General features: G+C 70.4%; 50 protein-coding genes and 4 tRNA genes (2 of these 54 running past the window's edge). 28 read left to right on the top strand and 26 right to left on the bottom strand.

Going from position 1 to position 56,530, the window contains the following annotated elements; all coding sequences use genetic code 11:
• The 8 genes from DEU37_RS06665 to DEU37_RS06630 form a co-directional block, all read right to left on the bottom strand.
• Positions 1 to 2,337, bottom strand: the 5' portion of a protein-coding gene (locus DEU37_RS06665) for a LamG domain-containing protein (protein ID WP_121189809.1). Its footprint begins 2,373 nt before the window's first position; only the first 2,337 of its 4,710 coding nucleotides appear in the window; the start codon lies at positions 2,335 to 2,337; the stop codon falls past the left edge of the window.
• A gap of 52 nt (positions 2,338 to 2,389) precedes the next feature.
• Positions 2,390 to 3,055, bottom strand: a complete 666-nt coding sequence (locus tag DEU37_RS06660; protein WP_121189808.1) for a DUF4352 domain-containing protein — start codon at positions 3,053 to 3,055, stop codon at positions 2,390 to 2,392.
• 5 nt (positions 3,056 to 3,060) lie between these two features.
• A complete protein-coding gene (locus DEU37_RS06655) occupies positions 3,061 to 4,293 on the bottom strand; it encodes a glycosyltransferase (protein ID WP_121189807.1) in 1,233 nt (410 codons plus the stop codon).
• A 1-nt stretch (position 4,294) separates the two neighbouring features.
• Entirely contained in the window at positions 4,295 to 5,191 is an 897-nt protein-coding gene (locus DEU37_RS06650) for a hypothetical protein (RefSeq protein ID WP_220699826.1), read from the bottom strand.
• Complete coding sequence (locus tag DEU37_RS06645; RefSeq protein ID WP_121189806.1) at positions 5,188 to 6,312, bottom strand: Gfo/Idh/MocA family protein; 1,125 nt, start codon at positions 6,310 to 6,312, stop codon at positions 5,188 to 5,190. The genes DEU37_RS06650 and DEU37_RS06645 overlap by 4 nt, the downstream gene beginning before the upstream one ends.
• Positions 6,309 to 7,457, bottom strand: a complete 1,149-nt coding sequence (locus DEU37_RS06640; protein WP_121189805.1) for a DUF1972 domain-containing protein — start codon at positions 7,455 to 7,457, stop codon at positions 6,309 to 6,311. The genes DEU37_RS06645 and DEU37_RS06640 overlap by 4 nt, the downstream gene beginning before the upstream one ends.
• A complete protein-coding gene (locus tag DEU37_RS06635) occupies positions 7,457 to 8,983 on the bottom strand; it encodes a sugar transferase (RefSeq protein WP_121189804.1) in 1,527 nt (508 codons plus the stop codon). The genes DEU37_RS06640 and DEU37_RS06635 overlap by 1 nt, the downstream gene beginning before the upstream one ends.
• Positions 8,984 to 9,261: 278 nt before the next feature.
• Positions 9,262 to 10,695 (bottom strand): carboxylesterase/lipase family protein, encoded by a 1,434-nt coding sequence (locus DEU37_RS06630; RefSeq protein ID WP_259457176.1) that lies wholly within the window; start codon positions 10,693 to 10,695, stop codon positions 9,262 to 9,264.
• Between the two features lie 122 nt (positions 10,696 to 10,817).
• On the opposite strand from DEU37_RS06630, the gene DEU37_RS06625 reads away from it, so the two are divergent.
• Positions 10,818 to 11,354, top strand: coding sequence for a hypothetical protein (locus tag DEU37_RS06625; RefSeq protein ID WP_121189802.1), 537 nt, complete (start codon positions 10,818 to 10,820; stop codon positions 11,352 to 11,354).
• Between the two features lie 25 nt (positions 11,355 to 11,379).
• Here DEU37_RS06625 and DEU37_RS06620 read toward each other — a convergent pair whose 3' ends face one another.
• Positions 11,380 to 12,519 (bottom strand): zinc-binding alcohol dehydrogenase family protein, encoded by a 1,140-nt coding sequence (locus DEU37_RS06620; RefSeq protein ID WP_121189801.1) that lies wholly within the window; start codon positions 12,517 to 12,519, stop codon positions 11,380 to 11,382.
• Between the two features lie 76 nt (positions 12,520 to 12,595).
• Here DEU37_RS06620 and DEU37_RS06615 point away from each other — a divergent pair, with 76 nt between their 5' ends.
• On the top strand, positions 12,596 to 13,159 hold the full coding sequence (locus tag DEU37_RS06615) for a TetR/AcrR family transcriptional regulator (protein ID WP_183043603.1): 564 nt from the start codon (positions 12,596 to 12,598) through the stop codon (positions 13,157 to 13,159).
• A gap of 39 nt (positions 13,160 to 13,198) precedes the next feature.
• Here DEU37_RS06615 and DEU37_RS06610 read toward each other — a convergent pair whose 3' ends face one another.
• The 4 genes from DEU37_RS06610 to DEU37_RS06595 form a co-directional block, all read right to left on the bottom strand.
• A complete protein-coding gene (locus DEU37_RS06610) occupies positions 13,199 to 13,825 on the bottom strand; it encodes a trans-aconitate 2-methyltransferase (protein ID WP_121189799.1) in 627 nt (208 codons plus the stop codon).
• A gap of 359 nt (positions 13,826 to 14,184) precedes the next feature.
• Positions 14,185 to 14,257, bottom strand: a tRNA-Phe gene (locus tag DEU37_RS06605).
• An 82-nt stretch (positions 14,258 to 14,339) separates the two neighbouring features.
• Positions 14,340 to 14,413: transfer RNA gene (locus DEU37_RS06600), tRNA-Asp, on the bottom strand.
• 27 nt (positions 14,414 to 14,440) lie between these two features.
• Positions 14,441 to 14,513 (bottom strand) — tRNA-Glu (locus DEU37_RS06595).
• A 271-nt stretch (positions 14,514 to 14,784) separates the two neighbouring features.
• On the opposite strand from DEU37_RS06595, the gene DEU37_RS06590 reads away from it, so the two are divergent.
• Positions 14,785 to 16,188 carry a M23 family metallopeptidase gene (locus DEU37_RS06590; RefSeq protein WP_183043602.1) on the top strand — a complete coding sequence of 468 codons (1,404 nt, stop codon included), beginning with the start codon at positions 14,785 to 14,787 and terminating at the stop codon, positions 16,186 to 16,188.
• Between the two features lie 66 nt (positions 16,189 to 16,254).
• On the opposite strand, the gene DEU37_RS06585 is transcribed toward DEU37_RS06590, so the two are convergent.
• Positions 16,255 to 16,788 carry an inorganic diphosphatase gene (locus tag DEU37_RS06585; RefSeq protein WP_121189797.1) on the bottom strand — a complete coding sequence of 178 codons (534 nt, stop codon included), beginning with the start codon at positions 16,786 to 16,788 and terminating at the stop codon, positions 16,255 to 16,257.
• 70 nt (positions 16,789 to 16,858) lie between these two features.
• Here DEU37_RS06585 and tilS point away from each other — a divergent pair, with 70 nt between their 5' ends.
• The 12 genes from tilS to lysS all read left to right on the top strand — a co-directional run bounded on the left by tilS (position 16,859) and on the right by lysS (position 27,928).
• A complete protein-coding gene (tilS, locus tag DEU37_RS06580; RefSeq protein WP_121189796.1) occupies positions 16,859 to 17,857 on the top strand; it encodes a tRNA lysidine(34) synthetase TilS in 999 nt (332 codons plus the stop codon).
• A 32-nt stretch (positions 17,858 to 17,889) separates the two neighbouring features.
• Positions 17,890 to 18,441: a hypoxanthine phosphoribosyltransferase gene (gene hpt, locus DEU37_RS06575; protein WP_005050671.1), complete on the top strand. Its 552-nt coding sequence runs from the start codon at positions 17,890 to 17,892 to the stop codon at positions 18,439 to 18,441.
• Positions 18,442 to 18,571: 130 nt separating this feature from the next.
• Positions 18,572 to 20,581 carry an ATP-dependent zinc metalloprotease FtsH gene (ftsH, locus tag DEU37_RS06570; RefSeq protein WP_121189795.1) on the top strand — a complete coding sequence of 670 codons (2,010 nt, stop codon included), beginning with the start codon at positions 18,572 to 18,574 and terminating at the stop codon, positions 20,579 to 20,581.
• Between the two features lie 9 nt (positions 20,582 to 20,590).
• Complete coding sequence (gene folE / locus DEU37_RS06565) at positions 20,591 to 21,181, top strand: GTP cyclohydrolase I (protein WP_121189794.1); 591 nt, start codon at positions 20,591 to 20,593, stop codon at positions 21,179 to 21,181.
• Positions 21,178 to 22,002 (top strand): dihydropteroate synthase, encoded by an 825-nt coding sequence (gene folP, locus DEU37_RS06560; protein WP_121189793.1) that lies wholly within the window; start codon positions 21,178 to 21,180, stop codon positions 22,000 to 22,002. Before folE ends, folP begins: the two co-directional genes overlap by 4 nt.
• On the top strand, positions 21,999 to 22,373 hold the full coding sequence (folB, locus tag DEU37_RS06555; protein ID WP_121189792.1) for a dihydroneopterin aldolase: 375 nt from the start codon (positions 21,999 to 22,001) through the stop codon (positions 22,371 to 22,373). Before folP ends, folB begins: the two co-directional genes overlap by 4 nt.
• Positions 22,370 to 22,957, top strand: coding sequence for a 2-amino-4-hydroxy-6-hydroxymethyldihydropteridine diphosphokinase (gene folK / locus DEU37_RS06550; RefSeq protein ID WP_121189791.1), 588 nt, complete (start codon positions 22,370 to 22,372; stop codon positions 22,955 to 22,957). The genes folB and folK overlap by 4 nt, the downstream gene beginning before the upstream one ends.
• On the top strand, positions 22,954 to 23,448 hold the full coding sequence (locus tag DEU37_RS06545; RefSeq protein WP_121189790.1) for a DUF3180 family protein: 495 nt from the start codon (positions 22,954 to 22,956) through the stop codon (positions 23,446 to 23,448). Before folK ends, DEU37_RS06545 begins: the two co-directional genes overlap by 4 nt.
• Positions 23,393 to 23,995: a PH domain-containing protein gene (locus DEU37_RS06540; RefSeq protein ID WP_121189789.1), complete on the top strand. Its 603-nt coding sequence runs from the start codon at positions 23,393 to 23,395 to the stop codon at positions 23,993 to 23,995. Before DEU37_RS06545 ends, DEU37_RS06540 begins: the two co-directional genes overlap by 56 nt.
• A complete protein-coding gene (locus DEU37_RS06535) occupies positions 23,992 to 25,599 on the top strand; it encodes a PH domain-containing protein (protein ID WP_121189788.1) in 1,608 nt (535 codons plus the stop codon). Before DEU37_RS06540 ends, DEU37_RS06535 begins: the two co-directional genes overlap by 4 nt.
• On the top strand, positions 25,596 to 26,297 hold the full coding sequence (locus tag DEU37_RS06530; RefSeq protein ID WP_121189787.1) for a Rossmann-like and DUF2520 domain-containing protein: 702 nt from the start codon (positions 25,596 to 25,598) through the stop codon (positions 26,295 to 26,297). Before DEU37_RS06535 ends, DEU37_RS06530 begins: the two co-directional genes overlap by 4 nt.
• Before the next feature lie 80 nt (positions 26,298 to 26,377).
• Positions 26,378 to 27,928: a lysine--tRNA ligase gene (gene lysS, locus DEU37_RS06525; protein WP_121189786.1), complete on the top strand. Its 1,551-nt coding sequence runs from the start codon at positions 26,378 to 26,380 to the stop codon at positions 27,926 to 27,928.
• Between the two features lie 52 nt (positions 27,929 to 27,980).
• Here the strand turns inward: lysS and DEU37_RS06520 are convergent, their stop codons facing one another.
• Positions 27,981 to 28,745, bottom strand: a complete 765-nt coding sequence (locus tag DEU37_RS06520; protein WP_121189785.1) for an IclR family transcriptional regulator — start codon at positions 28,743 to 28,745, stop codon at positions 27,981 to 27,983.
• A 229-nt stretch (positions 28,746 to 28,974) separates the two neighbouring features.
• Between DEU37_RS06520 and dhaK the strand changes: the two genes are divergently transcribed.
• Genes dhaK through DEU37_RS06505 form a run of 3 tightly spaced genes read left to right on the top strand, consistent with a single transcriptional unit; the run spans position 28,975 to position 31,377 of the window.
• Entirely contained in the window at positions 28,975 to 29,967 is a 993-nt protein-coding gene (gene dhaK, locus DEU37_RS06515) for a dihydroxyacetone kinase subunit DhaK (protein WP_121189784.1), read from the top strand.
• Position 29,968: 1 nt separating this feature from the next.
• Complete coding sequence (dhaL, locus tag DEU37_RS06510; protein WP_121189783.1) at positions 29,969 to 30,631, top strand: dihydroxyacetone kinase subunit DhaL; 663 nt, start codon at positions 29,969 to 29,971, stop codon at positions 30,629 to 30,631.
• A complete protein-coding gene (locus DEU37_RS06505) occupies positions 30,628 to 31,377 on the top strand; it encodes an HPr family phosphocarrier protein (RefSeq protein WP_121189782.1) in 750 nt (249 codons plus the stop codon). Before dhaL ends, DEU37_RS06505 begins: the two co-directional genes overlap by 4 nt.
• Before the next feature lie 3 nt (positions 31,378 to 31,380).
• On the opposite strand, the gene DEU37_RS06500 is transcribed toward DEU37_RS06505, so the two are convergent.
• Positions 31,381 to 32,514 carry a DUF4192 family protein gene (locus DEU37_RS06500; RefSeq protein ID WP_121189781.1) on the bottom strand — a complete coding sequence of 378 codons (1,134 nt, stop codon included), beginning with the start codon at positions 32,512 to 32,514 and terminating at the stop codon, positions 31,381 to 31,383.
• Between the two features lie 116 nt (positions 32,515 to 32,630).
• Between DEU37_RS06500 and DEU37_RS06495 the strand changes: the two genes are divergently transcribed.
• The 3 genes from DEU37_RS06495 (at position 32,631) to DEU37_RS06485 (ending at position 37,128) form a co-directional block, all read left to right on the top strand.
• Positions 32,631 to 32,843: a hypothetical protein gene (locus DEU37_RS06495; RefSeq protein WP_036282681.1), complete on the top strand. Its 213-nt coding sequence runs from the start codon at positions 32,631 to 32,633 to the stop codon at positions 32,841 to 32,843.
• A gap of 50 nt (positions 32,844 to 32,893) precedes the next feature.
• Positions 32,894 to 34,354 carry a cardiolipin synthase gene (cls, locus tag DEU37_RS06490; protein WP_121189779.1) on the top strand — a complete coding sequence of 487 codons (1,461 nt, stop codon included), beginning with the start codon at positions 32,894 to 32,896 and terminating at the stop codon, positions 34,352 to 34,354.
• A gap of 248 nt (positions 34,355 to 34,602) precedes the next feature.
• Complete coding sequence (locus DEU37_RS06485; protein WP_121189778.1) at positions 34,603 to 37,128, top strand: ATP-dependent Clp protease ATP-binding subunit; 2,526 nt, start codon at positions 34,603 to 34,605, stop codon at positions 37,126 to 37,128.
• Positions 37,129 to 37,347: 219 nt separating this feature from the next.
• On the opposite strand, the gene DEU37_RS06480 is transcribed toward DEU37_RS06485, so the two are convergent.
• Genes DEU37_RS06480 through DEU37_RS06470 form a run of 3 tightly spaced genes read right to left on the bottom strand, consistent with a single transcriptional unit; the run spans position 37,348 to position 41,542 of the window.
• Positions 37,348 to 38,091: a gamma-glutamyl-gamma-aminobutyrate hydrolase family protein gene (locus tag DEU37_RS06480; RefSeq protein ID WP_121189777.1), complete on the bottom strand. Its 744-nt coding sequence runs from the start codon at positions 38,089 to 38,091 to the stop codon at positions 37,348 to 37,350.
• A complete protein-coding gene (locus DEU37_RS06475) occupies positions 38,088 to 39,017 on the bottom strand; it encodes a transglutaminase family protein (protein WP_121189776.1) in 930 nt (309 codons plus the stop codon). Before DEU37_RS06475 ends, DEU37_RS06480 begins: the two co-directional genes overlap by 4 nt.
• A complete protein-coding gene (locus DEU37_RS06470; protein WP_121189775.1) occupies positions 39,014 to 41,542 on the bottom strand; it encodes a circularly permuted type 2 ATP-grasp protein in 2,529 nt (842 codons plus the stop codon). The genes DEU37_RS06475 and DEU37_RS06470 overlap by 4 nt, the downstream gene beginning before the upstream one ends.
• Before the next feature lie 47 nt (positions 41,543 to 41,589).
• Here DEU37_RS06470 and DEU37_RS06465 point away from each other — a divergent pair, with 47 nt between their 5' ends.
• From DEU37_RS06465 to DEU37_RS06455, 3 genes are all read left to right on the top strand, one after another.
• Entirely contained in the window at positions 41,590 to 42,123 is a 534-nt protein-coding gene (locus tag DEU37_RS06465; protein WP_121189774.1) for an amino-acid N-acetyltransferase, read from the top strand.
• Between the two features lie 51 nt (positions 42,124 to 42,174).
• The gene (locus DEU37_RS06460) at positions 42,175 to 42,858 is read left to right on the top strand and encodes a hypothetical protein (RefSeq protein WP_259457175.1); all 684 of its coding nucleotides are present in this window, start codon (positions 42,175 to 42,177) and stop codon (positions 42,856 to 42,858) included.
• A gap of 329 nt (positions 42,859 to 43,187) precedes the next feature.
• Positions 43,188 to 43,595, top strand: a complete 408-nt coding sequence (locus DEU37_RS06455) for a hypothetical protein (protein WP_005050643.1) — start codon at positions 43,188 to 43,190, stop codon at positions 43,593 to 43,595.
• Between the two features lie 165 nt (positions 43,596 to 43,760).
• Here the strand turns inward: DEU37_RS06455 and radA are convergent, their stop codons facing one another.
• Together radA and DEU37_RS06445 are read right to left on the bottom strand one after the other, a co-directional pair.
• A complete protein-coding gene (gene radA, locus DEU37_RS06450; protein ID WP_121189773.1) occupies positions 43,761 to 45,116 on the bottom strand; it encodes a DNA repair protein RadA in 1,356 nt (451 codons plus the stop codon).
• Positions 45,117 to 45,178: 62 nt separating this feature from the next.
• Positions 45,179 to 46,132 (bottom strand): L-lactate dehydrogenase, encoded by a 954-nt coding sequence (locus DEU37_RS06445; RefSeq protein ID WP_121189772.1) that lies wholly within the window; start codon positions 46,130 to 46,132, stop codon positions 45,179 to 45,181.
• A gap of 113 nt (positions 46,133 to 46,245) precedes the next feature.
• Between DEU37_RS06445 and DEU37_RS06440 the strand changes: the two genes are divergently transcribed.
• Positions 46,246 to 46,950, top strand: a complete 705-nt coding sequence (locus DEU37_RS06440; RefSeq protein WP_121189771.1) for a DUF899 family protein — start codon at positions 46,246 to 46,248, stop codon at positions 46,948 to 46,950.
• Here the strand turns inward: DEU37_RS06440 and DEU37_RS06435 are convergent.
• Entirely contained in the window at positions 46,920 to 48,317 is a 1,398-nt protein-coding gene (locus DEU37_RS06435) for an MFS transporter (protein ID WP_121189770.1), read from the bottom strand. The two genes, DEU37_RS06440 and DEU37_RS06435, sit on opposite strands and share 31 nt — an antisense overlap.
• Before the next feature lie 257 nt (positions 48,318 to 48,574).
• Between DEU37_RS06435 and DEU37_RS06430 the strand changes: the two genes are divergently transcribed.
• Positions 48,575 to 48,665, top strand: a tRNA-Ser gene (locus tag DEU37_RS06430).
• A gap of 85 nt (positions 48,666 to 48,750) precedes the next feature.
• Here DEU37_RS06430 and DEU37_RS06425 read toward each other — a convergent pair.
• Positions 48,751 to 49,137 carry a hypothetical protein gene (locus DEU37_RS06425; RefSeq protein ID WP_121189769.1) on the bottom strand — a complete coding sequence of 129 codons (387 nt, stop codon included), beginning with the start codon at positions 49,135 to 49,137 and terminating at the stop codon, positions 48,751 to 48,753.
• Between the two features lie 182 nt (positions 49,138 to 49,319).
• Between DEU37_RS06425 and DEU37_RS06420 the strand changes: the two genes are divergently transcribed.
• Together DEU37_RS06420 and DEU37_RS06415 are read left to right on the top strand one after the other, a co-directional pair.
• Positions 49,320 to 51,548: a glycosyltransferase family 2 protein gene (locus tag DEU37_RS06420; RefSeq protein WP_121189768.1), complete on the top strand. Its 2,229-nt coding sequence runs from the start codon at positions 49,320 to 49,322 to the stop codon at positions 51,546 to 51,548.
• Positions 51,545 to 53,092 (top strand): carbohydrate-binding protein, encoded by a 1,548-nt coding sequence (locus DEU37_RS06415; RefSeq protein ID WP_121189767.1) that lies wholly within the window; start codon positions 51,545 to 51,547, stop codon positions 53,090 to 53,092. Before DEU37_RS06420 ends, DEU37_RS06415 begins: the two co-directional genes overlap by 4 nt.
• On the opposite strand, the gene DEU37_RS06410 is transcribed toward DEU37_RS06415, so the two are convergent.
• The 3 genes in view from DEU37_RS06410 to DEU37_RS06400 are tightly spaced (each overlapping or abutting the next) and all read right to left on the bottom strand, a layout consistent with a single transcriptional unit that may run on beyond the window.
• Positions 53,059 to 55,203 (bottom strand): ATP-binding protein, encoded by a 2,145-nt coding sequence (locus DEU37_RS06410; RefSeq protein WP_121189766.1) that lies wholly within the window; start codon positions 55,201 to 55,203, stop codon positions 53,059 to 53,061. The genes DEU37_RS06415 and DEU37_RS06410 overlap by 34 nt on opposite strands.
• Positions 55,196 to 55,984, bottom strand: coding sequence for a response regulator transcription factor (locus DEU37_RS06405; protein ID WP_259457174.1), 789 nt, complete (start codon positions 55,982 to 55,984; stop codon positions 55,196 to 55,198). The genes DEU37_RS06410 and DEU37_RS06405 overlap by 8 nt, the downstream gene beginning before the upstream one ends.
• A protein-coding gene (locus tag DEU37_RS06400; protein WP_121189764.1) for a Dyp-type peroxidase crosses the window boundary here: on the bottom strand, positions 55,981 to 56,530 show its 3' portion. 680 nt of this gene lie beyond the right edge of the window; 550 of the gene's 1,230 nt are visible here — the last part of the coding sequence; its start codon lies off the right edge, out of view — the gene reads right to left on this strand; its stop codon occupies positions 55,981 to 55,983. Before DEU37_RS06400 ends, DEU37_RS06405 begins: the two co-directional genes overlap by 4 nt.

The raw sequence follows: 56,530 nt of genomic DNA, 5'->3' as shown, positions 1-56,530 counted from the left end.
GGTGTAGTGGGACTGCACATCGGTCTGCGACAGCGCCTTCGGGTAGACGGCGACGTCGTCGATGCTTCCTGCCAGCCCAGCGTCGGTGGGACGGTTCGTGAAGCCCGAGGTCTGGTCGGCGCCGATGCGCCAGAAGCCCGTGTACGACTTGGGCGTGGTCGCGGCCTGTGATCGCCCGACGCGCACACCGTCGACGAAGAGCTGCATCCCCGTGCCGTCGACCGTGCCGACGAGGTGGTGCCACTGGCCGTCGTTCACGCTGCCGCGGCTGAACACGGTGCGGTAGGCGCCATCGTTGATGGAGAAGTTCACGCGTCCGGCGGTGTCGAGGTAGAGCACGCGGTCGGTGCCGCCGGAGGACGAGGTCCCGGCGGCGGAGTCCCCGAAGCCGACGATGCGCCCTCCGCGTGTGCTCGTGGTGTTCACCCAGGCCTCGACCGACACCGCCGTGTCGCTCGGCAGCGCATCCACCGTCGTCATGCGTGGCGTACTGCCGCCGGCCGACGTGATCGCGGCATCCGTGTCGCCCTGCAGCGCCCCGGACGCTCCGAGCGTGAGTCCGGTGGGGATGCCGGGAGCATCGCCCACGTCGTCGAACAGCCGTGTGGCGCCGGCTGGCTCGCCGAGCCGCCAGTAGTGGGAGGCTCCGCTGGCGCGGACAGCGGAGCGGTAAGTCGAGCTCGCAGCGTCCGACACGGTGATCCACGGTGACCACGCGCTCCACTGGATATTGCCGTCGGCATCCTTCGCTCTCACCTGGTAACGCACTTGGCTCCCGGGAGTCTGCCCGCTGTCGACGATGCTCAGACTCGGCAGCGACCAGAAGCGACCGTCGGTGCGGGTGAACGTGGCGATCTTGGTCGCAGGGCTGCGGAAGACGTCATAGGTGAGGGCGGCGCCATCGCGGTCCCAGGCGCTGCTGAACGGTACACGCACCAGTCCACGTTCGTTCGAGTACGGCGTCGGCGTCATCGCGGCGGTGTAGATCGGACCGCTCAGATGCGGCGACACGGTGCGCTTACCGAAGCGGGCCAGCCCCTGCTGAGCGATGCCGTTCACTTTCGGGAACTCTCCGCCGAGGACGACATAGTTGCTGTTGCCGGTCACGCTCCATGCGGCCTGGCGTGCGGTTGTGTACGACCCGAAGTCGAGATCGGGGTACCAGTTCAGCAGACCCGCGTACGGCAGGCCGGTGAAGTCCCAGCCGTACGCATCCTTGCGCGTGATCGTACCCACGGGAGTCGTCGGCTCTGCCGTCGCTTTCATCCACCGCGAACGCGGATTCGTGTCGGGGAACCCGCCCACAACGCTGCAGTCGTGGTGGTGGCTCGCGACGTACAGCACGCCGTTCTGGGGGAAGGTGGAGTACGTGTCCCCGAGGCAGTCGTTGACCCAGTTCAGTGCGCCGGTGTATGGATCGGCCGCGAAGGTGCCCTCGAAGGAGGCTCCCGCGCCGAACGCATACCCCGAGCCGTAGACCTGCGTTCCGTCGGTGCTCAGGCTGGAGATGGCACCGTTGAGACCCGCGCTGCGGATGCGGTCGACGGCGGCCCAGGGCAGGCTCGCGCCGGTCGCAGCATCCAGCGACCCCATTCCGTACGCGGTGGCGCCGTTGAGCAGGGTGAAGGAGCCCGCCACGATCAGCCGCGACGAGTCGGGGCTGGTGAGCATGTCCCAGACGAACCCGTCGCCCGACGCGGTGGGAGCCCACGACGTCAGCGCGCCCGTCGTCGCGCTCCACGCCGCCAGTTCAGTGCGCGGTTGGCCGTTGCTGGAGCGGAAGTTCCCGCCCGCGTACACGGTGTCGCCGATGAACGAGAACGCGCGTACCTGTCCGTCGGTGCGCGGTGCCCACGGCGTGAGCGCACCCGTCGCAACATCGAAGGCGGCCACGTGTGCGCGCGCCTGGCCGTCGACGGTGGTGAAGTCGCCGCCGAAGTAGACGGTCTTCCCGTCGGGAGCGGCGCGCACGACAAGGCCTTGCGCGTCGAAGGCGTGCGCGAATCCCGCGACGGGGTTGCCGGTCGTGATGTCGAAGGCGAAGACATTGTTGGCGTCGATCTCGCCGGCGCCGCCCGCGGCGACCTGCGGCGGCCGCGCCTTCGTGAAGCTGCCTGTCACGTAGACGGTGGTGCCGACGACGGCCTGGCTCCAGACGACGCCGTTGATCTGCCAGGTCGGCAGCAGGTCGACGGTCACGGTCTCCGGTGCGGCCGGCGCGGGATCTGCCGCGGCGGCGGGTGCGGCGGCAAGACCGCCGGAGATGATCACCGCAGCCGCCAGGACGGGCGCGATCAGGCGGGTGAGGCGCGACGAGTGCGCGGCGGGTCGGGTCATGATGCTCCTCGGGCGGAGTGGGCAACGGATGCCGGGCGGAACACGGCGGGCCTCAGGTCAGCGCGCCGCGGAACACCGCGGAGGTGTGGAGGGCGTCGAAGTCGACGACGATCGTGAGTGGGGCGGAATGGTCCGTCGGCGCGGCGACCGCGTAGACGGCGGTCGTCGTCTGCCGGGGGTCTACCGTGCCGCTGAAGTCGCGCGCCCCGGACTCCGGGGTGTACACGGGGGTGAAACGGTTGCCCTCGGCATCCAGCACCGTCACGACCGACGTCGAAACGTCGATGGGCTGCGACGACCCGTTGGTGAGTTCGACGGTGAGCCGCGCGAACTCGCGTCCGGTCGAGGTGCCGGGTCCCTGCGACGTCTCTGCAGCGTAAGAGACGTCTGTGATCCGCAGAGTCACGCCGTCCGAGTACACGACCGGTGCGCCGGGAGCGGATGCCGCCGCCCCTACCGTGGCTGCTCCGCCGCCGATACGTCCGACTTTCGCGACGGGGGCGTCCGCGGCGGGCGGGGGTGCGTCGGCAGGCGTAGCGGTGGCTGCAGACGGTGCCGGGGTCGGCGGGGCCGTCGGCACCTGCGATGCTGCGGATGTCCCCTCGGCCGGCGGCTCCGAGCAGGCCGTGGCGGTCAGGATGATCGTGAGACCGAGGGCTGCCGCGGCGATGCCGGTCGTGGCGCGTCGGGACAGGGGGTGTGCGGATGTCGCGATCATTCGCTTCACCGTCCTCCTCCATCGAGCACGAGGGGCTTCCCCGCGTGGGCGTGTGGCGCCACCCGATCGAGTGCGAGCGCGTCGGGGTCTCCGATGCGCTCGGCCAGGGCATCGGAGAGGGCACGATGGTAGGTGTCGGGGGCGTGGCGCCGTCGCACCGTCTCGGCATCTCGCCACGCTCGGTCGCGCATTGCCGGCCAGTCGCGGCGCACTCCCTCGAGACCCCTCGCGAGGGCGTCGGCACTGTCGGCCGGAACGAGGATGGCCGCTTCGAGCCCGCCGGAGGCCTCGCGCAGCCCCGAATGATCGGCCGCTACCACGGGACGCGCGCACATCAAGGCCTCGATCAGGACGTTGCCGAACGACTCGTCCCCGCGGGAGGGAACGACCGCCACGTCGGCAGCGGACACGATGTCCCACACTGTCCGCTGGAAACCGACGAGACGAACGCGGTCTTCGAGTGCGAGCCGCGCGATCTGCTCGCGGAGCTGTCGTTCGTACCACTCGTATCCGCGGAAGACGTCTCCGACGATGTCGAGTTCTGCGTCGATACCCGCGGCGCGGAGGCGATCGATCGCATCGATGGCGAGGTCCACTCCCTTTCGCGGCGACAGGCGTCCGACGTACACGACGCGTAGGGGTCCGTCGAGGCGGATACGGGCGGGCGACGGCCGATCGGGGCCGGCGATGCCGTTCAGGACGACCCGAGCCCGATCGCGGCGATCGAGCCATGCAGACCCCGAAACGCGACGACTGTTCTGCGAGTTGAAGATGACACCGCTCGCCCACCGCAGTGGTCTGGTCAGAAGCACACGCGCGGGCGCGGACAGTGCGGACTCGGCCTCGTGCACGTGCACGACGCTGGCGGCCCCCGCCCGGCGCGCGGCGCGCAGCCAGAACGGGATCGTCACGGTGTTCACCATCACGACGTCGGCTTCGAGATCGGCGACCAGGCGACGCATGCGCGGCGTCTGCACGGCGATCTCGCGGACGAGTCGTACGAGTCCGCCGGGCCGCAGAGCACTCTTCCGGATCACGGGCGCCTCGAGGAACACGACTTCTGCGCCCGCCGCGCGCAGCAGCGGGATGAGAGGACCGTCGTCCGAGCTTGTCACGACCACGTGCCAGCCCAGTTCGACGAGTCCGCGGACACCCTCGAGCATCATCCGGTCCGATCCGTAGAGGTCGGCGGAGGGGTTGGCGATCAGGACGGTACGACCGCGTGCGGCGGAGACCATCTCAGTGCTCCGGCCAGTACTCGTCGACCAGGCTCACCGTCGAGGCGATGTTGGCCCGGCTTGAGGCGCCGAAGACGATCGCTTCGAGGTTGGGCAGCGCGGTGACCCATTCGATCGCTTCGCGCGGCGAGATCGCACCACTCGCGAACACCGACATCGCGACGGCGCGGAACGGGCGCTTCTGCATCGCGTCGAGGTAGCTGTCCACGCCGCCGGACATACGGAAACCGAGCTTGTTGATGTTGGAGCAGACGATCGGGTTCTCCACGCCGGCGCGGTCGAGGTCGTCGAGCAGCCGCGGCAGGTTCATGGTGATGAAGCCCGGCTCGGCGTTGTAGCGCTTGCGGACATGATCCGCGAAGATGCGGAAGGCGTCCGTGAAGCCCAGGCCCGACAGCAGATCGACGATCACGTTCTGCAGCCAGATGACCGGCGTCGACAGACCCGAGAACATCTTCAGCTCGGCGTCGATCAGGAGGGTCGCGACGCCTTCGATGTCCTTGCGCGCGAACGACGAGGCGCCGCGCGCGATGGAATCCAGGAGGCCTTCTTCCGGCAGGAACCGGCGCACGGCGCCCAGGAAGCCGTCGTCGGTGACCGCGTTCGCGTACTTGTGCGCGTACGGCATGCAGGGGAAGAACGTCATCTGGTCGTAGCGGTCAGGATTCGCGCGCACCCGGTCGGCGATCTCGCCGATGCGATCGTGCGTGGTGCACATGAACGTATGGACGCCCTCGTCGTAGGCGGCATCCAGCACCGACATGATCGCGTCGCTGTCCTGGAAGCGCATCTGCTGGGCGCGCGCCTTCTCCTCGGACATGTGATTGACGCCGAAGAACTGGTTGTCTCCGAACAGCAGGCGGTCCATCGTCCGGGTGGACGGGGTGATCAGAGTCATCGTGCTTCTCCTCGCAGGGCGCGCAGTGCCGTGCCGAATCGGTTCGCGCGGCGGGGCGCGAGCGGGGTGATGGTGGCGGTGTGGCCGGATGCCGCCAGTCGTGCGTCGATGCGGGTCGCATCTTCGCTGATCATCGCGATGATGCGGTCGGTCGCTGCGGCGGAAGCGAAGTCGTTCTGGCCGTGGACGGCACGCGAGCGCACCCGCCAGACGAAGGCATCGAGTTGGGCGCTGTATTCCTCGCCGCGCAGGTAGAACCACGGTGCTTCGGTGAGGTCGGTGGTGTAGCGCACGTTCCAGCCCGCGCGGTACCCGTCCGGGATCTCCGCGGTGTCCCGCAGGTACACCTGAATCTCCTGACGGTCGGCGTGGATGCGTCCGTGCTCGCCCCACAGGGTGATCTTGGTGGTCATCTTCCGCTGCGACTCGTCGGACCAGTTCGCGATGATCTGCGCGGTGCCCTGCGGATAGTGCAGCGTCGCTGCGACGGCGTCGTCGATCTGAGCAGAGAAGATGCTCGTCAGCTGGCTCCCGCTGACCGATTCCGGCTCGCCGAGATACCACGTGAGCAAGTTGAGCGGGTGCGCCGCATAGTCGTAGAGGCAGCCGCCGCCGGTGGCTCGCTGGCTGCGCCATGTGCGACCGGCGGGCTTCAGAACCACCGGCCCGTATGCTTCGGCGAGGGCGGTCTGCACGGTGCCGATCGCGCCGAGCTCGAGCAGCCGCTGCACCTCCCGGAAGGCGCCGACGAAGCGGTTGTGGTAGCCGACCTGTGTGACGATGCCGTTCTCTTCGGCGAGGGCGGCGAGTTCGATGCTCTCGGCGGGGTCGATGACGAGCGGCTTCTCGCAGAACACGTGGATGCCTCGACGGAACGCCTCACGGATCATCCCGGCGTGCAGGTGCGTCGGCGTCGCGACGATGATGGCTTCGGGCGCCGCCTCGTCGAGCATCTTGCCGAGGTCTTTGTAGGTCGCCACTCCGGTGTACTTCGACAGGATGTCGAGCAGATAGCCGGTGGCGTCGCACACCCCGACGAGGTTGACCTCCGGGTGCGCCTTGATCATGGACAGGTGAGAGAGCCCCATTTTGCCGAGGCCCACGACGGCGACATCGATCACACCAGCACCTCCGTTCGTTGTGAAACATGGCCGTGGCGCTCGAGCGCCGTGAGCAGTGCGTGCTCGTACTGGGCGCCGATGTGCTCCCAGGTGAACTCTTCGCGGTACCGGGCTCGACTGGCTTCGCCCATCCGGTGCAGGCGCTCTGCGTTCGGGAGGAGCTCGTCGAGCTTGTCTGCGAGGTCGTCGGCATCATGGAAGTACGCGTTGTCGGGGCCGGCGACCCAGCTGTTGTAGCGGTTGTCGTGGGCGATGACGGCGTTGCCCGCGCCCATCGCCTCCACCAGCGACGGATTCGTGCCGCCCACGGTGTGCCCGTGCACGTAGACAGCCGCGTGCAGGCGCAACGCGGCGAGCCGATCCGCGTCGAAGATCGCCCCCGGGAACCGCACCTCGTCCGAGGCTGCCGCGCGGACGGCGAGGTGGTACGGGTCGGTGTCGGTGTACGGACCGACCACGACGAGCGGCATCCCGCGGCGACGTGCCGACCAGGCGGTCACGATCTCGAGGACGGAGTTCTCCGGAATCGGCCGGCAGACGACGATGCCATACGCACCCGGGGCGAGCGCGAGGTCGGAGACCGGCGCGACGGGCGCGTCGACGATCTCGGGTGCACCGTAAGTGATGGTCTGCACGCGTCGTGCACCGAAGTGACGCCGGAGATAGGCGGAGATGACGGGGTGGTCGCCGATGAGCACATCTCCGACGAGGCCGGCGAGGCGCTCGTTGCCGAGGAGGATGGCCTGTTTGGCGAGTCCCCAGCGCCGGCGGGTCCACTCCATTCCGTCCATGTTGATGACGTTGGGAATGCCGCGAAGACGCGGCATCACGTCGAGGACGCCGGTGTTGTACCCGAACGTCAACCAGACATCGCCGTCCTGGTGCTGCCCAGTCGCGTGGCGGATGGAGACGAGGTCGAAGTGCGACGTTCCCTTCCACCCTTCGCGCGGCTCGGGGATGAGAACGCGTTCGATGCCGTTCCAGCGGTCGGAGGTGATCGCGCCGTCGCCGTCGAGCTGGCAGTAGACCACGACGTTCCAGCCACGATCGCGCAGATACATCGCCACGTGCTGCGCGGCGGTCTCGAACCCGCCGTAGGCGGCGGGGACGCCGTGAGTGCCGAGGATGCGGACCGTGCGTGCCATCAGTACGCTCCGTCCGGTCGCAGCATGACCTTGACGGTCCGCCACATGATCAGGATGTCGGTCATCACCGTCCAGTTCTCCACGTACCGCAGGTCGAGCCGGACGCTCTCCTCCCAGCTGAGGTCGCTGCGCCCGCCGACCTGCCAGGGGCCGGTGATGCCCGGCTTGATGTAGAGGCGACGGAAGACGCTGTCGTCGTAGGTGGCGACTTCGCTCGGAAGAGGAGGGCGCGGGCCGACGACACTCATGTCGCCGATCAGCACGTTCCAGAACTGGGGAACCTCGTCGAGCGAGTACTTCCGCAGGATCCGGCCCACGCGGGTGACCCGAGGGTCGTTGTGCATCTTGAACAGCGGGCCCGCGCCCTCGTTCGCCGCAAGCAGCTCAGCGCGCTGCTCCTCGGCATCCACGGCCATCGAGCGGAACTTGATCATTCGGAACTCGTGGCCGTCACGACCGACCCGTGCTTGGGGAAAGAACAGCGGGCCGGGCGAGTCGAGCTTGATCGCGATGGCGATGACCGCCGCGATCGGTGCGAAGAAGAGGAGCGCGATCGAGGCGACCGCGATGTCGAGTGCGCGTTTGGCGACGTAGGCGCGACCGGTGAACGACGCGATCTCGACGTGGATGAGCGGCAGGCCCTCGACGGGCCGCAGCGACATGCGCGGCCCGGCGACATCGGAGACGCGGCTGGAGATGACCAGCTCCGCGGCGGTGTTCTCCAGCTGCCAGGCGAGGTGCTTGACCTCGTCGACGCCTTCGTCTCCACGGCTGGCCATGATGATCGTGTCGGCGTCGAGCGCTGCGGCGGCTTCGGCCACGCTGTGCGTGCGCATCGCCGGGTAGATGGCGTCGCCGACCCGCAGGCTGTCGAGGTCGTCACCGCGCAGCGAGGTGCCGACCACCTGGTAGCCCAGGCCGGGATCGGCGATCGAGCGGATCACGTACTCGACGTCCGCGCGGTCGCCGACCACGATCGCGCGCGTCGTGTACGCGCCCGCCAGTCGGCGGCGGATGAGCCACCGGCGCCAGAGCCAGCGCTCGAAGAGCAGGGCGCTGATGCCGAGGGGCAGCGCGACGAAGAGCTGTGCGCGGATGCCGTCGACATCGATGGCCACATCGATCATCGCGAGAAGCCCGAACGCGAATCCGGTCGCATGGATCAGGCGGGTGTACTCGGCGGCGCCCGAGCCGATGAGCTTGACGTCCCGCGTCACGAAGGCGGAGAGCATCAGGAGCCAGATCACGGCCGTGGCGGCGGCGATCTGGAAGACGAGGCCAGGATCGGCGACGGCGAGCGGGCCGCTCACCGCGCCGATCGAGACCACCGAGGCCACTGCGCAGGTGAAAACGACGGCGGCGGCGTCGCTCGTGCGCAGGATCCAGCGGTAGCGACGTTCCCACGACTGTCGGCGCTCGAGAGCACGCGACGGTGGTGCAGCCGCAGACGCCCGGGACGCGATGGTCGGGAACGGTGAAACGAACCCGGTCGTCGCGATGCCCGTGGCGTCGTGAAGCGCGCTCATCGTGTGATCCCCAGCACGGACGAACGCAGCAGTGCAGTCGGCATTTTGCCCCCCAGCAAACCGACGGACGAATCGAAATCCGTCCACCCCCAGTAAGACGACGCGAAGACCCCCGTCTCCTGCGGACCAACCCCCCGGCTGTCACGCGTGCGTCGTGAGTGACTCTACCCCGCGAATCGCGTCGAGCGCCACCGCGAGTATTCAACCTGTGGACGGATGCCGTTCATCGAGCATTTCGCGGTCGTTGAGCGACGCGCCGTGCGCCGAGTCGAATTGCCCTACCCCAGTGCGTCGACGACGGCTGCCCGTCGCTGCGGGGCCACGCGCGGCGCGGCATCCCAGATCTGCGTCATCCGCTCGGCGTCGAACGCCGGCCAGCCGGGGTCTCCCGTGGCGATGAACGAGACCCAGGCGCGATGCATGTCGCGCGCGAGATCCGCCGGCGCGTCGTGTCCGGCGAGCTTCACGGCTTGGTCGGTGTTCAGCGTGTCGAACACGAACCCGAGCTCCAGCGCGTGGGCGGCGCGCAGGCCCCGAACCGGGCTCTCCCAGGCGAACTCGTAGAGGTAGGTCGGGGCTTTCCGCGCGCGGGCGATGCGCGTGGCGGGCGCGCGCAGGAGACGCTCGGTCAGCAGCTGACCGAGCACTTCACCCGCACTCGCATCCGGCAATGCCGTGCGCACCGCGCGGGCGGCGCGTTCGGGGGTGCGCAGGGCCCGCCGGGCGAGCCACGCCTTCGCCGGGCTGATCTCCGCGAGGGCGTCGGGTGTCAGCCAGAGGCGGTACTCGTCGGTGTTGGTGCCGATGAGGATCGGCAGATCGAGGTCGGCGAGGGCGACCTCCGGCGACGTGGGAAGCGTCTCGGCGTCGACGGCGAGGGCGAATCCGGGTGCGCCACGCAGGGGCGACGACCCGGCGGCGATCTGCGAGCGTGCCTGCAGCAGGTCTGCCGTTGCCCGCGCGGCGAACGCGTCACGTGTGGGCGGGATGCCGAGTCGGCGCGCGATCGCGTCGGACGCGCGGCGCGCCTTCTGCGGCGAGGTCGCCTCCAGCGGCCCGGATTGGATGATCGCCCCCGCGACGAGCGCGCGGGATGTCGGGCGTGCGAGCAGGGCCGCGACCAGGGCGCCCCCGGCCGACTCACCCATCAGGGTGATGCGGGCGGGATCGCCGCCGAAAGCGCCGATCTCGGCGTGCACCCACTCCAGCGCCCGCGCGACGTCGAGCAGCCCGAGGTTCAGCGGGGCGCCCTCGAGCACGCTGAACCCTTCGACGCCGAGGCGGTAGTTGACCGACACGAAGACGACGCCGTCTCGGGCGAAGGCGGTGCCGTCGTAGGTGGGCTCGGCGGCGGCGCCGCGCTCCAGGGCACCGCCGTGGATCCACAGGACGACGGGGGATGCCGCGGCATCCGCGGGGCTCCACACGTTCGCGGTGAGGATGTCGTCGCCGTCGATCACCGGGCAGCTGAGGAGCTGGCCGATCGGGCCGCCGTAGGGCGACTGCGGCGCGGTCGCGCCGAACTCTGACGCGTCGCGGACTCCGCTCCAGGCCGTGGGCGCCGCGGGGGCGCGGAAGCGGCGTTCGCCGACGGGGGCGGCCGCGTAGGGGATGCCGAGGAACCGGCTGATTCCGTCGGTCTGGGTGCCGCGGAGGGCACCCGCACCGATAGTGACGTCGACGGGGAGGGGCGGCGAATCGGGCATCTCCATAGGCCTCACCCTACGGGCGCGCGCCGACCCGGGCTGGCCGGCTTGTCGGTCATTCTGCCGACAGGCAGCGGACGGTGCGGTGTCTAGCCCGGCGAGATGACGCCGCCGCCTACGCTGGGACCATGAGCGTCGAGACGGGAGAGCCGGAGGCATGGGCGTGGCCGGGGCCGAGTCCCGTATCGGTAGGCGGTCTCTCGCGGCACGAACTCGCGGCGAGGCTGCGGGAGCACGGGGTCGGTATCAACGCCCACGCCGAGACTCTTCTGGCTCACTCGGCATTCGACACCCGCCCCGCCGAGCGCGTCGAGATCGTCGCGCGCACCGTGCACGAGTTGGGCCTGGCAGACGGCGGGACCTTGCCGGAGGTGTTCGCTGCGGCGGCATCCCTCGGCTGGGGGCTCTGCCCGCCAGATGCCGCGCCCTACCTTCGGCTGGCGTGGCTCGCGCAACCGAATTCGACCGACTCGATTCTGTCGGCCGGACGTTCTCCGCAGGGCGCGCTGAAGGTCGCGACGGCGCCGATCAGCGACGATGTCGAGGTGCCGAAGGGGTTCTACCTTCGCGTGGTGGACGGGGTTCCGTGGCTGCGCGGCTACCGCTGCGACGACGAGTACCGATTCGCCCCGGACGACGTGTTCGCGTTCCGGGTCTACGGCTGAGTGCTGGGTTCTCGGTCGACGGCGGTCAGGAGTCCGTGGATGCCGCGTCGAGCGCGATGACCAGCTTCTGCGCCGAGACGCCGCGACGAAGCGTGTCGATCGCCCCCTGAATCGCCGCGAGCCCCGACCCGGCGAGGCGCGCCTGCGGATACGGCACGTGTGCGCCCGAGGCGAGGGCTCGGGGCAGGTAGTCGCCCCAGATCGCCGGCCCGACGGGCGAGGTCGCGATGGCGCTTCCCCAGATGAACGAGGCGCGGATGCCGCGGGTGCGACAGCGGAGTTGCATGAGGGCGGTGCGTGTTCCGAGGCGCAGGAACAGGCGGATCCGGCTGAGCGAGAGTCCGCGGCGGCGCGGTTGGTCGTAGAACGAGACCGGTGGGCTGGCCATCGCGATCCTGGCGGCGCCGGTGGCCCGCGCGATCTTGCGGCAGGGCTCCGCCGAACCCACGGCGATGGCGAGGATGCCGGCGACGGGGGAGGCGTCGATCGCGTCGATGATCCGCTCGACGGCATTCGGGTCGCGGTAGTCGAACACCGCCTCTGCGCCGAGGCGCGTCATCTGCTCGTGGTTGCGGGGGGATGCCGTCGTGATGACGCGATAGCCCGCCGCGCGGGCGAGCTGGATCGCGTTGCCGCCGACGGCCGTCGCCCCGCCCCACACCACGACGACGTCCGCGCGCGGCGCCGCCGCCCCCAGCGCGGAGTAGTCCAGCGCGAGCTGGTCGGCTTCGAAAAGACCCGCTGCGGCCGTCGACACCGCCAACGGCAACACCGCGGCATCCTCGAAGAGCAGGTCGTCGGGCAGTCGGGCGGCAAGGCTCGCGTCGACGGAGACGTAGGCCTGAAATCCGCTCTCGCCGATGGCATCGCGGCCCTTCTCCAACCCGATCGCGTAGGCGACGACCCGGTCGCCGACGGCGAAGGTGTCGATGCCGGGGCCGGCACCGACGACGGCACCCGCGACGTCCTCGCCGAGGATCACCGGGTAGCGCAGCCACCCGTACATGACCGCGCCGTTGGACTGGATGATCGCGTCGAGCGGGTTCACCGCCAGCGCGCGCACCTCGATCAGCAGCTGGCCCGGGGCGGGGGTCGGCATCGGTGCCTCGCGAACCGTGAGCTCGGCGTACGGGGCGTCGATCCACGCCGCGGTGTTCTGTCTCATGTCTGCGTCCGTCCGTCGGTGATGACACGTAATGTCATCATGCAAATGTTACGGCACGTCGTGTCATCATGGGAGCATGCCCCGATGGTCTCCGGATGCCGCGCTCCGGCTCGAAGACGCCGCGATGCGCTTGTTCGAGCGGCACGGATTCGCGGGGACGACCGTTCCGCAGATCGCCGAGGCGGCAGGTCTGACGACGCGCACGTTCTTTCGTCACTTTCCCGACAAGCGCGATGTGCTGTTCCTGCGCGACCGCGAGTTTCCTCAGGCCGTCGCGGATTTCATGGCGGCGGTTTCGCCTGAGAGCTCGGGTTCCGCGGTTGTGCGCGAGGGTCTGCTCGCCGCATGCCGTGGTCTGCAGGGGTGGCGCGCGCCGATCGCGCGTCGACGCCGCATCGTCCGCAGCGAGCCTGCGCTGCACGAGCGCGATCTTCTCCGCAGCCACCATCTCGGGCGCGCGATCGAGGAGGCGCTGACTCACCGCGGCATCGACGCGCGGCACGCGCGCACGCTGGCCGCGATCGCCGTGACGTGCTTCGAGCTCGCGATGGACCGGTGGCTGGAAGGTCCGGCAGAGGTGTCTTTCGAGGAGTCGCTCGCCTCGGTGTGGGAGGACATGCGCGACGGCCTCGGCGGCTGACGCGGAGATCCGCGTTCTCGGCATCCGTCGACTGTGTCGTCAGCCCGGTTGGCCGTTGTCGACGTTGCGCGGGCTCCGGCGTTCGCAGAGGATGGCGCCGACCGGGCGGCGGCCGCGCTCCGAGCGCCGGTGGGTTTCGATGACGTCGAAGCCGGCCGCGTCGAGCCGCGCCTGCAGCTGCGATGCCGGCCAGCGGTAGGCACGCGTGACCGCGTGGTCGAAGGGCTCGATCTGCTCGCCCTCGAAGTAGCCGAGCAGCAGCGTGCCCCCGTGACGAAGGACGCGGGCGAACGCGCTCAGCGGCGCCACGATGCGCTCGGGCTCGTGGTGGATCGTCGAGAACCACGACAGGATGCCGCCGACAGCGCCGTCGTTCTCGTCGATCGCATCGATGCTGCCGAGGTCGAATCTGACACCCGGATAGGTCGCGCGAGCGCCGTCGATGAACGCGGGCACGAGATCGAAGCCGCGAATGCCCACGCCTCGCTGGTGGAGGTGGTGGGTCCAGTGCCCCGGTCCGCATCCCGCATCCAGAATGGGGCCGGATGCCGCGGCCGCCCAGGTCTCGACGAGGTGTCTGTCGCTGGGGTGCACGGCGGTCATCGATCCGACGACCTCGACGTACTCGGCCGCTCGTGCAGCGTAGGCGGCAGCGACATCGGTCACACCACGAGGGTAGAACGGATGCCGGGGGTGGGGCCGTTCTCCTAGAGTGAGCCTGCCTCGGTTGCCTGTCTGTTCCGTGCGCCGCCGCTCGATCTTGATGTGCGCCAACGCGCTCAGCTACGAATCAGCACGGAACCCGGATCTGCCAGTCGATGGGTAGGACCGGCCCAGACCGGCCCGACATCCCTGCGATTTCGTGTCGCCTGCACCGCGTCGTTTCGACTCGCTGCGCTCGCTCAACGACCGGGGGGGCGCCCGCTGTATGTCCGCGGAAGCCGCCGCTCACCAGCCCAAAGCAAAACCCCCGCCATGTAGAAGCTAGGCGAGGGTTTCTGGGACCGTTGTAACGACGGTCCGTGTGGCTCCGACGGGCGTCGATCCCGTGACCTCACGATTTTCAGTCGTGCGCTCTACCAACTGAGCTACAGAGCCGCGCGGCATCCGCTTGAGAGAATCTGCCGCGTCCTACACGAAGGGCCCTCGATCTCGAAAGAAAAGGGCCCGTCGCTCGGAGCGACCCTGACGGGACTTGAACCCGCGACCTCCGCCGTGACAGGGCGGCACGCTAACCAACTGCGCTACAGGGCCATACGTATTCAGTTGTGTGTCGGAGAGTGACCCCAACGGGATTCGAACCCGTGCTACCGCCGTGAAAGGGCGGCGTCCTAGGCCGCTAAACGATGGGGCCGAGCGAACCCGGAGGCTCATTCTTACCGACGCTCAAGCATAAGAGATCATCCAGCAAATCGGAAATCGAGGGCGTGGGATGCCGCGTCGCGCGCTCTCCGCGGGGGAGGATGGCCGCGGGTGCGGCGCGTGCGAGCCTCCGATCTGCCCCGGTCTCCCAGCGGTTTCATCACCAGAAACCCCTGGGCGAATGTGACGAATGTTGTTAGTGTGACGTGTGTTGCCATCGCGGGATGGCGGGGGTCAACGCGCGTGAAAGACGGAGGTTCGAGGTGAAGACCGAGAAGGCCGCTTCGGCGGAAGACTGCGGTTGCGCGCCGACCGCCACGGAAATGGCGGGCCTGCGCGGCCCGATGAGCCGCCGGTCCGCCCTGGGCCTCGCGGGGCTCGGCGTTCTGAGCCTCGGCGCCGTCAGCGCCTTCGGCCTGCGGTTCAGCCCGTCCGCGTTCGCCGCCGACTACCCCTCGTGGGACGACGTACAGAACGCCAAGAACAACGAGGCCGCCAAGGCCAACGAAGTCACCCGTATCCAGGGTCTGATCGCCGCCCTACAGGCCGACGTCGCAGCGAAGCAGGCCGACGCCGAGCGTCTCGCCAACGAATACGTGCAGGCGCAGATCGACTTCGAGACCGCGTCCGACAACGCTGACGCTCTGCAGAAGCAGGCCGACGAAGAGTCGGCCCGCGCAACCGAGTCGGCCAAGAAGCTCGGCCGCCTCGCCGCCCAGCAGTACCGCGCCGGCGGCAGCGACCCGTCGATGGAGCTCTTCTTCTCCGGCTCCGCCGCCAGCGCCGACGACCTGCTCGCCAAGCTCGGCACGATGGACCGTCTGGTCGAGGCCAACCGCGGCGTCTACGCCGACGCGGTCAGCGCCCGCAACAACGCCCAGAGCCTGAGCGACAAGGCCAAGCTGGCCCGCGACGAGCGCGACCGTCTGCAGCAGGCAGCCCAGCAGAAGATGCAGGCCGCGCAGGATGCTGCCGCCGCCGCCCAAGCCGCGCTCGCCGAGCAGGACAAGAACCTCGGCACCCTCCAGGCGCAGCTCGCCGCGCTCCAGGACCAGACCGCGAAGACGGTCGCCGACTACCAGGCTGGCGTCGAAGCCGCGCGCAAGGCCGAAGAAGCCCGGCAGGCTGCGGCCGCCGAGGCCGCACGCAAGGCCGCCGAAGAGGCCGCCGCCAACGCCGGAAACGGCGGCGGTGGTGGGGGCGGCGGAGGCGGCGGCGGTGGCGGCGGTGGCGGAACGCCCGGCACCGACGGCTGGGTGCGCCCGGCATCCGGCTACATCAGCTCGTGGTTCGGCAACCGCGGCTCGGTCTGCGGCAACGGCGTGTGCACCAGCGGCGGCCACCGCGGCATCGACTTCGCCACCTCCTGCTGGTCGCCCATCTACGCCGCAGCCTCGGGCCGCGTCGTCTGGGCGCAGTACACCGGCGACTGGGGAAACTACGTCAAGGTCGACCACGGCGGCGGTGTCGTCACCGGCTACGCCCACATCGTCAGCGGCGGCTACAACGTCAACGTCGGCGACTGGGTCAACGCGGGCGACCTCATCGCCCATGTCGGCAACACCGGCGCCTCCACCGGCTGCCACCTGCACTTCGAGGTCTACTGGCAGGGCGTGCGCATCGACCCGGCGCCCGTGCTTTACGACCACGGCATCGACGTCTACTGACGAGTGCCGCAACGCAGAAGAGCGGATGCCGATCGGCATCCGCTCTTCTGCGTGTGAGACCAGGTCTCAAATGGTCTTGGGGGCGTGGCCCTCACCCTGGGTGGCGGTCTGCGCGTCCTCGTCCTGGAAGCGCTGGAACGCCTCGGCGACCAGGCGCTCGGCCTCTTCGGCTCCGGCCCACTGGTCGACCTTGACCCACTTGCCGGGCTCGAGGTCCTTGTAGTGCTCGAAGAAGTGGCCGATCTCGCCCTTGGTCCACTCGTCGAGGTCGTCGACGTCCTGGATGTGCGCCCAGCGCGGATCCTTCGCGAGCACGGCCACGACCTTGTCGTCGCCGCCGGCCTCGTCGAGCATCTTCAGCACGGCGACGGGGCGCACCTTCGCCATGACGCCCGGGTACAGGTCGCGGTCGAGCAGCAGCAGCACGTCGAGCGGGTCGCCGTCCTCGCCGAGGGTGTCTTCGAAGAAGCCGTAGTTCGCGGGGTAGCCCATCGGCGTGAACAGCACGCGGTCCAGGAACACCCGGCCGGTGCCGTGGTCGACCTCGTACTTCACGCGGCTGCCGCGCGGAATCTCGATGACGGCGTCGTATGCGCCCATGCTGGTTCTCCTTCGGAGGGTCTGGTGGATGCCGGCATCCAGCCTAGTCGGCGGGCTCGCAGTCGCTAGCGTGGATGCCGTGGACCACCGCCCCAGCCTCGACCCCGCCGTCGCCGAGATCCGTCGGGCGGTGCGCGCCGCCCTCGCGACGGTCTCCGGTCCCGTGCTGGTGGGCCTGTCGGGCGGCGCCGACTCGCTCGCGCTCGCCGACGCGGTCGCGTTCGAGGCGCCGAAAGCCGGGGTCACGGCATCCGCGGCGATCATCGACCACGGTCTGCAGGCGGGATCCGACCGGGTCGCCGCCCGCGCGGCCGCCGTCGCAGAGGAGCGGGGCCTGCCCGCCCGCGTCATCCGCGTCGAGGTCGGCACTGAGGGCGGGCCCGAAGCCGCTGCCCGCGATGCCCGCCGTGCCGCCCTGCTCGCCGCCGCGAAGGATGCCGGGGCCGAAGCGATCCTGCTCGCCCACACCCTCGACGACCAGGCCGAGACGGTCCTCATCGGCCTGGCCCGTGGCTCCGGCGCCGCGAGCCTCGGCGGCATGTCGCCCGACCGCGTTGAAGACGGCATCCGCATCCTCCGCCCCCTGCTCGACGTGCGCCGCGCGACCACCCGCGCCGCGTGCACCGCGGCGGGCCTGCCGCCGTGGGAAGACCCGCACAATCTCGACCGCCGGTTCCTCCGCGTGCGCGTGCGCCAAGACGTCATGCCCGTGCTCGAAGCCGAGCTCGGCCCCGGCGTCGCCGAGGCGCTCGCCCGCACGAGCGATCAGCTGCGTGAGGATGCCGCCGCTTTCGCCGAGATGATCGACGAGACCATCGAAGACATCGTCGAGCACGCCTCAGCCGGCATCGCGGTGTCGGTTCCCGCGCTCGCCGCCAACCCGCCCGCGCTGCGTCACCGCATCATCCGCCACGTCGTCGCGAGCGAGTTCGGCGTGAGCCTCACCCGCACCCAGACCCTCGAGGTCGCCCGACTCGTCACCGACTGGCGTGGCCAGGGCCCGATCGACCTCCCCGGATGCCGCGCCCACCGCAGCGGCACCCGACTCGTTTTCACGGCGGCCGACTGAGCCGCCGCGTGAGGAGCGCCTAAAATCGAGGAATGCGCGCAGCCGACATCGCTGACCAGTTGTCCACCGTCCTCGTCACCGAGGAACAGATCCACGAGAAGCTCGGCGAGCTGGCTCAGCGCGTCGAGGCCGACTACGCCGGCAAAGACCTGCTGCTGATCGGCGTGCTGAAGGGCGCCGTCATGGTGATGGCCGACTTCTCCCGCAAGCTCCGCCGCGACGTGGTCATCGACTGGATGGCCGTCTCCTCCTACGGTGCCGGTACCAAGTCCAGCGGCGTCGTACAGATCCGCAAGGACCTCGACACCGACCTCACCGGCAAGCACGTCCTCATCGTCGAGGACATCATCGACTCCGGCCTCACCCTCAGCTGGCTGCTGGAGAACTTCGCCTCCCGCGGTGCGGCATCGATCGAGATCCTCGCTCTGCTGCGCAAGCCCGAAGCGGCCAAGGTCGAGATCGACTGCCGCTACGTCGGCTTCGACATCCCCACCGACTTCGTCGTCGGCTACGGCCTCGACTACGACGAGCGCTTCCGCAACCTCCGCGACGTCGCGGTGCTCGCGCCGCACGTCTACAGCTGACACCGGCGGGGCGAGGGGCGTTTCGACTCGCTCCGCTCGCTCAACGACCGGCGGTGCGCGGCCGCTCCCGGTTCGCCTGTGGCGAATGCACAGACGCCCCATAGTCGCCGCGCGGTAGCCTGAGCGGATCATGGACTTCAAGAAGCTCAGCCGCAACCCGTTCGTCTACGTGTTGCTCATCGGCGCCCTGTTGCTGATCGGCATGTCGCTGATCTCGACGCTCACCGGGGCCAAGCAGATCACGACGCAGGAGGGGCTGAACCTCCTGAAGGGCGGCACCGTCACGCAGGTGACGAACACCGACGGCGACCAGCGGGTGGACATGACCCTGTCCGCGCCGTTCCAGGGCGCCAACCAGGTGCAGTTCTACTACGTCGGCGCGCGCGCCAACGAGGTCGTCTCGGCCGTGGATGCCGCGACCCCGAAGGACGGCTACAACGACGTCGTCCCGCGCACCACCTTCTTCGAGAGCCTGCTCTCGCTGCTGATCCCGATCCTGTTGCTGGGTCTGCTCTTCTGGTTCTTCTTCTCCGCCGCCCAGGGCGGCAACAGCAAGGTCATGCAGTTCGGCAAGTCCCGCGCGAAGCTCGTGACGAAGGAGACCCCGACGGTCACCTTCGCCGACGTCGCCGGTGCCGACGAGGCCATCGAGGAGATGCAGGAGATCAAGGACTTCCTGAAGGATCCCGCGAAGTTCCAGGCCGTCGGCGCCCGCATCCCGAAGGGCGTGCTGCTGTACGGCCCTCCCGGAACCGGCAAGACCCTGCTCGCGCGCGCCGTCGCCGGAGAGGCGGGCGTGCCGTTCTACTCCATCTCGGGCTCCGACTTCGTCGAGATGTTCGTGGGCGTCGGCGCGAGCCGCGTGCGCGACCTGTTCAACCAGGCCAAGGAGAATGCCCCCGCGATCATCTTCATCGACGAGATCGACGCCGTCGGCCGCCACCGCGGCGCCGGCATGGGCGGCGGTCACGACGAGCGCGAGCAGACGCTCAACCAGATGCTCGTCGAGATGGACGGCTTCGACCCGAAGGCGTCGGTGCTGGTCATCGCCGCCACCAACCGTCCCGACATCCTCGACCCGGCGCTTCTGCGCCCGGGCCGCTTCGACCGCCAGATCGGCGTCGACGCCCCCGACCTCAAGGGTCGCCAGCGCATCCTCGAGGTGCACGGTCGCGGCAAGCCCCTCTCGCCGTCGGTCGACCTCGCCGTCATCGCGCGCAAGACGCCCGGCTTCACCGGCGCCGACCTCGCCAACGTGCTCAACGAGGCGGCGCTGCTGACGGCGCGCTCCAACGCGCAGCTCATCGACATGCGCGCGCTCGATGAGGCCATCGACCGCGTCATCGCCGGCCCGCAGCGTCGCACGCGCATCATGAAGGACAAGGAGAAGCTCATCACCGCGTACCACGAGGGTGGTCACGCCCTCGCTGCGGCGGCGATGAACAACACCGACCCCGTCACGAAGGTCACGATCCTTCCGCGCGGCAAGGCCCTCGGATACACGATGGTGCTGCCACTCGAAGACAAGTACTCCGTCACCCGCAACGAGCTGCAGGACCAGCTCACCTACGCCATGGGCGGCCGCGTGGCGGAGGAGATCGTCTTCCACGACCCGACCACCGGTGCGAGCAACGACATCGAGAAGGCCACCGGCATCGCCCGCAAGATGGTCACCGAGTACGGCATGACCACCGATGTGGGACCCGTCAAGCTCGGCTCCTCCTCCGGCGAGGTCTTCATGGGCCGCGACATGGGTCACGGCCGCGACTTCTCCGAGCGCATCGCCGAGCGCGTCGACAAGCAGGTGCGCGACCTCATCGAGCAGGCACACAACGAGGCCTACGAGGTGATCAACGCGAACCGCGACATCCTCGACAAGCTCGCCCTGGCCCTCCTGGAGAAGGAGACGCTGGACCACCTGGAGCTCGCCGAGATGTTCCGCGACGTCAAAAAGCTGCCCCCGCGCCCCCAGTGGCTCTCCAGCGACGACCGCCCCGTCTCGATGCTGCCGCCGGTGGATGTGCCCCGTCGTCAGGACGAGGCCGGGCTGGCCGCGGCATCCGTCGCGGAGGAGCAGCACGCGACGCAGACCGCGGCGCAGCGGCGTCCGAGCGGGCAGGCGCGCCCCGCCACCGCCTAGGCTCGTGACGTGGCCGTCGATCGAGACCGCGTCGCCGCCGCCGTGCGCGACATCCTCGTCGCGATCGGGGAGGACCCCGATCGCCCGGGGCTGAAGGCGACCCCGCAGCGCGTCGCCGACGCCTACGCCGACTTCTTCGCGGGGGTGGGACAGGATGCCGCCGAGCCGCTGGCCCACACCATCAGCGTCTCCCGCGGGCCGGCGCCCGACACGTTGCCCTCCGGCGCGGTGCTGCTGCGCGACATCCGCTTCCGCTCCGTCTGCGAACACCACCTCCTGCCCTTCGCGGGACGCGCGCACATCGCGTACCTGCCGGGTGAGCAGGTGGTGGGCCTCGGGGCGCTGCCCAAAGTCGTCGACGTGCTCGCGGCCCGACCGCAAGTGCAGGAGCGGCTGGGGGAGCAGATCGCCGACACCATCGCCGCGGCCCTCGATGCGCGCGGTGTGCTCGTCGTGCTCGCCGCCCGCCACGAGTGCGTCACGATGCGCGGGGGACGCCAGCCCGATGCCGCGACCATCACGATCGCCGCGCGCGGTGAGCTCGCCGAGCCGTCGGCGCGCGCCGAGATCATGATGCTCGTGACGGGGACGCCCGCATGACCGCGATCATGGGCATCGTCAACGTCACCCCCGACTCGTTCAGCGACGGCGGGCGCTTCCTCGCGGCCGACGCCGCGATCGCGCACGGCCGCTCCTTGCTCGCCGACGGCGCCCACATCCTCGACGTCGGCGGAGAGTCGACCCGGCCGGGCGCCGAACGCGTCGCCCCCGCCGAGGAGCAGGCGCGCGTGCTGCCGGTCGTCGCGGCTCTCGCCGCCGAGGGCGCCCTCGTGAGCATCGACACGATGAACGCGAGCACCGCGCAGGCGGCGATCGACGCCGGGGCGCGCATCGTCAACGACGTCTCCGGCGGGCTGGGAGATCCCGACATGCTCGGGGTCGTCGCGGCATCCGACGTCGACGTCGTCCTGCAGCACTGGCGGGGCCACTCCGCCGACATGTACGCCCACGCCGCCTACGCCGATCTCGCCCGTGACCTCGTCGCCGAGCTGGAGGGGCGGGTCGGCGCGGCTGCGGCCGCCGGGATCTCGCCCGATCGGATCATCCTCGATCCGGGCATCGGCTTCGGCAAGCGCGGTGCGCAGAACTGGGAGGCGCTGCGCGCCCTCGGGCAGATCGTCGCGATCGGTCCGCGCGTCCTCGTCGGCACCAGCCGTAAGCGCTTCCTCGCCGAGGCGCTGGCGGGTGCCGAGGGCGTGGAGGTCTCGACCTCCCGCCGCGATCTCGCGACCGCTGTCACGAGCGTCCTCGCGGCGCAGGCCGGCGCATGGGCCGTGCGCGTGCACGACGTCGCCGCCACGAGCGATGCCCTCACGGTGTGGAGCCGGTGGAACGGCGAGAACGACGGAGGAGGCGCATGAGCGACCGCATCACTCTCACCGGCATCCGGGCCACCGGGTACCACGGGGTCTACGCGCACGAGCGCCGCGAGGGGCAGGTCTTCATCGCCGACGTGGCGCTGGAGCTCTCGCTCGCCGCCGCCGCTCAGAGCGACGACGTCGCCGACACCGTGCACTACGGCGAGTTCGCCGACCAGGTCGCCGCGGTGCTCTCCGGCGAGCCGGCGGACCTGCTCGAGACCGTCGCCCAGCGCATCGCCGATCGCGCTCTCGCGTACGCGCGGGTGGATGCCGTCGAGGTCACGATCCACAAACCGCAGGCGCCCATCACGGTGCCGTTCGACGACGTGAGCGTGACGATCCGTCGCGCTCGTGAAGGAGTGCCCGCATGAACCGCCGCCTCGCGCAGGGCTTCTCCGACGACATGCCCGCCCGCGACTCCGCAGAGACGATCGCGGTGATCGCGATCGGCGCCAACCTGGGCGACCGGCAGGCGACGATGACGGCGGCCCTCGAAGAGCTCGCGCGCCTGCCGCTGACGACGCGCGTCGTCGCCTCCGCGCCCATCGAGACGGTCGCGCTGACGCTGGACGGTCCGGATGCGGACGCGCCGGCCTACCTGAACGCTGTCGCGCTCGTGACGACCCGTCTCGCCCCCTCCGTGCTGCTGGGCTACCTCCACGCCATCGAGGAGGCGCACGGCCGGCCGCCGCGCCGGGTCGATGACCTCCGCTGGCAGAGCCGCACGCTCGATCTCGATCTCATCGCCTACGGCGACGTGCGCTCGGACGATCCGGCGCTGACCCTGCCGCACCCGCGCGCGGCGGAGCGGACGTTCGTGCTCGAGCCGTGGCTGCACGTCGACCCCGAGGCCGTGCTGCCCGGCGTCGGTCGCGTGCGCGACCTCCTCGCAGACCTGCGCGATGCCGAGGCGTCCGCGGATGCCGAGCCGGCGCCGGACGGGGGCCCGGCGTGAAGCGCACCAAAGCGGGCACGATCGTCGTCGCCATCGCGATCGGCGTGTTCCTCGGGTTCGCCGTCGACCAGGTGCTGACGGCGACAGGCCGCCCCGCCTTCACGCCGTCGTTCCTGTTGCCGATCCTGCTCGTGCTGCTCGGCATCGCCCTCGTGCTGTTCGCCCTGCCGATCCGTCGGGCGACCGCCGGTGCGCAGACCGCGCCGGTCGATCCCTTCCGGGCCGTCCGCGTCGCGATGCTGGCCAAGGCGTCGACCCTTGTCGGCGCCGGTGTCGCCGGTGTCGCGGCGGGACTTCTGGCCTTCCTGATCACGCGACCGGTGGCGCCCTCGTTAGGCTCGACAGGACCGGTGATCGCCGCGATCGTCGGCGGCCTCGTGCTGGTCGCGGCGGGGCTCGTCGCCGAGCACCTCTGCACCATCCGGAAGGACGACGATGACGAACACCCCGGACCTCCCGAACCAGGATTCGGCCTCTCCCACCACGACTGACCTCGAGCCCGGGGGTGGCGTGCTCGACGCGGGGACCTACGACCGCCTCCTCGAGCCGCGCAGCGCCAACCGGCTGCCGCTCGGCGACGGCACCTGGCACCTGCTGTCGCGCAACTACGTCTGGGTGCGGCTGATCTCGACGCTCGCCTTCCTCGCGCTGGTCCTCGCCGCCGCCGTGGTCGGCGCCGTCCTGCTGCGGCTCGGCTGGGTGTGGATTCCGGCGGGAGTCGTCACGGTCGTGACGGTGTGGACGCTCGTGATCCTCCCGCGCCAGGCCCGCGCCTACGGCTACCAGCTGCGCGAGGACGACCTCGTGTTCCGCCGCGGCATCCTCTGGCAGAGGATGGTCGCGGTTCCTTACGGCCGGATGCAGCTCGTCGACATCACCCACGGTCCCCTCGACCGGGTCTTCGGCATCGCTCAGCTCAAGCTCGTGACCGCCGCGGCGACCACCGGTGTCGTGATCCCCGGACTCACGCAGCCCGCCGCCGAACTGCTGCGCGACACCCTGATCGCGGTGGCAGAGACCCGACGGACCGGCCTGTGACCGATCCCGCCGCCGTCGCCGACGTGCGCTCGCCGCTCAGCGACGGTGAGTGGCACCGGCTGCACCCCCTCACGCCCGTGCTGCGCGGCGGGCTGTTCCTCGTCGTCGTACTCGGCATCGTCATCACGAACCTGCGCGACCGCATCATCGGCTGGCTCTTCCCAGCCGTCGCCGACCTGGAACGCTACGAGGCCGACCCCGTCGACTACGTCGTCAGCAACAACCTCATCCTGCTCGCGCTTGTGGCGGTGCTGGCCGTGCTGCTGCTCCTTCTGGGCGGCTTCTGGCTGTCGTGGCGCTTCCACACGTTCCGCATCACCGGCGACGACGTCGAGGTGCGAAGCGGCATCCTCTTCCGCACCCACCGCCGCGCGCCGCTGGATCGGGTGCAGGGCGTCAACCTGATCCGCCCGATGGTCGCGCGCCTGCTGGGTGCGGCCAAGCTCGAGGTCGTCGGGGCGGGCCTCGACAGCAACGTCAAGCTCGAGTACCTCTCGACCGCCAACGCCGAGGCAGTGCGCGCCGACATCCTGCGTCTTGCCTCCGGTCGTCAGCTCGCGCGAACGGCGGATGCCGTGGGTTCGCTGTCCCGAGGACGCGCCGCCGTCGCCACGGTCGGCGCCGCCCTGACCGGGCTGATCGACGGCGCCGAACAGCCCGTCGCCGAACCGGCATCCGTCGTGCACATCCCGCCGGGAAGACTCATCGGCTCACGGCTGCTGTCGGGGTCGACGCTGTGGCTGCTGGTCGTCGTCGCCGCCATCATCGTCGGCTCGGTCGTCGGCACCCCCTGGGTGCTGTTCACGCTCGTGCCGGCCGCGCTGGGGTTCGCGGCCTACTGGTTCCGTACGATCACCCGCGCGCTGCGCTACTCGATCGCCCCGACGCCCTCAGGGGTGCGCATCACCTTCGGCCTGTTCACGACCATCACCGAGACGTTGCCGCCGGGACGCGTGCACGCCTTCGAGATCCGTCAGCCGCTGCTCTGGCGCGGCTGCGGCTGGTGGTCGATCCGGGTCAACCGGCTCTCGGGGCGTTCGGCCAATGACGCGCAGTCGCAGCAGTTCGCGGACGTGCTGCCCGTCGGCACCCGCGACGACGTCGAGCGGGTGCTCCGCCTGTTCCTTCCCGGGATCTCGGCGTCGCAGTGGCAGGAACTCGTCGTGCACGGCCTGCTCGGCCCCCACGACGAGAGCGACCCGTACGTGACGACCCCGCGGCGCGCGTGGTGGTTGCGGCCGCTGTCGTGGCGTCGCAACGGTGTGCTGCTCACCCCCGACGCGATCCTGCTTCGCCGCGGACTCATCTGGCGCTCGCTCGTGATCCTCCCGCTCGCGCGCCTGCAGTCGGTGGCGCTGTCTCAGGGCCCGATCGGCCGCTCCCAGAAGGCGGCGTCCCTCACCGGGCACACCGTCGCCGGACAGGTGCCGGGGGCGGTCGGCGCGCTCGATCGCGACGACGCGGTCGCGGTATGGCAGCAGGCGGCGACGGCGGTGATCGCGGCCGCGGCAAGCGATCGTTCACACCGGTGGGATGCCGCGCCGGCGGCCGACCCGGCGCCGACGCCGATCGCGACCATCGACGAAGAGGAAGGACGCGCATGAGCGGCGCGAGCAGATTGGGTGTGGGGATCATCGGCGCCGGGCGCGTCGGCCCCGTCATCGGGGCGGCTCTCGCCGGCGCCGGACACGCCCTCGTGGGCATCACGGCCGGCTCCGACCGTGACCGGGTCGAAGCGATCCTGCCCGGCGTTCCCGTGCTCGATGCGGACGAGATCGTGCGCCGCAGCGAGCTCGTGGTGATCGCCGTTCCGCACGACGAACTGCCGAGCCTGGTCGCCGGTCTCGCCGAACTCGATCGCTGGCAGGTCGGGCAGCTCGTTCTGCACACCGACCCGGCCTGGGGCACGGATGTGCTCGCCCCCGCGGCGCGCCGCGGGGCGATCCCGCTCGCGGTGCATCCCGCGGTCACCTTCACGGGCAGCTCGATGGACCTCCGCCAGCTGCACGATGCGTTCGCGGCGGTCACGGCGCCGGCCGCGGTGCTGCCGATCGCGCAGGCACTCGCCGTCGAACTGGGCTGCGAGCCCGTCGTCGTCGCCGAAGCCGACCGCGCCGCGTACGGCGAGGCCATCGCGACGGCGACGGCGTTCTCGGCATCCGTCGTGCGGCAATCGACGTCGCTGCTGCGCTCGGCGGGCATCGACGAGCCCGGACGCTACCTGTCGGCGCTCGTGCACTCGGCCGTCGACCGGGCGCTGCAGGACGGGTCGCCGCTGATCGGCGACGTCCTCGGCGGCTGAGCGCGCCGGTCGCGGCATCCCGGAAGGTGCGCAGGCGCGCCTCGATAGACTGGAACGTCGATTCCGAGGAGCCCCGCACCATGACTCAGACGCCGAACGCCGCGTCCACGCCCGTCCCGGCCGCCCCTGATGCCGAGGGAGCGGACCTCGCCGATGTGCACGAGCAGAAGGCCGTGCGTCTCGCCAAGCGCGAGCGGCTGCTCGCCGAGCGGACGGATGCCGCGGGCGGCGCCTACCCGGTCGCCGTGCCGGTCACCGACACCATCGCCGCTCTGCGTGCGCGATACACCGACCTCGAAGCGGGCGCCGAGACCGGTGCGACCGCGTCGGTCGCCGGACGCGTCGTGTTCAGCCGCAACACCGGCAAGCTGTGCTTCGCCTCGCTGCAGGCCGGCGACGGCAGCCGTATCCAGGCGATGGTCTCGCTCGCCGAGGTGGGCGAAGACTCGCTGCAGGCGTGGAAGGACCTCGTCGACCTCGGCGACCACGTCTCGGTGACGGGCCAGGTCATCTCCAGCCGCCGCGGCGAGCTGTCGATCATGGTCACCGACTGGGTGATCGCGGCCAAGGCGCTGCTGCCGCTGCCCAACCTCTACAGCGAGCTGAGCGAGGAGAGCCGGGTGCGCTCGCGCTTCCTCGATCTCATCGCGCGCGACCAGGCGCGGGAGACGGTCATCGCGCGGGCGAAGGTCAACGCGTCGCTGCGTCAGACCTTCACCGACCACGGCTTCCTCGAGGTCGAGACCCCCATGCTCCAGGCGCAGCACGGCGGCGCGGCGGCGCGACCCTTCGTGACGCACTCCAACGCGTTCGACGCCGAGCTGTACCTGCGCATCGCGCCGGAGCTGTTCCTCAAGCGCGCCGTCGTCGGCGGCATCGACCGCGTCTTCGAGATCAACCGCAACTTCCGCAACGAGGGCGCCGACTCCACCCACAGCCCCGAGTTCGCGATGCTCGAGGCCTACCAGTCGTACACCGACTACAACGGCATCGCCGATCTCACCCAGGAGCTCATCCAGAACGCCGCGATCGCGGTGGCCGGCTCGACGACGGTCACCTGGGCCGACGGCACGGCGTTCGATCTCGGCGGCCAGTGGGACCGCATCTCGATGTACGAGTCCCTCTCGGATGCCGCGGGCACGACGATCACCCCGGAGACCCCGCTCGACGAGCTGAAGGCGCTCGCCGCGTCGGTGGGCGTGGAGGTTCCCGAGAAGGTCGCGACGCACGGCAAGTACGTCGAAGAGCTCTGGGAGCACTTCGTGAAGGGGGGCCTGGAGCGGCCGACCTTCGTCATGGACTTCCCGCTCGACACCTCACCCCTCGTCCGGGAGCACCGCACCGTCGCGGGTGTGGTGGAGAAGTGGGACCTGTACGTGCGCGGCTTCGAGCTGGCCACGGGGTACTCCGAGCTCGTCGACCCCGTCATCCAGCGGGAGCGCTTCGTCGAGCAGGCGAAGCTCGCGGCCCGCGGCGACGACGAGGCGATGCGCGTCGACGAGGAGTTCCTGCGCGCGCTCGAGCACGGCATGCCCCCGACCGGTGGCATGGGCATGGGCATCGACCGTCTGCTCATGGCGATCACCGGGCTCGGCATCCGCGAGACGATCCTCTTCCCGCTGGTGAAGTAACCGGTCGGGGCGTTTCGACTCGCTGCGCTCGCTCAACGACCGGTGGTGCTGATCAGACCGCCGAGCGCGCTCGCGGTGGCCAGCCCGGGGCGCCGAGGTCGCGGGAGATCGCCTGCGCCGCGTCGCGCAGCTCCTTGAGCACGGCGGCATCGAGTGCGGATGCCGGGGCGGGGAACACGACCCCGAGAGCGGCGACCACCGTGCCGTCCTCACCCGTGACCGGAACGGCGACGGAGGCGTCGCCGATGACGGCCTCCTCGTCCTCGGTCGCCAGCGCGCGGTCTCGGACGACGATCAGCTGCTCCTCCAGGACGGAGGCCTCCGTGACGGTGTCGCCGGTCAAGTCGGCCAGAGCGCGGCCGAGCACCTCCGCGCGGAAGTCGTCGTCGTAGGCGAGCAGCACCTTTCCCAGGGCGGAGGCGTGCGCCGGGAGGGTGATGCCGGTTTCGGGCATCTGTTCGGTGCCGTCGGGACGGCGATCGTGGTGGATGACGAGGACATCGGTGTTGTGTGCGACACCCAGACGCGATGCGAGTCCGGTGCGGTGCGACAGGTCGTGCATGCGCCGCAGCGAGCGCGCGCGCACGTCGAGGGTGTCGAGGTACACGCTGGAGAGGGTGAGCAGCGCCGGCCCGAGGGCGTAGCGGCTGCCGCGCGCCTCCTGCACGACCAGGCCGTGCTCCTGCAACGACTTCACGAGGCCGTGCACGGTCGACGGCGGCAGGTCGAGGGCGAGGGCGAGCTCGCTGATGCCGAGGCGCCGCGCGCCCTGCAGCAGCGAGAGGATGCGCGCGGCGCGGTCGATGGACTGGATCATCCCGAGACCTTTCGCGCGCGGACGGATGACGTCACACTACCTCTTGACACCGGTGCAAATGGGGCAGATATTCGACATAGACGAATCGCAATCGATGATGTCGAAAGCCACGCGGCTCTGCGCTCCGCCCCGACGGACCGCCACGGGACGTCGGTGCACACGCGAGGCGGCCGTCGAAGAACGCCGGCGAGAAACACCTGCGACAACTCAGTGAAGAGGAGACCCGCGCATGAAGAAGCTCATCAACTCGCCCGAATCGGTGCTCGCCGATGCCCTGCGCGGCGTCGCGGCGGCCCACCCCGAGCTCACCGTCGACCACGAGAATCGCGTGGTCATCAGCAACGCTGCCCGTGAGGGTCGTGTCGCGTTGATCTCCGGCGGCGGCTCGGGCCATGAACCTCTGCACAGCGGGTTCGTCGGCGCGGGCATGCTCGATGCCGCCTGCGCGGGCGAGGTGTTCACCTCGCCGACGCCCGACCAGATGCTGGCTGCGGCGCAGGCCGTCGATTCGGGTGCGGGCGTGCTCTTCATCGTCAAGAACTACACGGGCGACGTGCTCAACTTCGAGATGGCGGCCGAACTCGCCGCCGACGAAGGTATCGCCTCGGAGTCGGTGATCGTCGCCGACGACGTCGCGGTGAAGGACTCCACGTGGACGGCCGGACGTCGAGGTGTCGGCACGACCCTGCTCGTCGAGAAGATCGCGGGTGCAGCGGCGGCGGAGGGCAAGAGCCTCGCCGAGGTCAAGGCGGTCGCCGAACACGTCGCCTCGAACGGACGCTCGATGGGTGTGGCACTCACCAGCTGCACCGTTCCCGCCGTGGGCCACCCCAGCTTCGATCTGCCGGACGACGAGATGGAGATGGGAGTCGGCATCCACGGCGAGCCGGGCCGCACGCGCGTGCCGCTCGCTTCCGCGCACGACATCGCCGCCGAGCTCGTCGAGGCGATCACCGCCGATCTGGACTTCACCGGCGCTCCGGTGATCGCACTGCTGACCGGACTCGGCGGCACCCCGCTGATCGAGCTGTACGTGATGTACGCCGACATCGCCGACGCGCTCGCCGCGAAGGGGGTCACGGTCGCCCGCAGCCTCGTCGGCGACTACGTCACGAGCCTCGACATGGCGGGCTGCTCGCTCACTCTTCTGCGCGCCGACGACGAGGTGCTGCGCCTGTGGGATGCTCCCGTCGAGACGAGCGCTCTGCGGTGGGGACGCTGAGATGACGGATGCCGCGACGACCGACACCGTGACGCTCGAGCTTCTCGACCGGTGGGTGCGTCTCAGCGACGCGCGGCTGACGACGGAGGCCGACCGCCTCACCGCGCTCGATTCTGCGATCGGCGACGCCGACCACGGCACGAACATGCTCCGCGGCTTCACGGCGATCGTGGCGAAGCTCGATGCCACCCCGCCGCAGACGGTGCCGGAGTTCTTCAAGGCCGTCGGCATGACTCTCGTCAGCAAAGTCGGTGGGGCGAGCGGATCGCTCTACGGCACCCTGTTCCTCGACATGGGCAAGAACGCGCCCGCCGGAGCATCGATGTCGGCCGCGGAGTGGGCGCACGCGCTGTCGGCCGGCGTCGCCGCGGTCGTCGCCCGAGGACATGCGCAGCCGGGTGACAAGACCATGATCGACGCGTTCGGCCCGGCGCTGGAGGCTCTCGACACGGCGCTGTCGAGCGGGAGAACGCTCGCCGACGCGGCAGCGGCAGCGGCTGACGCCGCCGAGCAGGGCAGCGCAGACACCGAGCCGCTCGTGGCGCGGAAGGGTCGCGCCTCCTATCTGGGTGAGCGCAGCGTCGGTCACGTGGACCCGGGGTCGGCGTCGACAGCGTTGCTGCTGCGAGCCTTCGCGGATGCCGCTGCCAGGGAAGCCGCGTGATCGGGTTCGTCGTCGTCTCGCACAGTGAGGCTCTGGCCGAGGCCGCCGTCGAGCTGGCGATGCAGATGATCCATGGCGAGGCGCCCCCCGTGCGGATCGCCTCGGGGGCAGACGGTGGCTTCGGCACGGATGCGGTGGCCATCGCAGACGCCATCGACGCGCTCGCCGACACCGACGGCGTGCTGATCATCACCGACCTCGGCTCCGCGGTGCTCAGCTCGCAGCTCGCCCTCGACCTGCGGACGAGCACCGTCCCCGTGCGGATCAGCGACGGCCCGTTCGTGGAGGGCATCACCGCCGGACTCGTGCGCGCGGCGACGGGCGGCGGTCTCGACGAGGTCGCGACGGAGGTCTCGTCCGCGCTGGCGGCCAAGCAGGCGCACGCCTCCGCGGCATCCATGGACGCTCCGACGCCCGGGGCGGCCTCCGCGGCCCCCGCTGACGCCGCGGCGGGGGACGTGTCCGTCGACGCGGTGCTGCGCAACCCGATGGGATTGCACTCCCGACCGGCGGCCCTCGTCGTCAAGGCCGTCGGCGGCTTCGACGCGGACGTCTCGATCGCGAACGTGACGACCGGTGCCGGCCCGGCGTCAGCCCTCAGCATGATCGGACTGCTGGCTCTGGGGGCCGCGGGCGGCGCCACCGTACGCATCAGCGCGGGCGGACCGGATGCCGCCGCCGCCGTCGACGCGGTGCGCCGGCTCGTCGACGACGGTTTCGGCGAATTCGAGCAGCCGCCGGCCTGACCTCTACCGCGCACGGAACGCCCAATCGGGCAGATGCCCGGCGGCGACGAACGACCCGACGATCTCGGCCAAGCCGTGCCGCGGGTCGGCATGGAGGGCCTGGCGGACGTAGGCCTCGGCGTGGGTGGAGCGTCCACGGGCCCACGCGATCCAGGCGCACACCGCCAGGGCGCCCGCCCGGCGCTTCTTCGGCATGAGGGCGGCGACGTTGCGCGCCAGGCGCAGCGCCGCGTCCAGGCGCGTCGCGTCGGGGCGCGGGCCGTCTCCCCACATCACCTCGGCGAGATCGCTCGGGTACAGCTCGCCGTCCTCCCAGCGCCGTTGCGCCTCCATCGCGGCATCTCCGCCGTCGACATCGGTCGCCCACTGCACGAGCGCGACGTCGCGGAGCCCTGCCCGGGCGAGGCACCAGCCGATCGACGCGGCATCCATCGGGGCCAGATCATCCGGGTTCCACGACAGCGCCCGCTCGAACAGTGCCGGCAGATCGTCGAGGGCGCACGCGGCCTGCAGAGCCGCCGGATCGATGCGGACGGCTGCAGACCCGCTCATCCGCGGGATGCCGCAGATGGTCTCGAGCGCCGCGTCCAGTGACCGCAGCGCCTGCCCGACCGCCCGGCGCCGCGCAGCGCCCGGCAACGGCAGCTGCGCCCCGGCCGCCTGGTCCACCGCGGGCGGGCCGTCCACGGCCTCGGGCGGAAGATCGTCGCGCGGCGTGATCTTCTCCAGGGCGTGACCCCCGGGCGGCAGACGGTCCGACAGCGCCGATCCCCAGCCGTTCGCCGCGACGACGAACGCCTCGGCGATCGGCAGTCCGCACTCGTCGGCGCGCGTGCGGAGGGCCTCGATGACGGCGCGGTGGGGGAGAACGGGCGACGGATCGGTGCTGATCTCGGCATCCGTGTAGACGACCAGCATCACCGCCTCGACGTCGACGATCCGACAGGCCATGCCGATGATGCTGGCGGCGGCGCCGGCCGCCGCGGTCTCGGACGGAAGGTCGACCCGCATCACGCCGAGGGTGCGCCCCTGCAACAGGGGGACGACCACGACGCTGTCGCGCGGCGTGCAGCCGAGCAGGTGCGGAAGAACGGAGAGGAACTGTGCCGCATCGGCGGCGCGGACGATCGTGGACATGCGGAGAGTCTGGGCTTCTCGCCGCGAGGGAAGCGGGGATGCGGCGCCGCCGTGGAGAACCCGTGACCACGCGGCGTCTGGGGAGGAGCCTGCACGCGGCGGCGTACCATGGAGCCATGGACTCGTACTGGACCGCCGTCGCCTGGTCGCTGCTGCCGACCGTCGTCGTGCTGGGACTGTTCGTGTTCGTGCTGCGCGCCATCATCCGGATGGACCGCTCGGAGCGCCGCGTCTACGCGCGCATCGAGAACGAAGAACGTGCCAAGCGGGGCCTGCCGCCCGTCGGCACTGCCGACACGGCAGCCCCCGAGGCTCCGCGCGCCACCTGAGCCGCCCGTTCTCGATACGCTGAGCGGAGTCCGACAGCGGGGAGAGCGACGTGGATCAGACCGGATGGACCCTCGCCTGGGTGATCCTGGTCTTCGTCACCGACGTCACGGTTCGCATCCTTGCGATCATCATCGTCCCCCGCAACCGCCGCCCGACGGCCGCGATGGCCTGGCTGCTGGCCATCTATTTCATCCCGCTCGTCGGCGTGCTGCTGTTCCTGCTGATCGGCAACCCGCGTCTGCCGCGCAAGCGTCGCAAGATGCAGCAGCAGATCAACGACTACATCCGCACGACCAGCCACGGCCTCGACCTCGGAACCCTCCGGCCCGACCCGCCTCTGTGGTTCGCGCAGCTCGTGCGTCTCAATCGCAACCTCGGCGCCATGCCGCTGTCCGGGGAGAACGCCGCGAGGCTGATCTCGGGGTACCAGGAGAGCATCGACGAGATGGCTGCGGCCATCCGGCAGGCCACCAGTTACGTCCATGTCGAGTTCTACATCCTGCAGGCCGACAAGACGACAGCGGGCTTCTTCGACGCGCTGGAGGATGCCGTGAACCGCGGTGTCGTCGTGCGGGTGCTGCTGGACCACTGGGCCAACCGCGGCAAGCCCTTCTACGCCGAGACCTGCCGCCGGCTCGACGCGATGGGCGCCGATTGGCAGCTCATGCTTCCGGTGCAGCCGCTGCGGGGCAAGTATCAGCGGCCCGATCTGCGCAACCACCGCAAGCTCCTCGTCGTCGACGGCCACACGGCGTTCATGGGCTCGCAGAACGTCACCGACTCGACCTACAACCTGCCCAAGAACATCAAGCGAGGCCTGCACTGGGTCGACATGATGACGCGCCTGGACGGGCCCGTCGTCGCCTCCGTCAACGCGGTCTTCCTCAGCGACTGGTACAGCGAGACCGACCAGATCGTCGAGGGCATCGAGCTGTTCGACGTGCGCACGGGCGACGGTGACCTCGACTGCCAGGTCATCCCATCCGGCCCCGGCTTCGAGTTCCAGAACAACCTCAAGCTGTTCATGACGCTGCTGTTCGCGGCCCGCGAGAAGATCATCATCGTCTCGCCCTACTTCGTGCCCGACGAGGGCCTGCTGCTCGCGATCCAGACCGCCTGCCAACGCGGGGTCCACGTCGAGCTCTTCGTCTCCGAAGAGGGCGACCAGGCGATGGTCTACCACGCTCAGCGCAGCTACTACGAAGCGCTGCTGCGCGGCGGCGTCAAGATCTGGATGTACGAGAAGCCGTTCATCCTGCACTCCAAGTCGATGTCCGTCGACGACGAGGTCGCCGTCATCGGCTCGAGCAACATGGACATGCGCAGCTTCGGTCTGAACCTCGAGATCTCGCTGCTCGTGCGCGGCGAGGACTTCGTGTCGCAGCTGCGCGCCGTCGAGGACGAGTACCGCGGGCTCAGCCGCGAGCTCACGCTCGAGGAATGGGAGAAGCAGCCGCTGCGCTCCACGGTGCTCGACAACCTGGCCCGCCTCACCTCTGCGCTGCAGTAGCCCGCGGCCCGGCGCGTGCTTCGGTTGGCGCTCGCGCCGGAAACCGGCGGCCGAGTCCCGGCGTACGCGCCAACTGAACCAGCGGTGCGCCGCTCAGCGGGTGCGCACGAGCCGGGTGGCCGGTCGGCCCCTCGTCGAGCGGATGCCGGGGCGGTGCGCCGACGGCGAACACGGGCATACCGGCATTCGCTGATCGTTACCCTCGACGTAAGCGCACCAGAAGACGTGCGCCTGAGGAGTGTCGACGAATGTTCGAGAGATTCACGGACCGTGCCCGTCGTGTGGTTGTCCTCGCCCAAGAAGAGGCGAAGATGCTCAACCACAACTACATCGGCACCGAGCACATCCTGCTCGGTCTCATCCATGAGGGCGAGGGCGTCGCCGCCAAGGCGCTCGAGAGCCTGGGGATCTCGCTGGACGCCGTCCGCGAGCAGGTCCAGGACATCATCGGCCAGGGTCAGCAGCAGCCGACCGGCCACATCCCCTTCACGCCCCGTGCGAAGAAGGTGCTGGAGCTGAGCCTGCGCGAGGCGCTGCAGCTCGGCCACAACTACATCGGCACCGAGCACATCCTGCTCGGTCTCATCCGCGAGGGCGAGGGCGTCGCCGCCCAGGTGCTCGTCAAGCTCGGCGCCGACCTCAACAAGGTGCGCCAGCAGGTCATCCAGCTGCTCAGCGGATACCAGGGCAAGGAGCCCGCAGGCGTCGCCGCCGGTGCCGGCGAGCAGAACCAGCAGGCCACCCAGGGCGGCTCGGCAGTGCTCGACCAGTTCGGCCGCAACCTCACGCAGGCCGCGCGCGACAACAAGCTCGACCCCGTGATCGGACGCGAGAAGGAGATCGAGCGGGTCATGCAGATCCTCTCGCGCCGCTCGAAGAACAACCCGGTCCTCATCGGTGAGCCCGGCGTCGGAAAGACCGCCGTCGTTGAGGGACTCGCCCAGGCGATCGTGAAGAACGACGTCCCCGAGACGCTCAAGGACAAGCAGGTCTACTCGCTCGACCTCGGCTCGCTCATCGCCGGTTCCCGCTACCGCGGCGACTTCGAGGAGCGCCTCAAGAAGGTCACCAAGGAGATCCGCACCCGCGGCGACATTATCGTCTTCATCGACGAGATCCACACCCTCGTGGGTGCCGGCGCCGCCGAGGGTGCGATCGACGCCGCCTCGATCCTGAAGCCGCTGCTGGCCCGCGGCGAGCTGCAGACGATCGGTGCGACGACCCTCGACGAGTACCGCAAGCACTTCGAGAAGGATGCCGCCCTCGAGCGCCGCTTCCAGCCGATCCAGGTCGCCGAGCCGAGCCTGCCCCACGCGATCAACATCCTGAAGGGGCTGCGCGACCGCTACGAGGCGCACCACAAGGTGCAGATCACCGACGGCGCGATCGTCGCCGCCGCGAACCTGGCCGACCGCTACATCAGCGACCGCTTCCTGCCCGACAAGGCGATCGACCTGATCGACGAGGCCGGCGCGCGCCTGCGTCTGTCGATCCTGTCGAGCCCGCCGGAGCTGCGCGAGTTCGATGAGAAGATCGCCAAGGTCCGCGAAGACAAGGAGACCGCCAGCGAGGAACAGGACTTCGAGAAGGCCGCGGCCCTCCGCGACGAGGAGAAGTCGCTGCTCGCCGAGCGTCTGCGCCTCGAGAAGCAGTGGCGCAGCGGCGATGTCGCCAGCCACGCGGTGGTCGACGAGGGTCTGATCGCCGAGGTGCTCGCGCAGGCCACCGGCATCCCCGTCTTCAAGCTCACCGAGGAGGAGACCAGCCGTCTCGTCTTCATGGAGAAGGCGCTGCACCAGCGTGTCATCGGTCAGGAGGAGGCGATCGCGGCCCTCAGCCGCACGATCCGCCGCCAGCGCGCCGGGCTCAAGGATCCGAAGCGTCCCAGCGGCTCGTTCATCTTCGCCGGCCCCACGGGTGTCGGAAAGACCGAGCTCGCCAAGGCTCTCGCCGAGTTCCTGTTCGACGACGAAGGCGCGCTGATCTCGCTGGACATGAGCGAGTTCGGCGAGAAGCACACCGTCTCGCGCCTGTTCGGTGCCCCTCCCGGCTTCGTCGGATTCGAAGAGGGCGGCCAGCTCACCGAGAAGGTGCGGCGCAAGCCGTTCTCGGTCGTGCTCTTCGACGAGATCGAGAAGGCCCACCCCGACATCTTCAACTCGCTGCTGCAGATCCTCGAAGAGGGGCGCCTGACCGACGGTCAGGGTCGCGTCGTCGACTTCAAGAACACGGTCATCATCATGACCACCAACCTCGGTTCGTCGGCCATCGCCGGCGGCCCGGTCGGGTTCCAGGTCGAAGGCAACTCGCAGACGACGTACGAGCGGATGAAGGGCAAGGTCGACGAGGAGCTGAAGCGTCACTTCAAGCCGGAGTTCCTCAACCGCGTCGATGACGTCATCGTCTTCCCGCAGCTGAGCAAGCCGGAGCTGCGCCAGATCGTCGGCCTCTTCACGAAGCGGCTGAGCGAGCGCCTGCTCGACCGCGACATGACCGTCGAGCTCACCGACGCCGCCAAGGACCGCCTCATCGAGATCGGGTTCGACCCGACCCTCGGTGCCCGCCCCCTGCGCCGCGCCATGCAGCGCGAGGTCGAGGATCAGCTGTCCGAGCGGATCCTGCACGGCGAGCTCAACCCCGGTGACCACGTCAAGGTGGATGCCGACAACGGCAAGTTCCTGTTCGAGCACGGTCCCCGCGGCGAGAAGGTCGCGGTGGGTGTCGGTGCGGCCGGCGCGATCGAGGCCACCCCGGACATCGTCGCCGGAAGCTGAGCCGGCTCGAGGGCTGCACGAAGGGGCGGATGCTGCGGCATCCGCCCCTTCGGCGTCCGCGGGTGGGCGCGGGGCGTTTCGACTCGGCGCTGCGCGCCTCGCTCAACGACCGGGGTGCGCTGCGCGCCTCGCTCAACGACCGGGGTGCGCTGCGCGCCTCGCTCAACGACCGCGGTGTGCGCTGTCCGGTCGTTGAGCGAGCGGAGCGAGTCGAAACGGCTACCGTGCGGCGCGGAAGCCGCGCGCCTCGGCGACGAGCGCCGCGAACAGGCGCCGGTCGGCGGCATCCTCTTCGGGGTGCCATTGCACGGCGACGAACCAGGGCCCTTCGACCGTCTCGATCCCCTGCGGGAGGCCGTCGTCGCTGCGGGCGCTGACCACGAGGCCGTCGCCCACCCGGTCGATGCCCTGGTGGTGGTAGCTGCGCACCGACAGGTCGCCGGCGCCGACGATGCCCGCCAGGCGTGTGCCCTCCGCGATGGTCGCGGTGTTCGTCGCGAACACGCCCCCGCCCAGCTGGTAGCGGCCGGTGCCGAGCGCATCCGGCAGATGCTGATGCAGCGTGCCGCCGGCGGCGACGTTCGCCAGCTGCAGGCCCCGGCAGATGCCGAGCACGGGGATGCCGCGACGACGTGCGCCGGCCAGCAACGCCAACTCCCAGGCATCGCGGTCGGTGCGGGGCTCGTCGGTCTCCGGATGGGGTTCGGCGCCGTAGAGGGCGGGATCGACATCGAGGCCCCCGGTGAGCACCAGCGCGTCGAGGCCGTCGAGCACGGCGTCGGCCGCGGCATCCGGATCGGGCTGCGGGGGCAGCAGCACGCCCGCGCCGCCGACCGCCGTGATCGCGTCGAGGTACACCTGGGGCAGGAAGGCCGCCCGCACATCCCAGACGCCCTGCTGGGCGCGCTCGAGGTAGGTCGTAAGTCCGACGACGGGCCGTCGGCCGGCGGTGGGCGCGCTCATGCGATTCCTGTCGCTGCGGGAGGGAGGGAGGAAGCGGGCGTCGCCTCGCCGAGCGGAGCCACGTCGACCGAGACGCGCAACGTCGAGTTCTTCGCCTTGGTGAAGATGATGCCGCGTACCGGCGCGACATCCCCGTAGTCGCGTCCCCACGCCACCGTCACGTAACGGTCGTTCGCCCATTGATCGTTCGTCGGGTCGATCGCCAGCCACTGGTCGGTGCCGGGCAGCCACACGGCCAGCCACGCATGCGATGCGTCCGCGCCGAACACCCGCTCCTTGCCGGGCGGCGGCTGGGTCGCCAGGTAGCCAGAGACGTACCGGGCGGCGACGCCGTGCGCGCGCAGACACGCGAGCGCCACGTGCGCGAAGTCCTGACAGACCCCGGCCCGCGCCCGCATCGCATCGGCCACGGTGCTGGTGACGGTGGTCGCCGTCTTGTCGTAGTCGAAGTCGCGGTAGATCCGCTGCATCAGATCGGTCGCGGCTTCGCCGATGGGCCGACCGGGCGTGAGAGAGACCGCACCGTACGCCGCCGCCTCCGGCTCGTGGCGCACCCGCGGCGATTCCAGCGCGTACTCGACGGCTCTCCACGCCTCCGGCAGATGCGTGTTGAGCATCGGGCGAGCCTGCTCCCACGGGCGCGCGAGCGCATCGGCGTCGTACGCGGGCGCCTCGACGGCGACCACGCTCGACGCGGTGATCGTCAGCGCCTCGTGCGGGTCGGTGAGGTGGAAGTACGTGGCCGCGTTGCCGAACGCGTCGGTGTCGGGCCCGATGTCGCCCGGGGCCGGGTCGACCTGGACGCTCGCTTCGGTGACCTCCTGCCAGGGCAGGCCGCGGGGCACGAGATGGAACTGGCCGACGCTGTCCTGCACGGGCTTGCCGTAGGTGTAGGCGGTGCGGTGCCAGACACGGTAACGCCTCACGCGCGCGCCTCCATCAACTCGACGAGGGACAACTCGGTCATCGCGACGGCCGGCGGTCCGCTCTCGAAGTGGAGATGGGTGACGGCATCCGAGAGCTGTTCGAGCTGCGCCGTCACGCCGGCCAAGAACTCGACGAGCGCATCGCGTCGACCGTTCTCGACGGCATCCAGCGCGGCGACGTCGATGGCGGCGAGTTCCGTCTCGAGGTGATCGAGCAGTCGCTCCGCACGGGTCGACCCCGTGGATGCCGGCATGGCGGCCAGATGCTCGCGCAGACGTGCGAGAGCGAACGCAAGCGAGCGGGGGTTGCTGTGATCGAGCAACAGGAGATCGAGCACGTCGGCGGCCCGCATCGATCCGCGGTAGCGCCGGCGGTGTGTCACGACACTCTCGGCGGCCAGGAGCACCGCCTCCAAGACGCTCCGCTCGGCGCGGGGAGCGTGGCGCTCGGCGAGACCCGTCGCCAGCAGTTCGGACAGCTGAAGCCCGCGCTCGAGGAAGCGGCCCGCTTCGATCATGTGCCAGCCGGTGTCACGGATCATGTTCGCCGTGATGCCATACAGCGACAGCATGGCCGACAGCATCCGGCCCCCCGACTCCGCCGTCCGGTGCGGGTGCGCCGAGCCGCGCAGTGCACGGGTGGCGCGATCGATCGTCGCGAAGACCCGCCAGGTGTCACCGGAGAGCTGGTCGCGGACGCCTTCCATCGCCTCGCGCAGGCGCGCGATCGCGTGCGCGGCCGAGCCGGGGCGGCGCACGTCCAGCAGCAGCGATCGGAACTCCGCCTCGGGGTCGAGAGAGCGCATGCCGGCCAGGCGCCCGAGCACGTCCAACAGCACGCGGGGGCTCTCGGCCAGCCGGCCCGCCACATAGGCGCGCGGCTGGTCGAGCTCGGTCTGCGCCGTCAACAGCAGTCGGAGCAGATCTTCCGCGCGCTCCGCGTAGCGGCCGGTCCAGAACATGTCGGCGTGTGCGCGGGGAGCCAGCGGCGGGATGCTGCGGGCCGTGGGCGCGGGTGCGATCTCGGTCAGGTTCTGGTCGGGGTCGTCCTCCGACGCCTTCAGCACCCACACGTCCTTCGTCCGCGGCAGAGCGTCGGGGCTCTCCCGCACGGTCGCCAGACCCCCGACGAGCGGGCGGTACGCCGAGCCGTAGCGCAACGCGAACGCGCGGAGCGTCAGGGGCAGTGCGTCGATGCGCGCGCCGAGATCGTCGGCGCTCGACCAGACCGGCGTCTGCGAGAGCGGCAGCAGATCCTGCCCGACGAAACGGTGCGGCGCCGACGCGATCCGCGCGATCAGCTCGTCGGCGGACATCTCGCTGAACGCCTTGCGCGGTTCATCGATCGTGCGCACGATGAGACCGCGATCGCCCGCGCGCAGGCGCGACAGGACGCTGTCGCGGGCCTCCGGCTCGCCGCACCACACGGTCGGCACCGATGGGATGCGCAGCTGCTCGCCGAGCAGGTATTCGCACGCCGCCGGAAGGTAGGGGAGCAGCCCCGGGTTCTCCAGCACGCCGGCACCGAGGCCGTTCACCAAGCGCACATGACCGCGGCGCACGGCTTCGCTGAGTCCGGCCACGCCCAGTCGCGAGTCGCCGCGCAGCTCCAGGGGGTCGCACCACGCGGCATCCACTCTCCGGATGATGACGTCGATGCGGTCGGCGGGACGGGTGCGGGGCCAGCCGGCGGGCTTCATCCAGACGAACCCGTCGCGGACGACGAGGTCGCTGCCCTGCACGAGGGGGAAACCGAGCGCGCTCGCCAGGAACGCCTGGTCGAATGCCGTTTCGCTCAGCGTGCCGGGAGTGAGGATCACGACCCGCGGGTCGTCGATCTCGGCGGCCACCGACGACAGCAGCGCCGCCCGCAGTGCCGAGAAGTACGGGTCGATGCGGTGGAGGTTCTCCTCCTGGAACAGATCCGGCAGCACCTGCGAGATCACGCGGCGGTTCTCCGCGGCGAAGCCCAGACCCGACGGCGCCTGCACGCGATCGGCGAGGACGTGCCATTCGCCCTCGGCGTCGCGCCCGAGATCGGTCGCCGCCAGTAGCAGCGGATGAGGGTCGACGGCGCTCGCGCGGGCCAACGGTCGGGTGAAACCGGAGTGGCCGAACACGACAGCCGACGGCACGATGCCTTCGCGCATGAGGTTCTGCGGTCCGTACAGGTCGACGAGCAGCGCGTTCAGCAGCTCCGCCCGCTGCGCGAGGCCGACCTCCAACGGCGACCACCCGGCCGCGTCGAACACGAACGGCACGGGGTCCAGCTGCCACGGCTGCGGTCCGGAGTCGCCGCGCAGATAGGAGACGCCGTCGTCCGCGAGAAAACGCGCGATCTCGCCGTCGACACGCTGCAGATCCTCGCCGGTGAGGCTCAGGGCGTGCGCAGCCAGGGCCTTCCACGCCGGTCGCAGCGACCCGTCGGCATCCACGAACTCGTCGTAGCGGACAGACTCCGCCGACGGTGACAACGGCAGCGTCGGCTGCGACACCGTCGCGGCATAGTCGCGCAACACACTCACGGCGAAGTCCTTCCCGGCTCCAGCGTAGGGGGCAATACAGTGGGTCGGTGACCCTTGCCGACCCCGCCGAAGGCGCCAACCCGTCCCGCCCGGTCGTCCGGCCGGCGCGGACCTCGGATGTCCGCGGCATCCTGGCCCTGCTCGAGCCCTGGGTGCAGCGACGGATCCTGCTCGGCAAGGAGATCGTCACACTCTACGAGTCGGTGCAGGAGTTCGTCGTCGCCGAGGTCGACGGCGAACTCATCGGCTGCGGCGCCCTGCACGTGATGTGGGAAGACCTGGGCGAGATCCGCACGCTCATCGTCGCGGAGAACTGGCTCCATCACGGCGTCGGCGGGGCGATCGTGACCCAGCTGGAGGCCCGCGGGATCGAGCTCGGTCTGTCGCGGCTGTTCTGTCTCACCTTCGAGGTCGACTTCTTCCGCCGTCGCGGTTTCGCCCCCATCGGTGAGCAGGTCGTCGACCCCGACGTGTACTCGCAGCTGCTGCGCAGCCCCGACGAGGGTGTCGCGGAGTTCCTCGACCTCGCGCACGTCAAGCCGAACACCCTCGGCAACACGCGCATGCTGAAGAACCTCTGAGCCCCGCGCGCCACGGCGAAGGAGAGGGATGCCGCGGCCTAGCCTGGAGGGGTGAGCACCCCGACGCGCCGTTCGCGACGCCCCAGTCCCGCCGTCTATCGGCGCCGACGACTCGTCGCCGTGTTGATCGTCCTCGTCGTCATCGCGGCTGTCGTCCTCGTGATCTGGCAGCCGTGGCGCGGGTCACAGGCTGCCGCACCCGTATCGAGCCCGTCGGTCACCACGCCCGTCGCGTCGGCGTCGACTCCTCCCGCGTCGGCGGCGCCCGCGGAAGCCTCAGCGGCGCCGGTGGCACCGAACCCCACCCCCGAGGCGTCGGGGACGGCGCCCACGGTTGCGGCGTGTTCGACGGCGGCCATCTCGGTGCAGGCGGTCACTGATCAGGACGTGTACAGCGCCGGCGAGCTGCCTAAACTGTCGATCACGCTCTCGAACACATCGGGTGCGCCGTGCCTGATCAACGTGGGAACCGCGACACAGTCGTTCGTGATCACCAGCGGCACCGACACGTGGTGGCGCTCGACCGACTGCCAGTCGGAGTCGAGCGATCAGGTCGTTCAGCTGGCAGCGGGCCAGACGGTCTCGAGCGTGACGCCGCTGCAGTGGGACCGCACGCGATCGTCGGTCGACACCTGCGGATCGTCGCGGCCGCAGGCCTCGCCCGGCTATTACCACCTGTCGGTCTCGATCGGCGGCATCCAGGCGGCGGACACGAAGGTGTTCGAACTGCGCTGAACCCGTGTTCTTGCCCGTCGGCGATATCTAGATAGCGATATATCTCTGACTCTGAGAGATTTCTCATCTGAGAGCCTCCCTGCACGCCGCGGGCGCGGCTAGCCTTGTTTATAGCTCTCGTGGTGAGCCACCGTCGCCCCCAACGGCGGTCGTCGTGTCATCCCCAAGACCGGCGTTCGGCAGATTGCCCGATGAGCCCAGGCCCTCTCGATCCTCCCAGCCCCCAATGTGGGGATCGAGAGGGCCCCCCCTTTTCTGGCCGGGGTCCGTGATGTCGCGCGCGGCCGGCGAGCCGCCGCGGCGTGCGAGGCCCCTCGTATGCTGGAGGGATGGCCGGGAAGAAGCGCGCGAAGACTCCGCTCGAATTCCGCAACACGCAGCTCGCGGATGCCCTGCAGACGCAGGACATGGCCGCGCTGGCGTTCGCCCTGCGGCACGGTCCGACGGTGGTACCCCTCTTGCGGCCGGGGCAGCGCGACGATCCGCGCGACACCGGCGAGGTCTGGACGTACCGCGACTCGAACACCGGCGACATCGCGCTGCTGCTGTTCAGCGATGCCGCGAACAAGCCCGCCGCTCTTCCCCCTGCCGTCGCGCTGCAGTCGCCGGATTGGCTGCGCGCCTTCCTCACGGCTCACGAATCCGAGATCACCACGGTGTTCTTCGACATCGCGGGACCGCACGCGATGCAGGCCGCGCCGGCGGATCTGCTGGCGGCGCTCGCGTTCGAAGCCTGACGCGCGTCTCGGCGGTCGGTGCGGGCGTTTCGACTCGGACGCTGCGCGCCCTCGCGCAACGACCGGTGGATACCCCCCCCCGGGCGTTGAGCGAGCGCAGCGAGTCGAAACGCGGTGCGATACCCCGGGTGTTGAGCGAGCGCAGCGAGTCGAAACGCGGTGCGATCAGAAGTCGGGGCGGTCGCCCGGTTCGACGGGATGGCGTTGTGCGAGGTCACGCAGGGCGCCGCGCAGGTCGCGGGATGCCGTGTCGATGACGGATCGGTAGCCGACCCGGTTCGCCTCGTTGCGGCGCTGCTCATGGGAGGTGACCGCTCGCACTTCGCCGGCGAGGCTCAGCTCACCGATGGCGACCAGACCCTTCGGGGTGGCGCGCCCCGTGATCGCGCTCGCGACGGCGAGGGCGATGGCGAGGTCGGCGGCCGGCTCGATCAGGCGCACGCCGCCCACGGTGGAGACGTAGACGTCCTGGTCGGACACCCGGATGCCGGCGCGCTTCTCCAGCACCGCGAGCACCATCGCCACGCGTGCGCCGTCGACGCCGCTGACGATGCGTCGTGGGTTCGGTCCCGAGCCGGGCAGCGTGAGCGCCTGCACTTCGACCGGCAGGGCGCGGCGCCCCTCCATGGCGATCGTCACACAGGTGCCGGGTTCGCGTGACCCGTGGCCGAGGAACAGGGCGCTCGGGTCGGGCACCTCGGCGATGCCGCTACTGGTCTGCTCGAAGCAGCCGACCTCGTCGGTCGCACCGAACCGGTTCTTCAGGGCGCGGACGAAGCGCAGCGCGGTCTGCCGATCGCCCTCGAAGTGGCACACGACATCGACCAGGTGCTCCAACACGCGCGGCCCCGCGACCTGCCCGTCTTTCGTGACGTGGCCGACGATGATGACCGGAAGATCGCGTTCCTTCGCCACGCGGATGAGCGTCGACGCCACCTCGCGCACCTGGCTGGGATGCCCCGGGGCTCCGTCGACGAGGCTGGAGGCGACCGTCTGCACCGAGTCGACGATCAACAGCTCGGGACGTGTGTCGTCGACGTGCCCCAGGATCGTCGCGAGGTCGGTCTCGCTCGCGAGATAGAGATCGTCGTGGAGGGCCCCCGTGCGCTCGGCGCGCAACCGCACCTGTCCGAGCGATTCCTCGGCGCTGACGTACAGCACGCGCCGACCGGCGCGGGCGGTCTGTGCGGCGACCTCGAGCAGCAGCGTCGACTTTCCGACGCCGGGCTCGCCGGACAGCAGGATCGCCGCTCCCGGCACGAGCCCACCGCCCAGCACGCGGTCGAACTCGCCGACGCCGGTGGTCCGTCGCGGTGTCTCGCGGGTGTCGATCGAGGTGATGGGGCGCGCCGCACGGGTGGGAGTGAGCGGCGTCACCGCGTGCACCGGAGCCGAAGACACCGCCTCGACCACCGTTCCCCACTGCTGGCACTCGCCGCACCGCCCGACCCACTTCGCGCTCGTCCAGCCGCACTCCGTGCAGCGGTACGCGCTGGTGGTCGCGGTGCGCTTGGATGCCATGCGTTCAGGCTAGTCGCGGCATCCGACAGTGGCGTCGGGCGCCCCGCGGGCGGGGCGAACGATCAGCGCAGGGAGTCGGCGACCTCGCGGAGCGCATCGGCCGAGCGACGGAACAGGCCGAGCTCGTGGTCGGAGAACGACGTCTCGCGGATCGGCACGGCGCCGGCGGCCGAGACGACCGCGGGCACCGACAGGGCGACACCGCTGACGCCGTGGAAGTCGTCGAGCACCGCCGAGACCGGCATGACCGCGTGCTCGTCGTCGAGGATCGCCTCGACGATGCGGGCGCTGGACAGGCCGATGGCGTAGTTGGTCGCGCCCTTGCCCTGGATGACCTTGTACGCGGCATCCCGCACGTCGACGGCGATCTGGTCGAGCTCCTCGACCGTGAACTTCGGCTGGCCGTCGAGCGGCTGCCAGTCGAGGATCGGGACGTTGCCGACCGTCGCGTGCGACCACAGCGGGAACTCGGTGTCGCCGTGCTCGCCCACGATGTAGGCGTGCACGCTGGAGATGGAGACGCCCGCGCGCTGCGCGATCTTCCAGCGCAGGCGCGAGGTGTCCAGCACGGTGCCGGACGCGAAGATCCGCTCGTAGGGCAGGCCGGTGGCCTCTTGCGCGAGCACCGTCAGCACATCGCACGGGTTCGTGACGATGACGAACGTGGCATCGGGGGCGACGTCGAGCAGCTGCGGCATCATCGACTTGAGGATGTTGGCGTTGACGCCGGCCAGCTCGATGCGCGTCTGACCCGGCCGCTGCTTCGCGCCGGCGGTGATCACGACGACGTGCGAGCCCTTCGCGACCGAGATGTCGGCGCCGCCGATGATGTCGCTCGACCCGGTGAACTGGGCGCCGTGGGCGAGATCGAGCACCTCGGCCTCGGTCTTCTCGGCGGCGATGTCGTAGAGGGCGACGTGGCGCGCGGAGCCGCGGATGAGGGCTGCGTAGGCCACGGACGATCCGACCGCTCCTGCGCCGACGACGGTCAGTTTCGAGTTCTCGATCACGCTCATGGCCCCAGTCTGACAGGCCGGGGGATGCCGCGGCCACCGCGTGCAGCAGCCGTGCCAAACCGCGGCGTGCAGGGGGTCTTGCGGGCGGCATCCGAGGGGCGAACGATGGCCGCATGACGGAAGATGCCCCTGCGCTGCCCCCGGTGGTCGATCTCGAGACGTGGCGACGCGAGGTGGCCGCCCTGCGCGTGCGCGAGAAGGCGGCCACGCGCGAGCTCGACGCGATCGCGGCCCAGCGGCGGCGCCTGCCGATGGTCGAGCTACCCGCTTACGTTCTCGAGGGTCCCGACGGTCCCGTGCGGCTCGTCGACCTCTTCGGCGACAGGCGGCAGCTGATCGTCTACAGCCACATGTGGACGGACGGGAAGCAGTGGCAGTGTCCGGGCTGTACGAGTTGGACGGCCCAGTTCACGCGGCTGGAGTTCCTCGACGACTACGACGCGCGGTTCGTCATCGTGACGCAGGGACCCATCGATGAGGCGCCCGCCTACAAGGAGCGGGTCGGCAATCGCATGGACTGGTACTCGACGGCGAACAGTTCGTTCGGAGCCGACATGGGGGCGCCGCCCGACGCGGGATTCGCCGTGAACGTGTTCCTCAGAGATGGGGAGAAGGTGTACCGCACCTGGCACACCGACGGTCGCGGCACCGAGCAGCTCGGGCACCTCCACGGGCTCATCGACGTACTGCCGTACGGGCGGCAGGAAGCCTGGGAGGATTCGCCGGGCGGGTGGCCGCAGCATCCGACGTACGAGGGCGGCATCGGGTCGCCCGGCATTGCAGCGCTCTATGGGCCGGGAGGCTCCGCGGCCGGCTGAGCCTGCCCGGCGGAGGACGGGTTGCGGATGCCGCCGAGCGCGACGAGGCCGCCGACGACGAGGAGCGCGGCCGTCGTGATCGCCGCGCGGTGGAAGCCCGCGAGATCGAGGGTTCCGCCGGTGATGGCCGCCAGTGCGGCGATCGGGAGGAGCCCCGCGACGCGGGCGACGGCGTTGTTGACGGCCGAGGCGATGCCGGAGCGGTCCGGGTCGGTCGCGCCGAGGATCGTGGACGTCAGCGGCGACACCGTGAGCGCGAGTCCCAGACCGAACACGATCATCCCCGGCAGCACCTGCCACCAGTAGTCGAAGTCATCGGCGACGAGAAGCAGGAGCAGGGCGCCGCCGGCCATGATCAGCGGGCCTGCGGTCATGAACAGCCGGGGTCCCCACCGGCCGACCAGAGCGCCGATGCGTGCGCTCAGGGCGATCATGAGCAGTGTCGTCGGCAGGCTCGCGAGTCCGGCGAGGGTGGCGCTGAGGCCCGCGCCCTGCTGCAGATAGATCGCGAGCACGAAGCCGTTGAGCGACAGGGCGGCATAGATGAAGAGAGTCGAGAGGTTGCCGGCGGAGAAGTTGCGGCTGCGGAAGAGGTCGAGGGGCAGGATCGGATCGGCAACGTGACGCTGGCGCCACACGAACCCGGCGAGCAGGACGAGCCCCGCGAGCCCCGGCATCCAGATCGCCGGTGAGGTCCAGCCGAGGTTGGGCTGCTCGATGAGGGCGAACACCGCCGCGCCGAGGCCGAGGGTGCACATGATCGCCCCGAGCACATCGACGTGGGCGCCGGCGCGGCGCTCGTCGCTGTGGGTGAGTCGGCTGAGCAGCCACAGGGCGACGGCGATGGGAAGGAGGTTGATCCCGAACGCCCATCGCCACGAGGAGTTGTCGACGATCATTCCGCCCACCAGGGGGCCCACGATCATGGCCGCGGTGGTGGATGCCGTCCAGATGCCGATCGCGCGGGAGCGCAGCGGGTCGTGCATCGTGGCGGTGATGAGGGCGAGCGAGCTCGGGACGAGGAATGCCCCGGCCGCTCCCTGCACCGCGCGCGCCGCGACGAGCAGCTCGGGGGAGGGGGACAGGGCGACGGCGACCGAGGCGACGCCGAAGCCGATGAGGCCGATGCGCAGCACGAGGATGCGGCCGAACGCGTCGCTGACGGCGCCCGCGACGAGGATGAGCGCGCCGAGGGTCACGAGGTAGGCGTCGACCGTCCACTGCTGGGTGGACAGGCCTCCGCCGAGGTCGCGCGCGATGGCCGGCAGGGCGACGTTGACGATCGTGCCGTCGAGGAAAGCGACGAACGACCCCAGGATGGCGATCACGAGGACGAGACGCTGCTGCGGCGTCATCTTCGGCGCCATCACCCGTGCTTTCCCATGCCCCTCACGCTAGGCGGCCCCGGCGACATCGTGAAGGGGGTGGGCAGGGCCACCCTCGACGCGGCCGGTTCGCGGCGCGGCGCGGATTCCGAGGAGATGTCGCGATCTGAGGATCGTTGTGGGCGGACGGCTCCTCGGCATCCGACATCTCCTCGTTTCCCTCCGCTGCGTCGGGAACCGAGAGGGGTGGGGTGTGAGCCGGTTCGCGGCATCCCGCGGAGTGTCGTAAGCTAGTCGGCGGTGACGTGTCCGAGCGGCCGAAGGTGCAACTCTCGAAAAGTTGTGTAGGGTAACCCCCTACCGTGGGTTCAAATCCCACCGTCACCGCCACGTGAGTCACGTTGAAACCCCCTGCGAGCGTTAGCTTGCCGGGGGTTTCTGCGTGACGGGCTGCTACAGCTTCGGCGCCTGCCGGTCAGCCGCTGTAGCGGACGTAGAAGGAGCCGGGTCCGCAGGTGTACGTCGCGGGCCCGACGGTGTGCACGCCTTCTCCGAGGCGTGCACAGGTCTGCGAGGCATCTACCAGGGTAGCGCCGACCACGAAGACGATCACGAGCGTCGCGGCGACCCCGATGCCCGCGATGACGACGCCCGCGAGTGCGAGCCCGTTGCGGTGTCCGCTCCGACGAGAGCCGACCAGGGCGATGATGCTGATCACGAGGCCGGCCACATTGAGGACGACGAAGAACGACAGCACGAATCCGACGATGCCGAACGTGCGGTAGGCATCCGGGGCGACGGCCGGCGGCGGTGGCGCCGTGGGGCGAGGGGCGCCGTCGAGGGCATCCGCAGGGAGCGACATGGCCTGACCCTATCGGGTGGCCGGGGTGCGAAGGAGAACCACCGATTCCGGTGGTCGAACCGGCCTCGCCGAGGCAGCCGCTGCGGGCACGATGGCCCTTAACGTGACCGACCTGGGACTTGTCGGGCACGTCGCCGCGGCGACCCCCGACATCGCGGCCCCCCGTCGAAGGAACGTCGACCATGACTTCAGACACCGCCGTCTCCCGCGCCCGCCGACGCCAGCGCGGCACGGATCGTGACGCGACCCCGCAACCGGCGCAGCATGCGCGTCCCTCCACGGCCCGCGTCGCGCGGTCGCGGGTCGCGCTGATCGCCTGCGTGGTGCTGTGGATGCTCTACCTCGCCACGGTGATCGTCGCCCTCTCGCGCGGCGGAGCGCTCGTCGACGCCACTCAGCTGCTGGCCACCACGGTGTTCCTCGTCTCGGTGACCGCGCTGACGTTCTCGGCCTGCATGTATCTGCTCTCGCGAGCAGGTGCGCTTCCGCGTCTGGCGGCGCATCGCCACCCCCGCCGCATCACGATCGACGAGCACTTCTCCGCCCACGAACCCCTGCTGACGGCGCTGTTGCCCTCGCGGCGCGAAGACCCGGACCTCGTGCGGATGGCGTTGTGGTCCGTCGCGTTACAGGAGTTTCCGCGGCTGAATGTCGTGTTGCTGCTGGACGATGACCCCGATCCGGTCGACGATGCGGCGCGCGCCGGCCTGGAGGGATGCCGCGCCCTGACAGCGGAGCTGGATGCCGCACTGCGTCCCGTCTTCGAGCGCGTGGATGCCGCCGCCACCCGCATTCGCACGGGCGCGCTCTCCCCGGCCGAGGCGACGGAGCTCGTCATGCGCGAGCACGCGGCGTGCGCGCGGTGGCTGCACGCACGTGCCGACGAGGCGCCGGCGCGGACGCATGTCGAGGTCTTCTTCGTCGAGCAGGTGCTGCGCCGTCTGGCATCCGATCTCGACGCGACCTCCGCGGCGCTGCTCGAAGCCGCGGAGAGCGGGGCGGCGCCCCTGACCCTCGCGCGTGCTGATCAGCTCGTCAGCCGCCTCGTGCGGATCTTCGGTGCGGAGACCTCCACGTTCGAGCGGCGGCGCTACGCATCGTTGTCGCACGTGTCCAACAAGGCGATGAACCTCAACTCGTACCTCGGCCTGATCGGCGGTCGCTACCGAGAGCGATGGGTGGGGGGTCACTGCGTGCTCGAGGATGCCGGCGCAGGACGCGGCACCCTCGAGGTGGCGGAACCCGACTACGTGCTGACCCTCGACGCCGACTCGATGCTCCTGCCCGGGTACTGCACGACGCTGGTGCACGCCCTCGAGCAGCCGGAGAACGCGCGCGTGGCGGTCACCCAGACGCCCTACTCCGCCTACCGCGGAGCTCCGACGCGGCTCGAGCGCATCGCCGGGGCGACCACCGACCTGCAGCACATCGTGCACCAGGGCCTCACGGGGTTCGGGGCCACCTTCTGGGTGGGAGCGAACGCTGTGCTGCGCTGGCAGGCCCTGGCCTCGCTGCGACGCGAGGCGGTGGAAGACGGCACACGCATCGTGCGGTACATCTCCGACCGGACCGCCATCGAGGACACCGAGTCGAGCATCGACATCGCCGAGCACGGCTGGACGCTGATGAACTACCCGGAGCGCCTCAGCTACAGCGCCACGCCGCCCGACTTCGGCTCCCTCGTCATCCAGCGCCGCCGCTGGGCGGACGGCGGACTGCTGATCATCCCGGCCCTGAACGCCCTCGCCGCTCGCCGCCGCCGCGGAGGCGAGCCGATGCGGGTCGCCGAGCGGCTGCTCCGACTGAACTATCTGGGTTCGATCTCGTGGGTCACTCTGGGCCTTCTCGCCGTGCTCACGCTCTACCCCATGGACGGGCAACTGGTCACCCTCCTGCTCATGCTCATCGCACTGCCCTACTTCGTCGAGATGGCGTCGGATCTGCGCATGCTCGGCTACCACCGGCGTGACATCCTCGCCATCTACGGACTCAACCTGCTGCTGCTGCCCGTCAACCTCGCCGGCAGCGCGGCGTCGGTGCTCCAGATCCTCACCGGGCGCAAGGCGCAGTTCGCGCGGACACCCAAAGTGTCCTCGCGCACCCGCGTTCCGGCGTTCTTCCTCGTGGCCCCCGCGGCGATGGTGCTCGTGGCGGGCGCCATCGGCGTGCGCGCCGGAATGGCCGGAGCCTGGGGGACCGCGGTGTTCGCGGCGTTCACCGCGGGCGCGACGCTCTGGGCGATCGTGCGCCTCATCGGCGTGCGTGCCGCGGCATCCGATCTCTGGTTCGCCTGGATGGATTGGATCTGGGTGGAGAAGAAGGATGCCGCCGCGCCCGCGGTCGCCTCCTCGCCGCGGTGGGCTGCGGTGCTCGACGACGGCCCGCTGGATGCGATCGGGGCGCTGTCGTGAGCCCGGTGCACGCGCCGCGGCGCTCGCGATTCGCCGGACGGCAGCTGTCGTTCGGGCGACTCGCCCTCAGCATGGCCGTCGTCGCCACGCTCGGACTCGGCGCGACCGCAGCCGCCCTCGTGCCGACGCTGCCGCCGGCGGTGACCGGCGCCGATGCCGCCCACCGCTGGTTCGCGCCCTACTACGACGTCACGCTCGAATCCGGCGACGAGCTGTCTCGCAGCACGATGGACGATGCCCCCGGGGGACTCGTGCTCGCCTTCGTCGTCGCGGCCGGCGACGATGACTGCACGCCCACCTGGGGACGCGCGTACACCCTCGACGCCGCCGCCCAGCGCTTCCAGCTCGATCGTCGCGTCGAGCGGATGCACCGCGAGGGGCGCCCGCTCGCCGTGTCGTTCGGCGGTGCCCTCAACACCGAGCTGGCCTCTGCGTGTGCGACGGTCGACGCCCTGGCGACGGCATACGGCACCGTGCTCGACAGGTACGGCATCGACACCGTCGACCTCGACATCGAACACGACGCTCTCGACGACGCGGCGGCGACGGCACGCCGGGCCGCCGCGATCGCCCAGCTGCAGAAGCAGCGGAGCGCGGAGGGCACGTCGCTGCAGGTGTGGCTCACGCTGCCCGTGGCACCCGGCGGGCTCACCGCCCAGGGCTCCGCGCAGGTCTCGGCGATGCTCGACGGCGGCGCCGAGATCGCCGGCGTCAACGCCATGACGATGGACTTCAACGCCGACGACCACGCCGCCTCGACCTCGTCGCTTGCGATCAGCGCGCTGAACGCCACCGCGCGCCAGGTCACCGACCTGTGGAGCGCTCACGGTCGCGCCCTGCCGCCGGGCGGGGCGTGGGCACTGCTGGGGGCGACTCCGATGATCGGCCAGAGCGACATCGAGCGCGAGGTCTTCACGCTCGATGACGCCCGGGCGCTCGCCGCCTTCGCCTCCGCGCAGGGTGTCGCGCGGATGTCGATGTGGTCTGTCAACCGCGACCGCACCTGCGGATCGAACTACCCGCTCGTGCATCGGGTCTCGCCCCTGTGCAGCGGCATCGATCAGGCCGGCGTGAGCTTCGCCGGCATCCTCGCCGACGGGCACACGGGCACGCCGTCGGGGGAGCCCGTCACCCCGCACGACGGCCCGGTCGTCCCCGACGACGCCGCCACCAGCCCCTTCCCGCTGTGGACGTCGCAGTCGTTCTACTCGGCCGGAGTGTTCGTGGTCTGGCGGGGCTCGGTCTACGTGTCCAAGTGGTGGAACGAAGACGGCCCCCAGCCCGATGACCCCTCGCTGGATGCCGCGGCATCCGCCTGGACCTACGTGGGACCCGTGCTGTCGACCGACCGTCCGTTCACGCTGCCTCAGCTGCCGGAGGGAACCTACCCGGAATGGTCCGCCACGGCTCTGTACAACCAGGGCGACCGCGTCATGTACGACGGCAGCGGGTACGAAGCGCGGTGGTGGTCGCGGGGGCAGCGCCCCGATCGATCGGTGCTCGACCACGACTACTCGCCGTGGAAGCTCCTCGACGGGTCGTGACCGCTGACGGCGTCGAACACGTGCGGGCGGCCGTCGATGGCGATGGTGGCCCGCACGGCTCGTCCGTTCGGATGCAGGCGGCCGACGACGTGCCGACGCGCCTCGGAGATGCTCTCGGCCATCCACCCCACGGCCGCGTCGACACCGTCATCGTCGGCGGTGCCGCTGTCGTCGAGCAGGACCACGTCGACCCCACGGGCACGCGCGGCGGCGACGGCGCTGCGCAGAGGCTCACGCGCCAGCGTGCCGGCACGGAGGTCGTCGCGCAGCCGGCCCTCCTGCGCCGCATAGGCGCGCCGCTCGTCGGGTGAAGGCGGGCTCCCCTCGGCGATGCGGTCCAGCAGGGGGACGACCGAGGCGGCGAGATCGTCGGCGCGCGTGCGCAGCTCTGCACGCGCCGACATCGACCAGCTCTGCCGTTCCGCCGCGGCGACGGCCTCGTGGTGCAGGACGCCGATGCCGCGCTGCATGCGCGCGATGACGTGCAGCATCACGACGGCGACGCCGACGACGAGCGCGGGGCGGGTGATCAGCTGGAGGATCTGGCCGAGCGCGACGCCCTGGGCCGCTCCCCCGGCGATCACGACGCCGACGACGAGCGCCGCACCGGCGAGCGCCGTGCCACTGCGCCCGCGCAGAGCCAGCGGCACGAGCAGGAACGACAGTGCCATCACCGGCCACAGGGCGCCGTAGGTCAGCGGGGAGACCGCGACGGTGCCCACGGTGCCGCCCACCACGAGCCCGACGACGCTGATCGACCGTCGCCACGACGGCACCGCGGGAAGAGCTCGGCGCAGCAGCTCGGCGGTCAGCAGGGTCCCGGCCAGTGCCACCACCTGAAGCGCCCACGTGTGCGGCGCCGCGACCGTCGCCGCCACGGCGCACAACGACTGCAGCACGACGTAGCCCACCGCGATGCGCGTCACTCCTCGCCGCAGCGCCGCGGAGTCGGTGACCGCCGCCATCTCGGCGCCCGGGGTGGGCGTCGCGTATCGCAGCGTGACGCGGGTGCCGGCGCCGGGCGCGGAGACGATCTCGGCGGCGCCGCCCGGAAGGCGTTCCATGCGCGCGACGATGCTCTGGCGGATGCCGAGTCGATCATCTCCGATGCGGGCCATCTCGAAGCCGGGGCCATCGTCGACGATGTCGATGCGGACGTCGTTGCCGCGTGAGCGCAGATGCACATGGCGCCTGGCCAGCGGGGCATGCCGGGCGGCGTTGGTCAGCGCCTGTCGCGTCGCCCCCACCATCGCCGTGGTCGCGCCGTCGTCGAGCAGGAGGGGGCCTTCGATGTCGCACGTCAGCTCCGCGCCCTGCCGACGGGTCTCCATGACGAGCTCGGCGTGCAGGGGGAGAGGTTCGCGCGCGCCGTCATCGACCAGAGACGTGACCATGCTCGCCGCTCGCCGCGCCTGGACGGCGAGTCGATCGAGCGGAACCGGCAGTTCGGAGGCGGCCAGCACGAGCGTCGCCAGCACCTCGTCGTGGACGAGGGCGGCCGCGTGCGTACGCGCCGCCAGACGGCCCCGCTCGGCTGACTCACGGGCGGCGGCGGAGCGTCGTTCCGCCGCGGCGGCATCGAGGTCGGCGCTCACCGACAGCACGTGCCCGCCCAGCACGCAGACCACCGCCGCGGTCAGCAGCGCGTGCGAATCGTTGACGATTCCGTCCAGATCGAAGCCTCCGAACGCGAGGCGGTACGTCACGCCCGCGAGGGTCCCGACCGCCAGCGTGGCCCACCCCGCACGGGGACCGAAGGCGACCAGTGCGCACGCGGTGGCGGCGCTGGATGCCGTCAGCACCCACGGCATCCGCTCCATCTCCGATGCCTCCGCCGCCGGGGCGAACAGGATCAGCGCCGCCCAGAACAGCACCGTCGCGGCGCCCGCCGTGCGGCGCAGCATCCGGGTGTCCAGCAGGGGGGAGAGCGCCCCGCCCACGATCGTGGTGGCCGCGGCGGTGATCACGATGATCAGATACCAGAGGGGAAAGACGGGGCTGTCGCGGGCCACGACGGTCAGATTGAACGTGCCGACCGCCGCCACCATCGCGCCGCTGGTGGCCAGCAGCAACCGTCGAGCCGCCCGCTCCGCGGCATCCGTGTCACTCACGCCGTGGCACCGGCACGAAGCCGTCTTCGAGTCCCCGCTGGTACAGCTCGACCTTCGTCGCCGCCGGGCGGCCCAGCTGGTGGTAGACGGAGCGGATGCGGCGAAGGTGATCGTTGACGGTGTTCTCGGAGATGAACAGCCGTGTCGCGACATCGCGCGCGCCGAGCCCCGAGGCGTACAGCGCCAGGACCTCGCGTTCGCGTGCCGTCAGAGGGGCGCCCTCCAGCAGGGGGTCGGTATCCAGCGCCGAGGCCCATTCCGCCGTCGAGACGTGTTCGCCGCGCGACGCCGACACGATCGCGGTGAGCAGACCCGCCGACGGCGCGGACTTGCGCACGACGCCGCGGATGTCGGCGCGTGAGGCGGCGCGCACGAGGTAGGGGTCCTCGCCCGAGGTCAGCACGAGCACCTGGGCGCCCCACCGGCGCAGCGTCGCGACGTTGTCCGCGGGATGCGATCCGTCGCGCAGGCTCAGATCCAGCAGCACCAGATCGGCGGGTCGCGCGTGGCGCACCAGCTCGTCGACGGTGCGGGCGTGACCGACGAAGACGACCTCGGGTATCGCGACGAGGAGGTTCTGCACCGCCATCGCGACGAGTTCATGGTCATCGACGATGGCGACGGATGCCGCATCCACCATCCCCAGGACACCTCTCTTCGAGCCGACCCCCCGGCGGTGGATGTGCCGCACCTCGCGCCGCTCCAGAATAGGGGCAGCACGAGGTGCGCGCGCGATGGACTCCGCAGTATTACCGGTCTGTTCGCCGCGGCGTTTCGTCATGCCAGCAGCGTCTCGCCGATGTATCCACCCGGCCGGCATCCCGGAGGGATCGCGAACACCGCCGACCCGATCGGTGTCGTCCACTCGTTGAGCAGGTCGAGCTCGTCCAGCCGCCGCTGGATGGGCACGAACTGGGCGTCGACGTCGGCCTGGAACGACGCGAAGATGAGGCCGGAATCGGACACGTCGCCCCCTGTCGGTCGCTCGTCGTAGTTGTATCCCCGACGGAAGATCCGCTGTCTCACATCGTCGGGCCGTGAGCGGCGCATGTGGGAGAACTCGGGGATCACGGGGAAGCCGATCGGGGTCTTCGCCTCGAAGTCGGGCTCGTCGTGCTCGGCCGCACCGGTGAGCGGCGCGCCGTTGGACAGGGTGCGACCGACGGAGTCCTCTCGCCCCGGGCGGTCCAGCTTGTCCCACTTGTCGAGGTCCATCTGGATGCGGCGAACGACGGCGCCCGTGCCGCCGGCCAGCCACCCGGCATCCGACCAGACGATCTCGTCGAAGTGCGTCGTCCCGGGCTGCGGGTTGGCGGTGCCGTCGACC

Source organism: Microbacterium sp. AG790 (assembly GCF_003634765.1).
In the GTDB taxonomy this organism is placed as follows: Bacteria; Actinomycetota; Actinomycetes; order Actinomycetales; family Microbacteriaceae; genus Microbacterium.
Note: the sequence above shows the minus strand (reverse complement) of the source record. Positions and strands in the feature narration are given on the sequence as shown.

What these genes read in the sequence shown, in the direction of transcription:
- DEU37_RS06625 (WP_121189802.1), top strand. Translation starts at nt 10,818, where the DNA reads ATGAGCGTCGAGACGGGAGAGCCGGAGGCATGGGCGTGGCCGGGGCCG.
- DEU37_RS06620 (WP_121189801.1), bottom strand. Translation starts at nt 12,519, where the DNA reads ATGAGACAGAACACCGCGGCGTGGATCGACGCCCCGTACGCCGAGCTC.
- dhaK (WP_121189784.1), top strand. Translation starts at nt 28,975, where the DNA reads ATGAAGAAGCTCATCAACTCGCCCGAATCGGTGCTCGCCGATGCCCTG.
- DEU37_RS06405 (WP_259457174.1), bottom strand. Translation starts at nt 55,984, where the DNA reads ATGACGAAACGCCGCGGCGAACAGACCGGTAATACTGCGGAGTCCATC.
- DEU37_RS06540 (WP_121189789.1), top strand. Translation starts at nt 23,393, where the DNA reads ATGACGAACACCCCGGACCTCCCGAACCAGGATTCGGCCTCTCCCACC.
- hpt (WP_005050671.1), top strand. Translation starts at nt 17,890, where the DNA reads ATGCGCGCAGCCGACATCGCTGACCAGTTGTCCACCGTCCTCGTCACC.
- DEU37_RS06480 (WP_121189777.1), bottom strand. Translation starts at nt 38,091, where the DNA reads ATGAGCGCGCCCACCGCCGGCCGACGGCCCGTCGTCGGACTTACGACC.
- DEU37_RS06495 (WP_036282681.1), top strand. Translation starts at nt 32,631, where the DNA reads ATGGACTCGTACTGGACCGCCGTCGCCTGGTCGCTGCTGCCGACCGTC.
- DEU37_RS06615 (WP_183043603.1), top strand. Translation starts at nt 12,596, where the DNA reads ATGCCCCGATGGTCTCCGGATGCCGCGCTCCGGCTCGAAGACGCCGCG.
- DEU37_RS06435 (WP_121189770.1), bottom strand. Translation starts at nt 48,317, where the DNA reads ATGGCGCCGAAGATGACGCCGCAGCAGCGTCTCGTCCTCGTGATCGCC.
- dhaL (WP_121189783.1), top strand. Translation starts at nt 29,969, where the DNA reads ATGACGGATGCCGCGACGACCGACACCGTGACGCTCGAGCTTCTCGAC.
- folB (WP_121189792.1), top strand. Translation starts at nt 21,999, where the DNA reads ATGAGCGACCGCATCACTCTCACCGGCATCCGGGCCACCGGGTACCAC.
- DEU37_RS06445 (WP_121189772.1), bottom strand. Translation starts at nt 46,132, where the DNA reads ATGAGCGTGATCGAGAACTCGAAACTGACCGTCGTCGGCGCAGGAGCG.
- folP (WP_121189793.1), top strand. Translation starts at nt 21,178, where the DNA reads ATGACCGCGATCATGGGCATCGTCAACGTCACCCCCGACTCGTTCAGC.
- lysS (WP_121189786.1), top strand. Translation starts at nt 26,378, where the DNA reads ATGACTCAGACGCCGAACGCCGCGTCCACGCCCGTCCCGGCCGCCCCT.
- DEU37_RS06420 (WP_121189768.1), top strand. Translation starts at nt 49,320, where the DNA reads ATGACTTCAGACACCGCCGTCTCCCGCGCCCGCCGACGCCAGCGCGGC.
- DEU37_RS06455 (WP_005050643.1), top strand. Translation starts at nt 43,188, where the DNA reads ATGGCCGGGAAGAAGCGCGCGAAGACTCCGCTCGAATTCCGCAACACG.
- DEU37_RS06425 (WP_121189769.1), bottom strand. Translation starts at nt 49,137, where the DNA reads ATGTCGCTCCCTGCGGATGCCCTCGACGGCGCCCCTCGCCCCACGGCG.
- DEU37_RS06635 (WP_121189804.1), bottom strand. Translation starts at nt 8,983, where the DNA reads ATGAGCGCGCTTCACGACGCCACGGGCATCGCGACGACCGGGTTCGTT.
- DEU37_RS06485 (WP_121189778.1), top strand. Translation starts at nt 34,603, where the DNA reads ATGTTCGAGAGATTCACGGACCGTGCCCGTCGTGTGGTTGTCCTCGCC.
- DEU37_RS06520 (WP_121189785.1), bottom strand. Translation starts at nt 28,745, where the DNA reads ATGATCCAGTCCATCGACCGCGCCGCGCGCATCCTCTCGCTGCTGCAG.
- folK (WP_121189791.1), top strand. Translation starts at nt 22,370, where the DNA reads ATGAACCGCCGCCTCGCGCAGGGCTTCTCCGACGACATGCCCGCCCGC.
- ftsH (WP_121189795.1), top strand. Translation starts at nt 18,572, where the DNA reads ATGGACTTCAAGAAGCTCAGCCGCAACCCGTTCGTCTACGTGTTGCTC.
- radA (WP_121189773.1), bottom strand. Translation starts at nt 45,116, where the DNA reads ATGGCATCCAAGCGCACCGCGACCACCAGCGCGTACCGCTGCACGGAG.
- DEU37_RS06630 (WP_259457176.1), bottom strand. Translation starts at nt 10,695, where the DNA reads ATGGAGATGCCCGATTCGCCGCCCCTCCCCGTCGACGTCACTATCGGT.
- DEU37_RS06640 (WP_121189805.1), bottom strand. Translation starts at nt 7,457, where the DNA reads ATGGCACGCACGGTCCGCATCCTCGGCACTCACGGCGTCCCCGCCGCC.
- DEU37_RS06440 (WP_121189771.1), top strand. Translation starts at nt 46,246, where the DNA reads ATGACGGAAGATGCCCCTGCGCTGCCCCCGGTGGTCGATCTCGAGACG.
- DEU37_RS06530 (WP_121189787.1), top strand. Translation starts at nt 25,596, where the DNA reads ATGAGCGGCGCGAGCAGATTGGGTGTGGGGATCATCGGCGCCGGGCGC.
- DEU37_RS06655 (WP_121189807.1), bottom strand. Translation starts at nt 4,293, where the DNA reads ATGGTCTCCGCCGCACGCGGTCGTACCGTCCTGATCGCCAACCCCTCC.
- DEU37_RS06660 (WP_121189808.1), bottom strand. Translation starts at nt 3,055, where the DNA reads ATGATCGCGACATCCGCACACCCCCTGTCCCGACGCGCCACGACCGGC.
- DEU37_RS06585 (WP_121189797.1), bottom strand. Translation starts at nt 16,788, where the DNA reads ATGGGCGCATACGACGCCGTCATCGAGATTCCGCGCGGCAGCCGCGTG.
- DEU37_RS06500 (WP_121189781.1), bottom strand. Translation starts at nt 32,514, where the DNA reads ATGTCCACGATCGTCCGCGCCGCCGATGCGGCACAGTTCCTCTCCGTT.
- DEU37_RS06650 (WP_220699826.1), bottom strand. Translation starts at nt 5,191, where the DNA reads ATGACTCTGATCACCCCGTCCACCCGGACGATGGACCGCCTGCTGTTC.